Below are 57,671 nucleotides of genomic sequence, written 5' to 3'. Positions count from 1 at the left end.
CGGACGCCGCGAGGGGCGCATCGTGCGCATCAACGGCTTTAACCTCGAAGCGCTGCCCATGGGCCACATGATCTTATTGTTCAACCGTGACGAGCCGGGCGTATTGGGACGCATCGCTTCGTTCATCGGCGACCAGCGGGTCAACATCAGCCGCCTCTACCTGGGCCGCAAGAAGATCGGCGAAAATGCCATCGCGCTAATACAGATCGATCAGCCGCTCAACGAAGCCGGCCAGCGCGGCCTTGAGCAGGTGAGCGGCGTCATCTCGGTCAAACAGGTCAAGCTGTAAGCCGAGGCGCTGACTATTCGACGCCGGCGTTGCGGCGCAGTTCGTTGACTAGCAGGTGCGCCTGTCTGGTCGGCTCAGGGATACGGTATTTCGATTTTGAATCCGCAAACAGGCCGTCGTCTTGATAGCCCTTGACCGAGCGCAACGCCAGCCGGATCGCTCCCGGCAAATCGATCAAGTGGCCGACTGACACATAGACCGGCGCGACGCGGTCTTTAGTGCGCACCGCTGCGCCGATGGTCTCGCCCTTGTGCGTCATCAACGAATACTCGCCGGCGCGCTCGCCCGGTTCATCAAACTTGCCGACCAGCACCGTCTTGGCGCAGCCGAGCGTAGGCCGTCCGGTCAGCAAGCCGAAGTGACAGGCAATGCCGAAACGTCGCGGGTGCGCCATGCCCTGACCGTCGAGCATCACGACATCCGGCGCGACTTCCAACTTCTCCCAGGCTTCGAGCAAGGGCGGCGTTTCGCGGAACGATAGCAAGCCGGGAACGTAAGGGAAGGGCGCCCGCGTCACCACCGTGGCCCGGCTTACCACTTCAAGCTCAGGCAAGCGCAGCACGATGATGCCGGCGTAAACAATCTCCGAAAATCGATTGAACGAGATGTCGCAGCCCGCAACCAGCTTGACTTCGCCCGCAAGCGGCTGGATGCGCACCTGATTGCGCAACTGGTTTTGCAGCGCCACCGCTTCCGTGGGTGTGAGATTCCAGTCGTGGAGCTTGTGGTATTTCATCTTCGATGTGGCGCAAGCTGTCAGCTTGCGCGAGTCGCTGCGCAATCTAACAGATTGCGCTACATCAGCGGCGCTCGATGCCAACCGTGACATCGATAGACAGTCGCACGCCTTCGACGATGGTCTCGCGCGCCAGGCTCGGCACCTCCGGGTGTTTATCCAATGCCTGCTCGTGCATGTAGGGCAGGTGAATGAAGCCGGCGATGGTCGGCAACTGCTCTGTGGCGATCAAGTGCATCACGCTATAGAAGAGACGATTGCACAGGTAGGTGCCGGCGCTGTTGGAAATCGCTGCCGGTATGCGCGCCCGCAACAACCTGTCGGTGATGGCGCGGATCGGCAGCGTTGACAGGTAGCCGACCGGCCCGCCTTCGATGATGGGCTCGCCGGCCGGTTGATTACCGGCGTTATCGGGGATGCGGTAATCGTCGATGTTGATGGCGACGCGCTCGGGCGTGATGCGATAACGCGCCATCGCCAGCCCCAGCATAATGACCGCGTCGGGACGCAAAGCGCGAAGGCGCTCGCTTGCGACTTCGATGGCGCGATGGCGATCAACCGGCAATTCAAGAACCGTCAGTGAGGCGCACGGAAACTCGACGCCGCTCATCTGGCGTGCGGCCTCAAGCGACGGGTTTGCCGTCTCGCCGCCGAACGGCTCGAAGGCCGTCAGTAAGATTTGCTTTTCAGGTGCGCTCATCCCTGACCCGTGGCTCATCGTTCTGCCAGCATTCGCTCATCATTCTCTTGTCATTCTCTTGTCATTGTCTCTTATTATTTTGCAACCGACGATCCGTGAGGCGCAATCACGAGTCGGGTTTGCTGGAAGTCGTCAGGTAGATGCCTGCGAGGATCAGCGCGCCGCCGATGTAGGTCGCAAGCGGGGGGCGCTGTCCGAAGATAGCAAAAGCCAGCAGCCCCGCAACCACCGGCTCGCCTAAGAAAGCGACCGAAATCGCCGACGGGCGCACGTGCCGCAAGGCCCAGTTGAAGACCGTGTGGCCGAGGATCGTCGGCACCACCGCGAGTAGGACGAAATACAGCCACTCGCCACGGCCGTAAGGCGCAAGGCGGCTGCCTGTGACCAGGACCATCAACAACAGGAAGAGCGAGCAGACGCCGTAGAGCGGCGTCGCGTAACCGAGCAAGCTCATGTGGGCGCGGGCTTTGCGCCCGACGATGAAGTAGCCGACGACCGCTAGCGCCCCCATGACCGCCAGCGCATCACCGGCGAGCGCCTGACTCGATTCACTCTGTTCAGCGTTAACCAGCGCGTCGCGGCTGATGATGAGCATGCCCGCCAGCCCAAGCAAAGTGCCGACCAGCGAGCGCGCCTTTGGCCTTTCGCCGAGAAAGATCGCCGAGGCGATCACCACGAAGAGCGGGTGGCTGTTGACCAGCACGACCGACGTGGCAATCGGAATGTATTTGAGCGAGGTGAACCACGCGCCGAAATGCAGCGCCAGGCAAGCGCCGCCCAGCAACAGCAGCAGCCCATCACGGCGCGTGAAGGCCATCAGCTCGCGCCGCTTGAGCATGAGCGCCGCCGGCAACAGCAAGGCCGTGGCAATCGCCATGCGATAGAAAGCGATGACCAGCGCCGGAACCGCTGCCAGCTTGGTGATGAAGATGGACGACGAAGCGAGCGCGAAGACGGCAAAAAACATCGCCGCAAAGACGGCGGCACTCTGCGGCTCGCTGCCGCCGGCTGGCTGTTTAATGGTCTTCATGAGGCAATCCGACGCGGCGCGAGGGCTTCAACTATGCGGAACAAAACCGCCGCCGCGCCGTTGAATTTCCTTACTCATGCGCCGCCCCCGTTATAGCACGCGCCGCCTTTGATCGAGAAGCCGCCGGCGGGCGCTGCTTGCGCGGCGCGGCGCGAGGTGTTAATAAAATTGATTTGTGCCGCTGCGCCGCCGGCGTGCCGGCCATCGTTGAAAGGACATGATTGATGCGTACCGCTCTCGTCTTCATCCTGCTCGCGGCCTGTGCCCTGAGCGCCTGTAATCCTCCCGCCAACCGCAACCAAATTAATGCTAACGGCAATAGCAACACGGCGCAGCGCGTGATCGGGCCAATTACGCCGCCGGCACCGACGGTGCAGCCCGACCCGAATTTTAAAGCCTGTAATCCTTATTACCCGCTGGTTCCCGGCTCGCGCCGAATCTATATTGTCAGTTATTCGAGCGGCATCACGGCGACGGCGACGGTGATCGTTGACCCGTGGGAAGAGAACGGGCGTAAGGGCTACAAAGAGATTACCCAGATCGTCGACAGCAGCGGCGGCTACCAGATCAACCAGACCTCCGAAAGACATTTCGTCTGCGACGGCGACAAGGTGCAGATCCTTTACGAAAAGACCGACAGCGACGTCGACAACCAGAAGACGGTGACCGAGTTTTTCTACCGCGACCCTTCTTACATGATGATCGAGGCGTCGTCGTTGAAGCAGGGGGCGACGTGGTCGCAGGCGCTCAGGTCGAAGTATCAACAGCCAGGCCAGCCGCCCGCCGAGCCCGAAGCGCCGACCATCGTCGAGTTCACCGTCGTCAACGAGCAGGAGATTCAATTGCCGACCGGCAAGGTGAAAGCCATGTTGCTCTACCGCAAGGTCGGGCAGGCCGAGATCAATGATTACTTCGTGCCCGGCCTCGGCTTCGTCAGGCGCAACTCCAAAGAGGGCAACAAGTGGGAGCTGAAGGAGTACAGCGGCCTGAAGCCCATCGAAACGCCCGGCAAATAACCGGCGACAGGCCGCATACGGGCGGCGGATTATGCGGATGACTTTCATCAATCCTGAATCGTTGGGCGCGCCGCGCGGCTATAACAACGGCGTGCTGGTCGCGGGCGGCAAGTTGTTGTTTGTCGCCGGGCAGGTCGCCTGGGACAGTGAGCAGCGCATTGTCAGCGCTGACTTCGTCGAGCAGTTCGCGCAGGCGCTCGGCAACGTCATCGCCGTGGTGCGCGAGGCCGGCGGCACGGCGAGCGACATCGCGCAGTTGCGCGTCTACGTCACCGACAAGCAAGCCTATACGACGAATCTCAAGCAGGTCGGCGCCGCCTACCGCGAGCTGATGGGCCGCCACTACCCGGCGATGGCGCTGGTCGAAGTCGCGGCGCTGGTCGAAGACCTGGCTCGGGTCGAGATTGAAGCCATCGCCTGCCTGCCGGCGGCCACCGTGGAGGCCAGTTGACAACAGCACCGACAGACATCCAGCCTCGGAGCTTTCTTTACGACGAGCGCGACGGCGTCGCCCAGATTACCTTCAACCGGCCTGAGCGGTTGAACTCGCTGACCTTTGAAGTCTACCGCGAATTGACGGAGCTGTTTGTCGCCCTGCGCTCGCGCGACGCGGTGCGCGTCGTCGTCATCACGGGCCGCGGGCGCGGCTTCTGCTCGGGCGGCGATGTCGAAGAGATCATCGGCGAGTTGTTCAAACGCGATATGGCCGGACTGCTCGAATTCACGCGCATGACCTGCGAGCTGATTCGCAACATTCGCCTGTTGCCGAAGCCGGTGATTGCGGCGTTGAACGGCACGGTCGCCGGTGCCGGCGCGGTTATCGCGCTGGCCGCCGACCTGCGCATCGCCGCCGAGACGGCCAAGATCGCTTTCCTGTTTGTCAAAGTCGGACTGGCGGGCGCCGACATGGGCGCGGCGTTTCTATTGCCGAAAGTCGTCGGCCTGGGCAAAGCCACCGAGCTGCTCTACACCGGCGACTTCCTGAGCGCCGAGCAGGCGGCAGCCGCCGGGCTATACAATCGTGTGGTGCCGGCTGAAGGGCTCGAAACCGAGGCGCGCGCCTGGGCCGAACGCCTGGCCGCGGGCCCTGCATTCGCCCTCGGCATGACGAAAGCGGCGCTGAACCGCGAGCTGCACATGAGCCTGGAAGCGGCTCTGGAAGCCGAATCCGCAGCGCAAGCCATCTGCATGCTCAACCCGGACTTCCGCGAAGCCTTCGAAGCCTTCCGCGACAAGCGGGCGCCGTCCTTCAATCAGGCGGGCGGCTGATGAAAAGTATTGAAGAAACGAGAAAGCTCCCTATGATCTCTTTCATACCCCTGCGGCAGCAATATCTCTATGGAGCTTTCTCATGTCAATCAACTTGGACGGCGACCGCCAGAATTCGAAGTTTTCAGGAGACGTGATGCCCTTTGGTTTACCCGACCGGGAAGACGAGCAGCGGCTGACGTACGGCGGCTACTTGAACATCCATGAGCTGATCGGCTTGCAGCGCTTGCGCTCCGAGCCTTTGCAGCACGACGAGACGCTGTTCATCATCGTTCATCAGGTGTACGAGCTGTGGTTCAAGCAATTACTGCACGAGCTCGATACCATCATCGAGTGCTTGAACAACGACGAGATGCTGGTGGCGCACCGCCTGCTCAGGCGCTGCATCGAGATTGAGCGTTTATTGATCAGCCAGATATCGGTGCTAGAAACGATGACGCCAACCGACTTTCTGGCGTTCCGCGATCACCTGCGGCCCGCCAGCGGGTTTCAATCTTTTCAGTTCCGCGAGATCGAATATATGTCGGGGCTGAAGGACGCGCGCTTCCTGAAGAACTATGACGAAGACAGCGAAGCCCGTAGCCGGCTGGCGGCGCGGCTTCAACAGCCTTCGGTGCTCGATGCGTTTTATGAGTTGCTGCGGCGGCGCGGCTTCGACATGCCGGCTGACGAAGCGGGCGCGGAAGGCGGCGGCGAAAATAATGAGGCGCACACCCGCCGCGTCCTCGAACTGCTGCGCATCTACGAAGACGCCGAGAATTATTACAGCCTGTTCTTGCTGGCCGAGAGCCTGATCGAATACGACGAGATGTTTGCCATGTGGCGGCTGCGCCACGTTAAGATGGTCGAGCGCATGATCGGCACCAAGAGCGGCACCGGCGGCAGCGAGGGCGCCGCTTACCTGCGCAAGACCGTCGAGCGCAAGTTCTTCCCAGAGCTGTGGGAGGTGCGTAACCATCTGGGCAAGCCACGCGAATAAGGAGAGGAAACAATGGACGAGTTGCTTGAATGGCGGAAAGAATTCCCGATCCTCGATAACACGGTTTACATGATCTCGCACTCGCTCGGCGCCATGCCGGGCCGCGCCCGCGACCGCCTGAACGAATATGCCGACAAGTGGGCGACGCGCGGCATTCGCGCCTGGGAAGAAGGCTGGTGGGAGATGCCGCGCGCCGTCGGCGACCTGGTCGGCAAGATCATCGGCGCGGGCGAGGGCGAAGTCGTCATGCACCAGAACGTCTCGGTCTGCCAGTCGCTCATCCATTCGTGCCTCGACTTTACCGGCAAGCGCAACAAGATCGTTAGCGAGGCGCTCAACTTCCCCTCGAACCTTTATATCTTTCACGCCCTCGAACGGCGCGGCGCGCGCGTCGTCACGGTGCCGTCGGATGACGGCATGACGGTGCCGCTCGAACGCCTGCTCGAAGCGATTGACGAAGAGACGCTGCTGGTCAGCGTGTCGCACGTCATCTTCAAGAGCGCCTTCATTCAAGACCTCAAAGCCATCACCGAGAAAGCTCACAGTGTTGGGGCGATGGTGGTCGCCGACGTTTATCAATCTGCCGGCACCGTGCCGCTCGATGTGCGCGACATCGGCTTAGACTTTGCGACCGGCGGCTCGGTCAAATGGCTGTGCGGCGGGCCGGGCGCGGGCTATCTCTACGTCCGCCGCGATCTGTGGCCGACATTACAACCGGCGATGACCGGCTGGATGGCGCACCGGCAGCCGTTCGCTTTCGAAGTTGGGCCGCAGGATTATGCCGACGACATCTATCGCTTCCTGCACGGCTCGCCAAACGTGCCGGGAATGTACGCGGCGATGTCGGGCTACGAGATCATCAACGAAGTCGGCGTCGAGCGAATCAGAGAGAAATCCATGCGCCAGACGACGCGCTTGATCGAGCTGGCTGAAGAGGCGGGCTTCACGGTGCGCTGCCCGAAGCGCGCAGACGAGCGCGGCGGCACGGTCGTCATGGATGTGCCGCACGGTTACGAGGTGACCAAAGAGTTGCTGCGCCGCGACTGTCTTGTCGATTACCGTCCCGGCGCCGGCATCCGCGTCGCGCCGCATTTCTACAGCAAAGACGAAGAGCTTCAGCTCATCGTCGAAGAGATCAAAAAGATTCTGGAGACCAGAGCCTACGAAGCCCACAGCGCCGTCACCGGGCATTGAACGCCCGCTTGAGCGCGCATCAGCGAAGCCGTCCCTGGCTCAAACGACTGGCGGCCTCTGATTGGCCGACTCGCATTGTGCCACTTGCGCTGTGTGGCTATAGAACATGAACGGCCAGGGCGGCTGTTATGATTTGAGCCATTATGGCCGCCTGTCGGCGCATTCGTGCGACGGTGCCGGCCCGCTCCTGCGCGCTTTACCTTCCAAACCGCATACAGCCTGAGTCATTCTTGCGGGCATAGAAGTTGCTCAATATTTGGATGTATCCCACCTCCCTGCGTGTGCTGAAGTAAGCGTATCGCGCTGCGATGCGCGGCGGGTCATGCGCGTGGGAACGATGTAAGGAGACGTCGGGACAGAGTATGACCAGGCATGCAGCCCATTGCGGTTTACAGATCCTGATTCCTGATCAACCTGCTCACGCACGCGCCGCGAGCGCGCTTAACGGGTGTTAATGACCCGGCATGGTTTTTGTTTGTTCAATCATGTATGCCTGAGCATCGGCGAGCTGTGTAGCGATTGGCCGTCGCCGAGGAAGGACGCTGACATGAGAATCGAATACATCAGGACATTGAATGGCAACAATATCTACCACGACGCGCCCGTGCTGGTGATGCAGTTGGCGCTCGAAGACCTGGCAGGCAAAGAGACGCACGAGGTCACAGGCTTCATGAGCCGCTTGCTGACGATGCTGCCCGGGATCAAGCAGCATTATTGCGGCACAGGCCGAACCGGCGAGCTGATTGAGCCGACGCCGACGGCGATTGGCTTTGGGCAGGTGACGGCGCGTGTCGCGCTCGAACTGGCGACGCTGGCCGGCGTGCCCGTGCATGATGCGTGCGTGGTTCACCCCGACGGCCCGGCGTGCTGCCGCATCGCCATCGAGTTCAAAGATGAATCGGTCATGCGGTTTTTATTGCGCACCGCCGTCGAGCTGGTTGATGCGTTGAGCCACGGCGAGACGCCGCCGCTCAACGCGCGCATCGCCGAAGCCCGTCAGCTCATCGAGCGACCGGGGCCGCGCTCCCGCGCCTCAGCCGGCGCAGGGCAGTGGTTGTGATTGACCTCAGAGGATGATTGGGATGAATGTTGACATCGGGCCGGCATGGGAGAAAATCAACGCGATCCTCAATGGCGCCATCGCCATCCTGCCGAACCTGTTTCTCGCCATTGTGATGTTTACAGTTGCGCTCTTGCTGTCGCGATGGCTCAAGCGCGTGATCGGCGGCTTCTACAGCGAGCGGCATCGAAATCTCGGCGCGCTCATGGGGCGGCTGACTCAGTGGCTGGTGATTTCGTTCGCCTTGCTCGTCACCCTGTCGATTGTCTTGCCGTCATTCCATGCGCGCGACCTGATTCAGATACTCGGCATCAGCGGCGTCGCCATCGGCTTTGCCTTCCGCGACATCTTGCAGAACTTTCTCGCCGGCATCCTGCTCTTGCTGGCGCAACCGTTCCGCCTCGGCGACGAGATCGCTGTCGGCAACTATGAAGGCATCGTACAGGAGATTCAGGGCCGGGCGACGTTGATTAAAACCTACGACGGTTATCTCGTCGTCATTCCGAATTCCGCCATCTACACTCAGAGCGTGAAAATCTTTAATGCTTATGGCGTGCGGCGCACGGCGATTGATGTCGGCATCGGCTATGGCGATGACGTAGACGAAGCGCGCCGGCTGATGGTTGAAGCGATCAGCGGCGTCGAGGGCGTGCTGGCAGAGCCGCCGCCGTCCGTCGTCACCAAAGCGGTGGGCGACAACGGCCTCATCCTGCGGGCGCGCTGGTGGACCAAGAGCCGCCGCGCCGATATGGTGCGCGTTCGCGACCTGGTCATCCCGGCCATCCGCCGGCGGCTCGGCGAAAACGGCATAGACTTGCCGTACCCGACTCATCAGATTCTCTTTCACGATCAGACCGAAGAGACCGACGGCGACCGCGCCCGTCAGCGCGAGGGCTGGCCCGCGGGCCGCGGCACAGCGCCACGCCCGCGCTCAATCGCGCAATCGCTCCGGCTCGTCGCCGAGTCTCTGCCCCAGACCAATGGCCACGCCAGCCGGGCCACCCCGGATCGAAAAGAGCGCGGCGAGCCGTTGCCGGATAAGCGGCAAACGTAATCGGATGTAAGCGGCATTCTATTCAGTCAAACGAGCCAGCGGGTATACGGTGAACGAAAGATCGTCCAAGTGGCGCTTGGCAATCTGCGGAAGACCAGAACCACCGGAAGAGAGAGATAGACGATGACCAGAACAATTCGCACAGCAGCTTTTCTCGTCATATTGGCGACGGCAGCCCTCTTGATGGCGGCGTGCGCCGATTCGAGCAATTCGAACACGCACAGCAACACCAACAACACGCTCAACAACACCAACAGCGCGGCGAGCAACGTCCCGAGCAGCGCCGACCGTGACTTCATGACCAAAGCAGCGGTAGGCGGCATGGAAGAAGTCGAGCTGGGCCGCCTTGCCACGCAGAAGGCCGCCAATGCCGACGTCAAGGCGTTCGGCCAGCGCATGGTTGATGACCACTCGCGCGCCGGCAACGAGTTGAAGTCGCTGGCGGCGCAGAAGAACGTCACGCTGCCGACGGCGCTCGACCAGCAACACCAGGCGGACGTGGATAAACTGTCGAAGCTCTCGGGCGCTGCCTTTGACCGCGAGTACATGAGCATGATGGTGAAGGATCACGTGGAAGACGTGGCAGAGTTTGAGCGCGAGGCGGCGACCGGCTCAGACAGCGACGTCAAGGCGTGGGCGGGCCGCACTGTGCCGACCCTGCGCCAGCATTTGCAGATGGCTCAGGATGCCGCCGGCAAGGTCGGCGCCACTGGCGGCGCGGCTCCGGCGGCGGGCGGCGCGGCCAACCATAACGCCGGTGGCGCAGCGGCAGGCAACCGCAACGCCGGCAACGCCAACCGCCGGCCTTAAGCGATACGACACGGCGACACGGGAAGAGGGACGCGGCGACGCGGCGACGCGGTGAGGGAAAGAGACAGAGGCTAACAGCTTTTCTTTCTTTCCCCGCGTTGCCGTGTCGCCGCGTCGCCGCGTCGTTTTCTTCCCTCGCCGCGTCCCCACGTCGCGTCTTTTTCCCCACAACTCATGAAACTTTTCAGCGGCTCGCGGGTTTTCTAAATCATCCGTGTGCCCACGCTAGTTGAGGGGGAAGAAATGAAGATCAGGTTTGCGATTGCGCTTTTCGTCCTGGCACTGGTTCAAGCCGCGTCGGCACAAACACGCCCGGCTATCCCTGAAGTGGATCGCCTGCGGCTGGCCGAAGCCTTCCGGCTCGGTGACTGGTTAGGTGATCGAATATGGGCGGGCTGGCAGCAAGCGCCGTTTGCCATCCTGCTGATTACGCCCACACATGAATTCCTCGTCAAGCATCCGAAACCGTCGAGCGATTTCACGCGCCTCGGTTACGACCCGCTGTTGAGAAGCGATGTTTACTATCGCCCGCGAGTTTTCCAGGTCAACTTGCTTGCGACCTTCCCCGCAGTCGGCGGCATTCCGACGATTGTTGTTGGCCAGGCTGAAAACACTGACGCGAAGACCTCGACGCCGTGGGTGACGACGCTGCTGCATGAACACTTTCACCAACTGCAAACGACGCAGCCGGATTATAACGCCGGCGTTGCGGCGCTCGGTCTGGCGCGCGGCGACCAGACAGGGATGTGGATGTTGAACTTCGCTTACCCCTACGATTCGGCGGATGTGAATCGCCTGACATCGGACATGGCGCGGCAGCTTGCGGCGGCGCTCGGTGCAAGCCATGCGGATTTTGCGGCGCGGCTGGCGGATTACCTGCGATCACGGCAGCAGCTTAAAGCCGCGCTCGCGGCTGATGACTACAAGTATTATTCATTTCAGTTGTGGCAGGAAGGGATTGCCAGGTATACCGAGTACCAGGTCGCCAGTCTGGCGGCGACCGCTTACCATCCGACGAAGCAATTTCGACAGCTCAAGGATTACACGCCGTTCGCAACCGTAGCCAGTAAGCTGCGCCAGAACATCACCGCAGAGCTGTCGAGCTTGCAATTGAAGAATTACAAGCGCGTGGCTTTCTATTACCTGGGGGCGGGCGAGGGCCTGTTGCTCGACCGCGTGGATCGCGGCTGGCGGGCGCGTTATCTCAAAGAAAAGTTCTCGACCGATAGCTACTTTAAGAAATGATGAACGATGAATGATGAACGATGAATTAGGGGGACGGTGACTGATTGCAATGGGCGCAAGCTCTGGCAGCTCATCATTCATCATTCATCATTCATCGTTCATCATTTCCCCATCACTCTTGCTTGACGAACTTGAGCGCCGCCGAGTTCATGCAGTAACGCAGGCCGGTCGGGCGCGGGCCATCGTCGAAGACGTGGCCGAGGTGGGCGGCGCAGCGGCTACATAGCACTTCGTCGCGCACCATACCATAGCTCGTGTCGCGCTTGATCTCGACGTTGTCTTCGTCAACGGGCTTATAAAAGCTCGGCCAGCCGGTGCCCGAATCGAACTTGGTGTCAGAGCTGAACAGCTCCAACCCGCAGCAGACGCAGATGTATTTGCCCTTCTCGTGATTGTCCCAATACTCGCCGCTGAAAGCGCGCTCAGTGCCGTGGTGGCGGGTGACTTCGTACTGATCCGGCGTCAGTTCCTTGCGCCACTCTTCATCGGTTTTGACTACTTTATCGGTCATCTTTCGCCCTTTCTTTTGTGAATGTATTTGGTGTTTAGAAATTGCCTGCGCGCAGGATTCTATTCTCGCAACGGTCAGCGCCGCGATGCATGCGCACAGTGACAGGCTGACAATTAATCTCATCATTGCACCTCGTCTCACGCCGTCGCGCAAGGGTTATCAATGGAGGCGGCCTGGCCTGTGAACAACTCCGCGCCGCGTTCGGTGATGACCATGATGTCTTCGAGGCGGACGCCGAATTCGCCGGGGATGTAGATGCCCGGCTCGTCGCTGAAGGTCATGCCCGGCTCCAGCTTCGTCTTGTTGCCGCGCACCAGATAAGTCCATTCGTGGCCATCCATGCCGATGCCATGACCGACGCGGTGCGTGAAGTATTTATAGTCCGGCCCGTAGCCGGCGTCGGCAATCACCTGCCGCGCCGCCGCGTCGACGTCTTCGCAGGCGACGCCCGGACGCGCCGCTTTCAAAGCCGCCGCCTGGGCGCGCTTGACGATCTCCCACACTTTGAGCTGCTTCTCCGACGCCTTGCCAAAGATCGTCGTGCGCGTGATATCGGATTGGTAGCCCATCACCGAACAGCCCCCGTCAACTAAAACGATGTCGCCTTCTTTGAGCTTCTGCGGCGTGACTGTCCCGTGCGGCGAAGCCGACCACGCGCCGAACAAGACCAGCGCGCCGCCCTGTGCGCCCAGCTCGCGGTGCGCCGCACTGATCTTCTGCCCAAGTTCGACGTGCGTCATGCCTTCGCGCAATGATTTGAGCGCCACCTCGTACGCCTTGAGAGTGATCTGATTGGCCAGACGACTCAGCTCAAGCTCATGCGCTGTCTTGATGCGGCGACAACGCGCCGTCACAGGGTCGGCGCTGGTGATTTCAATCGTCGGCGCGGCTTTGGCGACGCCGTCCGAGAAACGAAAATCCACCGTCTCTTCAATGCCGAGCTTGCCGGCCGTGATGCCGCGATCCTTGAGAATCTGCGCCACCAGCCGGTAAGGACTTTCATCTTCCTGCCAGGTGCGCACATCGCCGGCGAACTTGATCTGCTCAAGGGCGCGGTCTTTTTCAAAGGCCGGCGTCACGAATGCCAGCTCGCCCTTCGCCGGAATGACGCAGGCGAACATGCGCTCGCTGTTGCCCCACTGCGTGCCGGTGAAATAGTTGAGGCTGGTGCCGCCGGTCAGCATGATGGCCGCGATACCGGCGTCACGCATATGGCGGCGGGCGCGCTCCTGGCGCTCAAGGTATTCTTCGCGAGTGATCGGCCTGGCCTGCTTCGCCAGGTTAGGCAACTGGCCCGCATCTTGCCCGAGCAACTCCTTCGGGTCGGCAGCAAGCGCGAGCGCGCCGAGGGCGCTGAATTTCATGAAGTCCCTGCGATCAATGCTCATCAGTCTCTCCTTCGAGTCGAGTTGCGGTTCAGTGGGATGCATGATGATAACCGCTTTGCAGCGTGATGTCAGGGCGCAAATGCCGCCCGCATTTTTCATCATGCCGCAGAGCCCGCCAATCACGCCGACAGGCCGCTTCGTCACAGCGCCGCGTGTCTTTTCAACCTCTGCCTGCTATGCTCAACGCGCTTTCAAACAACACACCAGTGGAACCTCTTACCTCAAGGAAACAGACTGATGAAGATCAAAGCCGTTCTGCTCGCCCTGATGTTATTGATTGTCAACTGCGCCGCCCTGGCGCGGGACGCCCGACTGCAAGGCGCAAAGCCGCAAGTCATCGCTTTTGTCGGCGTCAACGTCGTGCCGATGGATCGTGAGCGCGTCATTGAAAACCAGACGGTCATCGTGCGCGGTGACCGCATTGCCGAGATCGGCCCTGCCGCGAAGATCAAAGTGCCCGCCGATGCGCTGCGCGTCGAAGCCAGAGGCAAGTACCTGATGCCCGGCCTCGCGGAGATGCATGGCCACTTACCGCATCCGAACCAGGGCGAGGCGTTGAGCAATTCGTTTCTCCTGTTGTTTGTCGCCAATGGTGTGACGACGGTGCGCGGTATGTTCGGCTTTCCTAATCATCCGGCCTTGCGCGACCGCATCAATCGCGGCGAAGTCTTCGGGCCGAAACTCTATGTCGCCGGCCCGGCCATGACCGGCCAGTCGGTGCATTCGCCGGAAGAGGGCGCGCAGAAAGTCCGCGAGTACAAACAGGCGGGCTTTGACCTGCTGAAGATTCACGAAGGCTTGTCCTTGGCGACTTATGACGCGATTGTGAAGACGGCCAAAGAAGTCGGACTGCCGTTCGGCGGCCACATCCCTGACGCCGTCGGATTGCCGCATGCGCTCAAGGCGGGACAATCAACCGTCGAGCACCTCGACGGGTACGTTGAAGAGTTAGAAGCCGACGATTCGCCGGTGCGGAACGCTGACCCGATGACGCACGCGCAGAAGTTTGTCGATTACCTGGACGAGCGAAAAATACCGCGGTTGGTCGAGGCGACGCGCGAGGCCGGCGCATGGGTGGTGCCGACGATGGCGCTCTGGCAGGCGTTTATGGGAACGGAGAGCGTCGAATCGCTCAAGCAGCGGCCGGAGCTGAAGTATGTGCCACAGGCGATGGTCAACCAGTGGGCACAGCAGCGCGCAGGCCAGTTGATGCAGAACCCCGACCCGAAGCCGGGGCAGCGCGTCCTCGATCTGCGCAACAAGATATTGAAAGCGTTGCAGGAAGGCACGGGCAGAGTGATGCTCGGCTCGGATGCGCCGCAGTTGTTCAGCGTGCCGGGCTTTTCGCTGCACCGCGAGATGCAGGCGATGGCGCGCGCCGGGCTGACCCCGTACCAGATACTCACGGCGGGAACGCGCAACCCGGCGGTTTACTTGAAAGCCGAAGGCGAGTTCGGCACCGTCGAAGTCGGCAAGCGCGCCGACCTGATTCTGGTTGATGACAACCCGCTCAAAGACGTGGCCAATGTCGCCCGGCGTTCGGGCGTCGTGTTGCGCGGCCAGTGGCTTTCGGAAGACAGCCTGCGCAAGATGCTCGACGACCTGGCGGCGACGTATGTAAGTAACAAATGATCAATGACGCATAAAGCGGCAGCGTTCACCGCAGAGGACACAGAGGACGCAGAGCGGGCGCAGAGAGAAATGACGGGCCCCCTCTGCGCATCCTCTGTGTCCTCTGCGGTGAATAACTGCTGATCCCAAGAACTGAGTGCATCACTAGACAAGGCGCGCTGATTTGCATATTCTCTGCGCAATATGGAACTCAAAGATAAAGTCGCTGTCGTCACCGGCGGCGCGACCGGCATCGGACGCGCCCTGTGTCGCCGCTTCGTCGGCGAAGGCGCTCGCGTCGTCGTCGCCGATATTGACGAAGCGGGCGCAAGCGAAGTCGCTGAATCTATCGCCGGGCTCGCCGTCCGAACCGATGTCAGCCGCGAAGAGGATGTCGTTCAGCTCGTAGCCAAAGCTACAGAGCGCTACGGGCAAGTTGACCTCTTCTGCTCGAATGCCGGCATTGCCCTGGACGGTGGGCCAGAGGCGAGCGATGAAGGTTGGGAGCGCATCTGGAAGATCAACGTGATGGCGCACATCTATGCGGCGCGCGCCGTGCTGCCGCAGATGCTTGAGCGCGGCGACGGTTACCTGTTGCAGACCGCGTCGGCGGCGGGCCTGCTCACGCAGGTCGGCTCGGCGCCCTACTCTGTGACTAAGCACGCGGCGGTGGCGTTCGCCGAATGGCTGGCGATCACCTATGGCGATCAGGGAATTAAAGTCTCTTGTTTATGCCCGCAAGGCGTGCGCACCAACATGCTCGAACAGGCGCGCGGCGGCGGTTTCCTGCGCGACGGCGCGCTCGATCCTGATCGCGTCGCTGACATCGTCGTGGCCGGCCTGCGCGTCGAGCGCTTTCTGATTCTGCCTCACCCTGAAGTCCTCGAATACTTTCGCCGCAAGTCGGACGATTATGACCGCTGGGTTCGCGGCATGCGGCGGCTCAACGAGAAAGTCAAAGCCATCATCGCCGACGCCGACGAACCGCATTGACGCGCAGGTCGCGCTCGCGTCTTGATTAACGCTTCTTCACATCACGTTGCGCAGCAGTCGCCGCGCCGCTTCGGTCGTCGCGCCATAGACGAAGTGAGAGGCCAGCGAGTAGAGATGCTTCGACACGGGGTAGGCGCTCGGCGATTTCGAGAGGCCGAGCAGCGGCACCACCGCCTCGTCGGCGACTGCCCAGACCGCCGCGCCAAACGGCAGCCCGAAGCCGGCGCTCGCCGCCGGCGTCCATTCTGCCGCCGCGCCATAAATCATGCCGCTCGACATCGCCATTGCGTAATGCATTGCCGGCCCGGCAATGCGGCGCTCGGATTTGGTCAATTCGTGGTCGAAGATTTCTTCGGAGATGGCATCGGCGGCTTTGACCGTGGCGGGCTCATCTTCGTCTTCTGACTGTTGCTCGCCGTCAAGCTGCTGCTGGCCGACATACTGGCGCGGCGGGTGGGCGTGTTGGGAATCCCTGTCGTCTTCGGTGAGCTTGCTCCAGAGGTTTTGAAACCCATCCATCACCAGGCCGCCGGCCAGCCCGGCCAGTGCGCCTACGAGGATGCCTTTCAACGGTTCTGCCTGCCTGTGCATGATTGATTGTCCCTCGATTGATTTCGGCAAGCGTCCGCTCGGAGCCTAAGGCTCAAATTCATTGTCGCCGCTGTGTCTGTGGCTGGCAAGCGCGGCGCACACCGCGGTTGCGGGCTTTCGCGCAACGCCTGCGAAAGTTTACTCAACTGGCCGCGAGCGAGGGCGGCTAACTGTTCAAAATGGCCGCGGCATTTTTCTTGCTCTATGTCTGCATGGTTCCTTCTGGTTCAGGTGGGTCACTGTTTAAAAGCGGCGGCTGCCGGCAAGCAGCGAGCGGCAGCCGCCGCGCATCCGGTGGCGGGAGAGCGTATGCATTCACCTTATGGAATGGAGATTGTCGAGAACTGCGCCGAGTGCCGCCTGCGCACTGACGCTTTCTTCTGTAACCTGCCTGCCGAGCTGTTGAAGGAGTTCGAATCGCTCAAGTACGCCACCATCTTTCCGCGCGGCGCGATGCTATTTGTCGAAGGGCAGGCGCCGCGCGGCGTCTTCATGCTCTGCTCGGGCCGCGTCAAGCTGACCACCTGTTCGGGCGAGGGCAAGGCGCTGATCACCCAGATTGCCGAGTCGGGCGAGCTGCTCGGGCTGAGCGCGACGATCTCTGGCAAGCCTTACGAAGTCACTGCCGAAACTCTATCGCCGTGTCAGGTGAACTTCATCCGACGCGAAGACTTTCTGCGCCTGTTGACTGAGCGCGGCCCCGTCTGTCTGCGCGCCGCCGAGTACTTGAGTCAGAGCTACCACGCGACGCATGAGCATGTCCGCTCGCTGGGGCTGTCTTCGTCGGCGTCCGAGAAGATGGCGAAACTGCTGCTCGAATGGGGCGAGCGCAACGGCAAGCCTTCGGAGAAGGGCATCCTGTTAAAGCTCACCTTGACGCACGAAGAGATCGCCCAGATCATCGGCTCGTCGCGCGAGACCGTGACCCGATTGTTGGGCGATTTCAAGAACAAGCAATACATCTACGTCAAAGGCTCGACCCTGATCCTGCGCAACAAAGCGGCGCTCGAAGCCATGGTCAATTCCTAGCGCAGTTTTCAATCGGGTGTAGCGCAAGGCGGTTAGCTTGCGCGAGCCGATGCGCAAGCTAACCGCCTTGCGCTACAAGGCAAGCGCAATCGCCTCCCCACACCAACCAACCTGAGCCTGTGACGGCGGTCACCGAGAGCCGTGATGCCAGTCATAGCGAATCACCGCCCGCCTGCGGCAAACTGACGGCGTATTGACAGGTGCGATTCAATTGCCGGAGCGCGGGAGGGCGACAAGTCGTGACTCATGTCGTAGGTCGAATTCACAGCGAAGCGGTGTGTGGTTTCCTCGAAGCCGCGGCGCTCGATGCAGGTTCCGCCGACAGCCTCTCGGTGCTGATGCGCGCCGCTCTGATCGGCGACACGGCGGCGCTCACGGCGCTGCTCGACCGCGGCGCGAGCACGGATGCGCGCGACGCCGTGGGGCGCACGCCGTTGATGGAAGCGGTGTTCGCCGGGCACACCGAAGCGGTCGCCTTGCTGCTCGCACGCGGCGCCGACCCGAACGCCACCGACAGCGCCGGCTGGACGGCGCTGATGGAAGCGGCGTCGAAGGGCCGCACAGAGATCGTCAAGACCCTGCTCGATTACGGCGCTGATCCCACCTACTGCAACCCCAAAGGCTGGAGCGCGCGGCGGGCGACGCCGCGCAGTCAGGTCGAGATCATTCACTGTTTGAAACAGGCCGGCGGCTAAGCCGTCAGGGGATTTTCTCGCATTCATCAACCTCGCGCCATCACTCCACCCGACTCGCTTTTCTCCGCATTACTGCTCATACGATGAGTCTTAGCGATTGCCGCGCAGGCTCGCCAATCTGCGGCACGCGGTTTTCTCTAGGTGGCTCTGAACAATTCGTACAGGGGGATTTTCAACATGCGTGAGCAAGTCACGATTGATGGCAATGAAGCTGCGGCCTATGTCGCTTACAAGACCAACGAAGTGATCGCCATCTATCCGATCACCCCATCGTCGCCGATGGGCGAATTCGCCGACGCCTGGACGGCGCTCGACGAAAAGAACATCTGGGGCATGCCGCCCATCGTCCGCGAGATGCAGTCGGAAGGCGGCGCGGCGGGCGCCGTCCACGGCATGCTGCAAGCCGGCACGCTGTCAACGACCTTTACCTCAAGCCAGGGCCTGCTGTTGATGATCCCGAATATGTTCAAGATCGCCGGCGAGCTGACCAGCACCGTCTTTCACATCGCCGCGCGCGCCGTGGCGACGCACGCCTTATCGATCTTCGGCGACCACAGCGACGTGATGGCGACGCGCTCTACGGGGTGGGGCATGCTCTTTTCGAACTCTGTTCAGGAGGTCATGGACTTTGCGCTGATCGCCCAGGCCGCGACCCTGGAATCGCGCGTGCCATTCCTGCATGCCTTTGACGGCTTCCGCACCTCGCACGAAGTCTCGAAGATCACCCGGCTCACAGACGCAGAGATTCGCGCCGTGCTCAACGACGAGCTGGTGCGGGCGCACCGCGAGCGCGCCCTGTCTCCCGACCATCCGGTGATTCGCGGCACGGCGCAGAACCCGGATGTCTTCTTCCAGTCGCGTGAGCGCGCCAATCCTTTTTATCAGGCCGCGCCGTTCATCGTCGAAAAGGTCATGGACAAATTTGCCGAAGCGACGGGCCGGCGCTATCGCCTCTTTGATTACGTCGGCGCTAAGGATGCCCAGCGGGTCATCGTGATGATGGGGTCGGGCGCAGAGACCGCCGAAGAGACCGTCCGGGCGCTCGTCGAGCGCGGCGAAAAAGTCGGCCTGCTGAAAGTCCGCCTCTACCGTCCCTTCTCAAGCCGTCACCTGCTTGACGCCCTGCCGCCCAGCACACGCGCCATTGCCGTGCTCGACCGCACCAAAGAGCCGGGCAGTGTCGGCGAGCCGCTCTATCAAGATATTGTAACCGCCATCACCGAAAGCCTGATGAGCAACGAAGGGCGCTTCGCGCAACTGCCGGTGGTCATCGGCGGGCGCTATGGGCTGGCGTCGAAAGAGTTCACCCCGGCAATGGTCAAGGCGGTCTATGACGAGCTGACCCGGCCTTATCCGAAGAACCATTTCTGCATCGGCATCACCGACGACGTGACGATGACGAGCCTCGCCTTTGACGAGTCGTTCGACATCGAGCCGGACGACGTGGTGCGCGGCGTCTTCTGGGGATTGGGCGCCGACGGCACGGTCAGCGCCAACAAGAATTCGGTGAAGATCATCGGCGAAGAGACGCCGAATTACGCGCAGGGCTATTTCGTTTACGACTCGAAGAAATCAGGCGCGGTCACGGTGTCGCACTTGCGCTTCGGGCCGCGCCCGATTCGCAGCACCTGCTTGATCCGCCGCGCCAGCTTCGTCGCCTGTCACCAGTTCAATTTTCTTAAACGCTACGACGTGCTGGCGCTTGCCGACCGGGGCGCGACCTTCCTGCTCAACGCGCCTTACAACGCCGACGAGGTATGGGATCATCTGCCGCGCTCGGTGCAGCAGACGATTATCAACAAGCAGTTAAAGCTGCACATCATCGATGCGGTCGCGGTGGCCCGCGCCACCGGCATGGGCGTCCGAATCAACACGATCATGCAGACATGCTTCTTTGCCATTAGCGGTGTGCTGCCGCGCGAAGAGGCCATCGCCAAGATCAAGGAATCGATCAAGAAAACCTATGGGCGGCGCGGCGAAGCGGTCGTTAAACAGAACTATCGCGCCGTCGAAGAGGCGCTCTCGCACCTGCACCAGGTCCAGGTCCCTGAGCGCGCCACTAGCGAGTTCGACATCGCGGCGGTGGTGCCCGAGTCGGCGCCGCGCTTCGTCAAAGATGTGACCGCGCCGATCATTGCCGGTCGCGGCGACGAACTGCCGGTGAGCGCGTTCCCGCTTGACGGCACCTACCCGGTGGGCACGGCGGCGTGGGAGCGGCGCAACATCGCCCAGGAAGTGCCGCTGTGGGAGCAAGACCTCTGCATCCAGTGCGGCAAATGCGTGCTGGTCTGCCCGCACGCGACCATCCGCGCCAAAGTCTGTGACACCGCTTTGCTCGCAGGCGCGCCCGCAGGGTTCCGCTCGATGCCGGCGAAGTGGCGCGAGCTGGGCGACAAGGCTTACACGATCCAAGTCGCCGTCGAAGACTGCACAGGCTGTCGCCTCTGCGTCGAGGTCTGCCCGGCCAAAGACAAGAGCAACGTGTCGCGCAAGGCGCTGAACATGGTCGAGCAGTTGCCGCTGCGCGAGCCGGGGCGCGAGTGGTGGGATTACTTTTTGAAGCTGCCCGACGTGCAGAAGAATGGCCAGATGAAGTTCAACACGATCAAGAACATTCAACTGCTGCAACCGTTGTTCGAGTTTTCGGGAGCCTGCTCGGGCTGCGGCGAAACGCCTTATGTGAAACTGGTCACACAACTATTTGGCGAGCGCGCCATCATCGCCAACGCCACCGGCTGTTCGAGCATCTACGGCGGCAACCTGCCGACGACGCCCTACACCGTCAACGCCGAAGGGCGCGGCCCGGCCTGGAGCAATTCGCTGTTCGAAGACAATGCCGAATTCGGGCTCGGCATGCGCCTGGCGGCAGATCATCAACGCGAATACGCTCGCAGTCTCATCAAGCGCCTGGTGCCGGTGATTGGCGAGGCGCTCACCACCTGTCTGACCAAAGAGGTCGAGCCGACCGACGAGGCGTTAACCATTCGCCGCCAGTGTGTCGAAGCATTGAAGGCAAAGTTGCGCGACCGGCGCGAGCCCGAAGCCCGCGACTTGCTGGCGGTCGCCGACGCCCTGGTGCCGAAGAGCGTCTGGATTGTCGGCGGCGACGGCTGGGCTTACGACATCGGCTTCGGCGGGTTGGACCACGTACTGGCGAGCGGCCAGAACGTCAACATCCTGGTGCTAGACACCGAAGTCTACTCGAACACCGGCGGTCAGGCGTCAAAGGCGACGCCGATTGGCGCGGTGGCAAAGTTCGCCGCTGGCGGCAAGCCGACGCCCAAGAAAGACCTCGGCTTGATGGCGACCAGTTACGGCAACGTCTACGTCGCGCAGGTGGCGATGGGCGCTAACGACCAGCAGACCGTCAAGGCGTTCATCGAGGCCGAAGCCTATCCGGGGCCGTCGCTGATCATCGCCTACTCGCACTGCATTGCCCACGCGATTGATATGGCCAAGGGCATGACGCATCAGAAGATGGCCGTGGATTCGGGCTACTGGCCGCTCTATCGCTTCGACCCGCGACTGGCGGACGAAGCGAAGAATCCCTTCCAACTGGATTCAAAAGACCCGTCGCTGGCGCTGAAGGATTACATCTACACCGAAGGGCGTTACCGCATCCTTCAGCAGAGCGACCCGGAAGCCGCAAAGACTCTGCTGGGGCAGGCGCAGCAAGCCGTCAACGACCGCTGGCGGCATTACAAGAAGCTTGCCGAAACGAAGCAACAGGCGTAGGGGCAGGGACACGCACTGCTCCTACAGAGGAACCCATCATGGACCTGCGAACGGAATATCTCGGACTGACGCTGAAGAACCCCATTGTGCCGTCGTCGTCGCCGCTGTCGTACACGATAGACAGCATCCGCCGCCTCGAAGACGCCGGCGCGGCGGCGGTCGTCATGTATTCGCTCTTCGAAGAACAGATCACCGCAGAGAGTTACTACCTTGATTACTACCTGAGCCACGGCACCGACAGCTACGCCGAATCGCTCAGCTACTTTCCAGAGATGGCGCGCTACAACGTCGGCCCCGACAAGTACCTGGAACTGATTCGCCAGGCCAAAGAGACCGTAGACATTCCCATCATCGGCAGCCTCAACGGCGTATCAACCGGCGGCTGGATCGATTACGCCGGCATGATCGAAGAGGCCGGCGCCGACGCGCTCGAATTGAACGTCTATTATATTCCGACCAGCACCTACCTGGCGGGCGCGGAGGTCGAATACATCTACACAGACATCCTGCGCGACGTCAAAAACAGGGTCGAGATACCGGTGGCCATGAAGCTCAGCCCTTACTTCAGCTCGCCGGCCAACATGGCGCAGCGCCTCTACGAAGGCGGCGCGAGTGGGCTGGTGCTGTTCAACCGTTTCTACCAGCCGGACTTTGATCTCGAAAGCCTCGAAGTCGTGCCCAGCCTGCGCCTCAGCACTTCCGACGACCTGCGGCTGCCGCTGCGCTGGGCGGCCATCCTCTATGGTCATGTGCCTGTAGACTTCGCCATCACCAGCGGCGTGCATACCTATCAAGACACGCTCAAGGCGCTGATGGCCGGCGCCAGGTGCGTGATGATGGCCGCCGAGCTGTTGCAGAACGGCATCGGCCGCATCGCGAAAATCCTCGCCGAGATGAAAGAGTGGATGGAAGGCCATGACTATGAATCGGTCGAGCAGATGATTGGCAGCATGAGCCAGCAACACGTTATCGAGCCAGCCGCCTTTGAGCGCGCCAATTACATGAAGGCGCTGGCGTCCTACAAGAAGTGACAAGTGACAAGTGACAAGTGACAAGACGTGGTCACTCCGCATCCTGTCAAGGCATGGCCAGCGCAGTTCTTCTTGTCACTTGTCACTTTCCCGAGGCGTGATGGGCGAACAACAGGTCAAAGAGGGGAATAAGCCGCAAGAGCTGCGCGTTTTCATTCGCGCGCTGCTCAACGACCTGCGGGCGCTGCGGCAGATCATCGATGCCGGGATGATCGAAAGCGACCGGCGCAGAATTGGCGCCGAGCAAGAGCTCTTTCTGGTCAATCCGGCGTGGCGGCCCGCGCCTGTCGCCATGCCCATGCTTGAGCGCCTTCGCGACCGGCACTTCACCAACGAGATTGCCCTGTTCAACCTCGAAGTCAATCTTGACCCGCTCAATTTTCAGGGCAATTGTCTGGTCGAGATGGAGCGGCAACTGTCTCGGCTGGTTGCCAGGGCGCGGGCCGCGGCGCGAGATTGCAATGCCGATGTGGCGCTCGCCGGCATCCTGCCGACGGTGCGCAAATCCGACCTCGGCCTTGAGAACATGACGCCGAAGCCGCGTTACTTTGCGCTCAACGACGCGCTCAAGCAATTGCGCGGTTGGGCCTACGAGATGAAGATCGCCGGCCTCGACGAGCTTAACCTGCGCCACGAAACCTGGATGATGGAAGCCTGCTGCACCAGCTTTCAGATCCACTTTCAAACCGGCGCCGACGAGTTTGCCAATCTCTATAATCTGGCGCAACTGGTGACCGCGCCGGTGCTGGCGGCGGCGGCCAATTCGCCGCTGTTGTTTGGGCGTAAGCTGTGGCGCGAGACGCGCATTCCGCTCTTCGAGCAGTCGATTGACACGCGCAACGCCAGCTACCACCTGCGCGAGCGCCGCCCGCGCGTCAGCTTCGGCAGCCAGTGGGTCAGGCGCTCGGTGATCGAGCTGTTTAAGGAAGACATCGCGCGCTTCCGCGTGCTGCTGGGCGCTTGCGATGAGGAAGACCCGTTCGAGATGCTGCGCCAGGGGCGCGTGCCAAATCTCTCGGCGCTGCGCATCTACAACAGCACGGTGTGGCGCTGGAATCGCGCCTGCTATGGCATCACAGAGGGTCGCCCGCACCTGAGAATCGAAGCCCGCGCCCTACCTTCCGGGCCGACCGTCGTTGACGAGGTGGCGAACGCCGCCTTTTTCTTCGGCCTGATGAGCGGGTTGTCCGCCGAAGTCCCAGACGTTGCCGGCGCGCTGCGCTTCGAGCAGGCGAAAGCGAATTTCCTGGCGGCGGCGCAGATGGGGCTTGATGCTCAATTTGAGTGGCTCGGCGGTCACGTTCTGCCGGCGCCACAATTGATTCTCAATCACCTGCTGCCGGTGGCGCGCGCCGGCCTGCAAGCTCACCGGATCACGGACGCCGACCGCTACCTCGACATCATCGAAGCGCGCGTGCGCTCGGGGCAGACCGGCGCGCAATGGGCGCTGGGCTCTGTCGCAGAGATGCGCAAGCAGGGCACACGCGACGAAGCGTTGACCTCGCTTGTGGCGACGCTGGTGCGGCGGCAGCACGCCGGAGAGCCCGTACACACATGGCCGCTCGCCGAAGTGATGGAGGATGAGATGGCGCGAACCAGTTACCTGACGGTCGAGGAGTTCATGACCACAGACCTCTTCACCGTTCACCAGGACGAACCGCTCGATCTGGTGGTCAACCTGATGGATTGGAATCACGTCCGCCACGTCCCCGTCGAAGACGAGCAGGGGCGGCTGGTCGGTCTGCTCTCAGTCTTTGAAGTGCTGCGACGGCTCGAAGAGAACGCCTTGCAGGGCCGAGCCGAGCCGGTGGCGGTCAGCCAGATCATGCAGCTCCAGCCGCCGGTGATCGCCCCAGAAACGCCGACGCTCGACGCCATCGCCTTGATGCGGCGCGACCACGTAGACTGCCTGCTGGTGGTCAAAGAGGGCCGTCTGATCGGCCTGCTTACGGAGCGCGATTTCATCACCGTCGCCGCCCGCCTGCTCGGACAGCGAGCGAAAAACTCGAACGCCTCAGCAAATACGGCAACCCTGTGACGGCGGTCACAATCAAGGGTGACACCGGTCATAGCCCGCCTGCCGCCATCGCCCTATAGTGGCAGCGATGGATAATCAATCGGCGAATCACGACTAAGACCGCAAGAGCCGCGCGCCGATCAGGAGGTCTAATGATGAAAGCTTACAGGGTAGGTTTACTGGTCATCGGCGCGCTGCTGGTGGCTTGCGTGATGGGGGCCGCCGGCAACGCCGACGGCGATAAATTGCAGAAAGCTGTCGTGCGCTTTGACGAGCCGGTCAAGCTGCTCGATGTCATCTTGAAGGGCGAATATGTCATCATTCACGACGACGAGCGCATGGCGAAAGGCGAAGCTTGCACCTACGTCTACACTCACGACAACGGCCAGCAGGGCAAGCTGGTGACGTCGTTCCACTGCATCCCGGTGGAGCGTCAGGCGACGGATCACTTCACGGTGCTGATTGGCGGATATGATCCCGCGACGCAATTGCCGGAATTGCTTGAGTACCGATTCGCTGGCAGCAGCGAAGGTCATAAAGTGCCGCGTCCAGCCGCTGTTCACCCGTAGCGAGCTGTAGCCTGACTGGCTGAGACGCGCAAAGGAGGTGTGTCATGCCGATTGCCGCTTATCTAATCCTTGCTATCGCTGCCGTGGCGATTCTCTATTTCGTCGCGCCGCTGGCCGTCAGAACCTTTCTTCGCTTTCGCGGCAAGCGGCTAATCACCTGCCCGGAGACCCGCCAGCCTGCCGGCGTTGACGTGGACGTTAAGCGCGCCACCTTGAGCGCCCTGGCCGGGTCGCCCGATCTAAGGCTGAAGAGCTGCTCGCGCTGGCCCGAACGCCAGGACTGCGGCCAGGAATGCATGCTGCAAATCGAGCTGTCGCCGGAAGACTGCAAGGTGCAGCACATCCTGACGAGCTGGTATGAGGATCGGTTCTGCGTCGGCTGCGGCAAAGCGTTTGGCGAAATTCATCTCTACGATCACAAGCCCGCCTTGCTAATGCCGGATGGCCGCACCGTCGAGTGGCGCGAGCTGCGCGCTGAGCAGATTCCGGCGGCGCTAGAGGCGGCCAAGCCGATCTGCTGGGACTGTCACATTATGAGGACGTTCGTGCGCGAGCATGGCGACCTGGTCGTCACGCGGCCCGCGCGTGACTTGCGCATTGCTCGTAAGTAGGAGGAAGGCATGAAACGGAGACTATTGACGATTGCAAGTATGCTTGCCGCCACATTGTTGGTGTGGGCGATGCCAGGGTCAACCGCGATGGCGCAGAAGTCACAGGCTGCGCCGTCGAGCTATGCGGTGAAGGGCAAGAAACTGTTCACGCAGTACTGCGCCAGTTGTCACGGCACGGATGGCCGCGGCGAGGGGCCTGTGGCGATGGCGCTCAAAGGCACGCCGCCCGACCTGACGATGCTGCAAGCGCCGGGCGAGAAGTTCCCGTTCTATCAAGTGCAGACCAAGATCGATGGCGAAAAAGCCACTAGCGCGCATGGCACGAGCCGCATGCCGGTTTGGGGCACGGTCTTGCGCCGCACACGGGGCGAGTTGCAGAAAGAGGCCGAAATCTACGCGCTCGTCCGTTACATCGCCGCCATTCAACAGCATGTGAATTAGCTCGCGCTGGGCGCGACCGCATAAACGAAGAGTGCCGCCGCTTCACAGGAAGCGGCAGCACTCTTCGTTTATCTACGGCGTTCGGAGCGCCGGCTAGTCGGGGATTAATCGGCTGTCGTAGAGCGCGCTGACGGGGCATCGCCGCGCTGCTCCATCGGCACATAATCGCGCTCGTCATAGCCGAGATAGATCTGCCGCGGGCGGGCGATCTTCTGCTCCTGGTCGAGCAGCATCTCTTCCCACTGCGCCAGCCAGCCGGCAGTGCGCGGAATCGCGAACAGCACCGGGAACATATCTACCGGGAAGCCCATCGCCTGGTAGATGATTCCCGAATAGAAATCAACATTCGGGTAGAGCTTGCGGCTGACGAAGTAGTCATCTTCCAGGGCGATGCGCTCAAGCTCCAGGGCGATGTCGATGACCGGGTTCTTGCCCGTCACCTCGAAGACCTCGTGAGCGATCTGCTTGATGATCTTGGCGCGCGGGTCGTAGTTCTTGTAGACGCGGTGGCCGAAGCCCATCAGCCGCACGTCGCCGTCCTTGACGCGGTTGATGTAGTCGCCGACCTTCTCTTTCGAGCCGATCTCGCCGAGCATCTTCAGCACCGCTTCATTGGCGCCGCCGTGCAGCGGGCCGTAGAGCGCCGCGGCGGCGCCGGCGACTGCCGAGAACGGATCAACGTGCGAGCTGCCGATGCTGCGCATGGCGTTGGTCGAGCAGTTCTGCTCGTGATCGACGTGCAGGATGAACAGCACATCGAGGGCGCGCTCCAGCGTCTGATCCGGCTTGTACTTCACTTCCGTCATCTTGAACATCATGTTGAGGAAGTTGCCGGTGTAGCTGAGATCGTTGTCCGGGTAGTTGTACGGCATGCCGATGCTGTGACGGTAGGCGAAAGCGGCCAGCGTCGGCATCTTGGCCAGCAGCCGATAAATCTGCTTGCGGCGCCCCTCGGCGTCAAAGATGTTCTTAGCATCTTTGTAGAAGGTCGAGAGCGCCCCGACCGTGCTGACCAGCATCCCCATCGGGTGTGCGTCGTAGTGGAAGCCGTCAATGAAGGTCTTGATGTTCTCGTGGATGAAAGTGTGGTGCGTGATGTTCCACGAGAAGTCCTGCAACTCGGCGGCGGTCGGCAGCTCGCCGTGCAATGTCAGGTAAGCGACTTCGAGAAAGTTGCTGCGCTCGGCGAGCTGTTCGATGGGATAGCCGCGATAGCGCAGGATGCCGAGGTCGCCGTCAATGAAAGTGATGCGGCTCTTGCACGACGCTGTGTTCATGAAGGCGGGGTCGTAAGTCATCAGGCCGAAGTCGTCGTCAGCGACTTTGATCTTGCGCAAGTCCATCGCCTTGATGGTGCCGTCGTTGATCGGTACTTCGTACTGCTTGCCCGTGCGATTATCAGTGATCGTCAGGCTTTCTTTGTCCATACCTGCTCCTTTCGGACTGGATGAAGACGGGCCGGACAGCGTCCTTGTGAAGGTCGCCGCCAGCGGCCAGCGGTTTATGAATCGCTGCTATTTGGATGATAGCAGAGAAATGATGAATGATGAAAAGGGGCCGGGGGCCAGGGGCCGGGGGCCGGGCATGAGGGAAGAAGCCTCGATGGCCTGTATCCGGCTCTGGAGGCCGCTTCCAAGTTACTCGGACTTCTCTCCCTGGTCCCCGGCCCCCGGCCCCTGGCCCCTTCTTTTGTACGGCACATAATGCGGCCTCCACATCGTCTCTTCGATGCGCGCTTCGATGTCGTCGCGCGAAGTCGCAACGGCTAGCCCTGAGCGTTGTGCTTCTAAGGCGACGGCCAGGGCGACGCGGCGCGACACCTTGCGGACTTCTTCAAGCGCCGGGAAGAGCGCCGCCGTTTCGTCGTGCAGCGCCGGCGAAAATTCGGCCAGCGCGCGCGCCGCCGCGACGAACATCTCGTCGGTGACGCGCTGCGCGCCCGCCGCAATGATTCCGAGCCCGACGCCGGGGAAGATGAAGGCGTTGTTGCATTGGCCGATGTGAATCACCCGCTTATCGAAGACGACCGCCGGGAAGGGGCTGCCGGTCGCCACCAGCGCCCGTCCATCCGTCCAGTCAATCAGGTCAATGGGCACCGCCTCGCTCTTCGAGGTCGGGTTCGACAGCGGAAAGATAATGGGCCGTTCGACATTCTCGGCCATTTCAATGATGAGTTCTTTGCTGAACGCGCCCGTCTGCGCCGAGGTGCCGATTAGCGCAGTCGGGCGGACGTTGCGCACCGCGTCGGCGAAGCTGATCTGACTGGGGTCGTCGAGTTGCCAGTCGGCGATGCGCTCCGCCGGCTGCGCGTATTTGGCCTTTGCCGGTTCGAGGCCGTTGCGGTCGGCGACCACCAGGCCATAACTATCCACATGAAAGATGCGCGACTTGGCTTCGGCTTCCGAGAGCCCTTCGGTCATCATCGCCGACAGGATGTGGTCGCTGATGCCGTGCGCCGACGAGCCGGCTCCGAGAATCAGGACGCGCTGCCGGCTGATCTTCGTGCCGGTGACTTCGCTCGCCGCCAGCAGTCCGGCCAGCGCCACCGCGCCCGTTCCCTGAATGTCATCATTGAAGGTGCAGAGCTGGCCGCGGTAGCGCTCAAGCAATCGCGCCGCGTTGTTTTTCGAGAAGTCTTCCCATTGCAGCAGCACCTTGGGGAAGCGGCGCTTTACGGCTTGCACGAACAGCTCGACGAACTCGTCATACTGCTCGCCGCGGACGCGCTCGTGCCGCCAGCCGAGATAGAGCGGGTCGTTGAGCAGCTCGCGGTTATTCGTGCCGCAGTCGAGCATGATGGGTAATTGCAAGGCCGGGTGAATGCCGGCGCAGAGCGTGTAAAGCGACAGCTTGCCGACGGGGATGCCCATGCCGCCGACGCCGAGGTCGCCCAGCCCCAGAATGCGCTCGCCGTCTGTAACGACGATCACCTGGGGATTCCGGTTGGGGGCGTTGGCGAGGATGGCGTCAATCTCGTGGCGCTGCGGGTACGAGATGAACAGGCCGCGCGGGCGGCGATAGATGCGGCTGTACTGCTGGCAGCCCTGCCCGACAACCGGCGTATAGATGATCGGCGTCATCTCGGTAATGTGCGCTTGCAGCAGACGGTAGAAGAGGGTTTCGTTGCGATCCTGCAAACTGATCAGGAAGATGTAGCGTTCGATATCGCTGGCTTTGTCTCGGAAGTTGCCATAGGTGCGTTCGAGCTGCTCTTCGACACTCGCCGGATGCGGCGGCAACAGGCCGAGCAGTCCGAACTCGCGGCGCTCGTTTTCCGGAAAGGCCGTGCCTTTGTTGAGCAGCGGGTTATCCAGCAAGGCATGGCCGGTCAGCGTGACTTCGAGGGCTTCTTCCGGGTCGTTTTCATTTCGTCTGATCATGGGTGCAATCATATACAGCTCGCTTTCGGCCCGCAATTTATGCGGGCGAAAAAGGCGGGCGGGAAGGCGCATAACATTTTGCCGGTAGCATCACAGGAATAAAGCCTTCCGCCGCGACCGACGAGCTGGCCGTGGTCGCCGGCAACCGCGTCACTTTGAAGAGCTTTGAAAGGGTTTCACGGGCGCACACACTGACGGTGCAGTACGACCCCGGACGGCTGCCCGTCTACCTCGGATTTGGGCTGCTCACTTTGGCTCTTTGTATGGTATTCTTTTATTCTCATCAAAGAGTGTGGGCCGTCGTAGAGCCTGACGGCAAACACACAACAATATATTTCGGCGGCAATACGAATCGGAACCGGCCCGCCTTCGAGGCCCGTTTCAATTCGCTTGTCGAGTCAGTCGTTGGAGGAAACGCAAAATGAGTCAAGCGATCAAGCCCACTAAGCCCATGGGCAGCGACCTTGAATTGAGCTTCGGCGGCAAGCTCGCGGGGATGGTGCCCGTGATTGCGCCGATGCTGCTGGCCCTCGCTTTCATCCTGTCCCGCCTCTACATCGGCCCGAAAGGGCTGCTCTACGAAGGCGCGATGACCATGCTGGCGCTCATCTGTTATATCAGCGCGGCAGTGATTCTGGTGACCAACCTGTTTGTGCGCGAGAGCGTCTTGCGCAAGCTCGGCCTCTGGGCAACGGCGCTCGGCGTCGCCTTTAACTTTGCCGGCTGGATGATGCGCTGGATCGAAGCCGGCGACGCCGAAGGCTGGAAATCCGGCATCAACGGCATCTGGCGATATTTCCCGCTCGATAATCTCTACCCGCTAACGCTCGGCTTCTGCTTCGGCGGCGCAATGACGACACTGGTGATCATTCGCAAAGAGAAGTACCAGCACATCGGCGCGCTTTCCATGCCGATTGTCACGGTCATCCTGACGATGGCCATGATGCTCGGCAACGCCATCTCGACGCTGCCGCCGATCCTCGACAGCTACTGGCGACCGATTCACGTTTCGATTGCGACCATCGCTTACGGCGTCTGCCTGGTGAGCTTTGGCCTGGCTGTCGCGTACCTGCTCAGGGACGGCGTGCGGACGGAAGCCCTGGCCATCGCGACGGCGCTTTACGGCGTGCTAGGGGTGTATGTCTGGGTCGGCCATTCACAGGTGCCTTTGAGCATGGAATATGGCGTGTCGATGATGATGGGCCGCTCGACTTTTCCCGTGCGCGCCACCTTGCCCGGCGTCGGCCCTTTGATGGAGCTGACTTTTATTTCCATCGGCCTGGCGCTGCTGCTGTTCGTCATTGACTGGTTCCGCCGCGACGCCAAAGTCAATCGCCTGGCGTGGCGGCTGTTCGGCGTCGCCGCGGGCCTGCAAGCCCTGGTGCTCGGCGTGCTCTTTTATCAACTGAAGACCATCAATAATCTCGCCGCGCATGTGCCGGCGAGCGCCCTGCCGAAGTTCGGCGAGTGGCTGGCGACGCAAAATAACGTCGCCATTCCGCCGGCGCAGTACGCCACGGTGGCGCAGAGTTTCTTGCAAGAGCGCTCCGCGGATTTCACCGTCAGCGCGCAATCGAATCCGGTCGAGATCGGCGGCTTGATCGGCCTGTTCGTGGCGCTGGTCCTGGTGGCGCTCTTCGCCTGGAAGCGCGAGCGCGTGGTCTCGGCATTGCCACAGTTACCGCAGATTGACGGGCTGTTATATCGCACGGTCGGCGTCGCCTTCCCGCTGCTGTCGCTGTTGCTGATCACCGGCGCGGTGTGGGCCAACGAGTCGTGGGGGCGCTACTGGGGATGGGATTCGAAAGAGGTCGGCGCGCTGGTCGCGTGGATGGCTTACGCGGGCTTCCTGCACACGCGCATCGCGCACGGCTGGCGCGGACGGCGCAGCGCCTACTTCGCGCTGCTCGGTTTTGCGCTGGTCATCTTCACCTGGCTGGGCGTGAGCTTCTTACTACCGGGCCTGCATTCTTACGCCGAGCCCATGAGCTAACGAGAAGGCAAAAGGCAAAAGGCAAAAGGCAAAAGGCAAAAGGTCGGCAGGGGAGCCAATAGATAGGATCGCGCGCTTTCACCATTCGTCTCTTCCTATCTATTCATCCGGCTCCGCCACTTTTGCCTTTTGCCTTTTGCCCTTTGCCTTTTGCCTTGCGGCGCAGCCGCAGCCGCCTACCTGCCTGGGTATTTCCCCTCATGAGCTTGCGGAAATTCTCGCAGGCCGAGCGCCGCTCAGGGGCGTGAAAACGCTGATCCGTTGCGTCTATCTGCTGGCCACTTACCACCCTCTTCCAATTTAAACTGCATCGCTAAAGGGCAATTCCGCTGACGCCGGCGTGAGTGGCGAATTCTTCAACGCTCCTGTTGAGGTTGTGAACAGAAATTGCGATAGGTCGGGCTGGTTGGTTGTAAACGCTGCTTACAGGTTGTGACGCCTATCACAGGCGCTTGTGACAGCGCGCATCGCAAGGCCCGCACCAACGATTTACATTGGTTGGCGAAGAGAAGGAGGGGAGTGAATGGATCCCTTAAAGCACATCAAAATACTCGTCATCGCCGGTTGCCTGGCGCTGGGGCTCGTGCTTGTGACCGTTAGCTCGCTGTCCGTGAAGACAGAGGCGAGCGACAAGAGCGCCCCCGCCGTGACCGCCGCGAATACCGCTCAATCAGATTTTGTCGGCAGCGAAACCTGCCAGTCCTGTCACGAAGACCAATTCAACAGCTTTGCCAAGACCAAGCATTCCAGGCTGGCGCACGCCGGCTGGAAGGCCGAAAAGCAAGGCTGCGAATCCTGCCACGGTCCTGGTAAGGCGCACGTTGAAGGCGGCGGCGACAAGACCAAGATCCGCACCTTCGAGGGTGAAACCCCGAAGCAGAAATCCGAAGCCTGCCTGAATTGCCACGCCGGCAAAGAAGAGCACAACAACTACCGCCGCGGCGAGCACTGGCGCAATGACATCGGCTGTGTGGATTGCCACTCGCCGCACGTCACCTCGAAAGACGCCCAGCGGTTGGTCGGCCCGGCGGTCGGACGCCACGACGTGGCTTCGTCGATTGTGCCGCTCAGCCCGTTTGGCGAGCGCAGCAGCCGCGTCGAGCCTGAGAAAATGCTGGTGCGCAACGAGCCGCAGCTCTGCCTGATCTGCCACAACGAGATGAAGGCGCAGTTCACGCAGCCCTTCCATCACCGCGTGCTGGAAGGCACGATGAAGTGCAGCGATTGCCACAACCCGCACGGCGGCTTCGAGCAGAAACAGGCCAAGCTCGCCGTCGGCGTTGACGCCGCCTGCATCAAGTGTCACGCCGACAAGCAAGGGCCGTTCGTCTACGAGCACGCGCCGGCGAAGGTCGAAGGCTGCACCATGTGCCATAACCCGCACGGCTCGGCCAACGCCAAGATGCTGACGCGCAGCAATACGGCGCAGCTCTGCCTGGAATGCCACAGCAATCTGCAAACGCCTGGAGCGCCGAATACGCCGTCATTCCACAACATCACGACGGCGCGCTTCCAGAACTGCACGACCTGTCACGCGAAGATTCACGGCTCGAACACGCACCCGTTCTTTTTCCGATAAGGGCACAGGGGAGATGGAGGAATGACCATGAAAAACAGACTTGGATTCACACTGCTTTTCCTGCTGGGGTTCGTGCTCGGCCTGATCTTGATGGCCAACGACGCACGCGCTCAAGAGCCTGCGCCCGCCGATAAGACGACAGCCAAGACGACAGCCAAGCCCGCCGCCACGGACAACGCCAACGATGGCCCGTGGACGGTGGTGTCGAGCATCGAGCTTGGCGTGCGCGGCCTCGGCATCCACGGCAACGCCGACAAATACCGCAGCGACCTGAACTATCAGCCCGGCTTCCGCGTCTTTGACGCCGAGCTGCTGATGAAGTCGAACCACAATGACGGGCTGCTGTTTGATTCGCTGATGGTCAACTCGTTCGGCTGGGCCGAAGACCCGAACCGTTACCTGCGGGTGGACGTCGAAAAGACGAAAGCCTATCACTTCGACGCCAATTATCGCCGCTTCGATTACTTCAACAGCCTGCGCAACTACGCACTCAACCAGCACATCTCGAACACAGAGTACCGTCAGGGCGACTTCAACCTGACGCTGCTGCCGGCGAACCCGCACTTCCGCGTGAACCTCGGCTACTCGCTCGACCGCAACAGCGGCCCGGCAGTTCACACCTACGACTATCAGCGCGACGAATACCCTGTGCTGGCGCCCTCGCGTTACGGCGCGGACGATTACCGCGCCGGCTTCGACGCCCGTTTGTGGAAGGTTGACGTGTCGTTTATGCAGGGCTGGCGCTTCTTCAAAGACGACACGACCTATCTGACTGACCAGTTCCAGATCGGTAACAACCCGACCAACACGTCTGTGCTCAGTTCCTACAGGCGCGATCAGCCGACGCGCGGCGACACGCCTTACACGCGGCTGAGCCTGCACACCTTCCTGGCTAACCGGCTCGACGTCACCGGGCGCTTGATCTACGCCAAGACGACGAGCAAGTTCACCATGCTCGAAACCGCCACGGGGGTTGACGGCTCAGGACAAAAAATCAAGTCGGACACCTTCACGGCGCTCGGCACGACCGAGCGCCCGGACCTGATGGGCGATGTCGGCGTGACCTTCCGTTTAACGGATCGCATCCGCATCTCCGACACCTTCCGCGCCAACAACTTCCGCATCGATGGCGGCAACGAAGTGGCCGAGGCGCTCTTCAGGACGCGCATTCTTCAGGGCAACGAAGTGCCGGTGCTGCCGCTCATCACTGACACCGCGGCGCTGCGGACGATCAACTATCGTCGCTATCTCAACCTCTTGGAAGGCGACATCGAGATTCATCCGCGCTTCAGCCTGCACCTCGGCTACCGCTACACGGATCGCCGCGTCGAACAGCGCGCCCAGGACGTTAACCTGATCACCGGAGTCGAGCCCGAGCCGGAAACCGATCTGTTCACCAACTCGACGAACACCTTTATCCTCGGCTTCCGCGCCAAGCCGTTGAAAGTCTGGTCGCTCTACTTCGACATGGAGCACGGCGAGACCGACAACGTCTTTACGCGGACGGCGAGCTACGACTACACCAACTTCCGCGTGCGCAGCATCCTGCGCCCGACCAAGACGATTGCCATCAACACGTCGCTGGTGACCAAAGACAACACCAACCCGACGGTGGCGATTGATGGGCGTGATTTTGGCGCCGACGTGAATGTCCGAAACTTCACGACCTCGTTCGACTGGGCGCCGAACAACCGCTTCTTTTTCAACAGCGGCTACACCTACCAGCATGTGACGAGCGAAGCCCAGGTCGTTTACTTCCTGGCGAGCAGTGTGAAGGTCAATGGCATCAGCCGCTACTTCCTGAAGGACAGCTTCGCCTTTTTCACGGCCTTCTACGAAGTGCATCCGCGCCTGCGGCTCTATGGCGGCTATCGCTTCCACCGCGACCCCGGACAGGAAGGCCGGCTCAGCTCGCCGACCACAGGGCTGCTGATCGCGTCGTACCCGTACCAGTTCACCTCGCCCGAAGTGAAAGCTTCGGTGAAGCTGCACGAGCGGCTGGATTGGATCGTCGGCTATCAGTACTTCGACTTCAAAGAGAAGTTCGTCAACAACCAGTTTTACCAGGCGCACCTGCCGTACACGTCGCTGCGTTTCTACTTCGGGCGGCGCGAGTAGTCGGGGTTTGGTAAGGCTGATTACAGCAGCGGTTCATTGACAACCGAATAGCTGGTGGGCAAACAACCAACATCCGCCGGGCCAGCGCCCGGTGGCACAGCAAGCCGAGCGACCGCGCGGCGGTTCGGAGTCCGCAACGCTCCCGACCGCCGCCGGGCGCTTTCATCATTAACCGTTTCGCAAGCGACCCGCATGGGTCATTTCCATGCAGAAAGTCAAACATCATCCCCTGTGGGGAGATAAATAACGACCAGCGTGTCAGAGCGTAACCACTGGCCACTCCTACGGGGGCATCATACCTAATCTGGAGATGGCAATTATGTCCAAAAGATTCATGCAGCTCGTTACCCGAGCAATCCTCCTCGTCGGCCTCCTGGCCCTTACCCAGGCCGTTCAGGCACAAAACCCGACCCCCTCGATGTACAACCGGCCCGATTACAATTACAGCGAGTCGTCCAGTTGTATAAACTGCCACTTCGTGCGCGGCGCGGCGGGCGCCGACCACAACCTCGAAGCCGTCGGCATCATGTACGACGACACGAAGAAGAACTTCTACCTGACCGGCGGCGGCTGGCGGTCGTCGCAGCACGCCCAGTCGAATTACAAATCGACGCAGAACACCAACTGCGCCAAGTGTCATTCGCCGCTACAGGCGACTGCCGAAGCGGTCTTCTCGCCCGGCGCCTCGGAGCCCATCGCGGACGGCATGGTTGAAGGCGTCACCTGCGCCGCCTGCCATCCGAGCCACAACGCCGCCGTCGTCCTGGGCCGCCGCCTCGGCGTCTACAAGCTCGGCATGGATCGGGCGACCGCCGAAGCTTATGACGTGGTTCACGAGGGCGACGAAGATCGCCTATGTTTGAACTGTCACGAGAAACGTCACAACGAAGGCAACCCGGTCTTCGACATCATGTATGTTGCCGGCGTCCGCTGTATTGATTGTCACATGGCAGTCTACGGCCCGATGCAGGCGAACCCGGCGATTGAGAAGCGCGCCCATGACTTCAAAGTCGCCAAGAACCTGCCCTACTCCTGCGGCGTGCAGGGCGCGGTGGTGAGCTGCCACCCCGGCTTCAGCGCCGAAGCCACGGCGGCCTTCATCCCCTATATGAAAGACCAGCACCGCGAGATGTGGGTCAAGAATTCGAGCACCAAGAAGCTCACCAACGCCGTGCAGTACATGAAGCTCTGGCGGCAGCTCGAAGAGCAGGCGCAACGTTGAAGGCAAAAGTAAAAAGTAAAAAGGCAAAAGGTCGGCAGGGGAGTGAATAGGTAGCCTGAGGCTATCTTTTATTCCGGCTCCGCTACTTTTGCCTTTTGCCTTTTTACTTTTGCCTTCCCACCGCGGGTGGGCAATTCCTCGCAAGCGTTTGGGCCATTTTCCTCGAAGCCGCAGGCGACGGGTCGGCGAAAGTGCGAATTCCTGGGGTTTTGAGCGGGGAATGAGGGTTGCCTTACTGGTTGGCGACGGCCCGCACGAGGGCCGCGACGGGCGGTGCGACTGCCAGCTCAGGAAGTGACCGCCGCAGACATTTTGAAGAAAGGTGATGTAGAAATGAAACTCTCGACCAAACGGATCAAGTTGACGGTAATCACAACCATGTCGGCACTGGCGCTGGCAGTCACGTTCGCTTTCCAGCCCGCGACCCGCGCCTCTGTCGCCGTTGACGACGCGGCAGCGACCTACACGGCCAAGTGCAAGATGTGTCACGGCGCCAACGCCGAGAAGAACTTTGACGCCACGCTATCCGACGCCGACCTGCTGAAAGCCATCGTCGAAGGCAAAACCTCTGCCGAAGGCAAAAAGATGCCGGCTTTCAAATCCATGAGCGAGGATGCGGCCAAGGCGCTCATCGCTCACATGAAATCGCTCAAGCAGTAGATCGGGTTCCTTGCGAAGAGGCGGGCGGCGACCCGCCGGGTTCTTTCTGGTTAGCTCTCGTCGTTAATGACCACCTCCCATGCCCGATGCACGGCATTGCGTGTGGGAGGCATTTTTCAGCCCCGCTGGAAGAGGTGAGACGATGAAGCGCGTGGCCCTTCTACCTTTCTTATTCTTTTTCTTCTGGGCCGGCCAGTGGGTTGCGGGGACGTCGGCGACGATTGCCGCCGGCTCTGAATTGACGAATAGCGATTGTCTCGCTTGCCATAACGATCCGAAGCTGGCCAGAGAAGTGGACGGCAAAGTCGCCAGCCTGCACGTCAACGACTACGCCTTTGCCGGCTCGGTGCATGCGGCGCTCAACTGTACGAGCTGCCACGCGGACATCAAGCAACTGCCGCACGGCGCGACCCAGAAAGTCACCTGCGGCCAGTGTCACACCGACGCTAACGCCGCTTATGGCCACGGCCTGCATGCGCGCGCGATTCAGAACGGCGAGAACCGCGCCGCCACCTGCACAGACTGCCACGGCGACGCGCACCGGATTTTGCGCTCGTCCAAGGCCGGCGCGTTGACCAATCACCGCAACATCGCGCAGACCTGTGGCCGCTGTCACGGCGAGAAGTTTGTCATGGAAGGCACAGGGCTGACGAACCGGCCTTTCCTCTCTTACCAGGAGAGCGTGCATGGCCACGCCGTCGCCGAGGGGAATGCCGTGGCGGCGACCTGCACAGATTGTCACGGCAGCCACGACATCCGTCCGCCGAGCGATGTTGAGTCGCCGATCTTCAAGCTCAACGTGCCGAAGACCTGCGGCCAGTGTCATCCGGGCATCGCGCAGGAGTTCCGCGACAGCATTCACGGCCAGGCGGTGAGCCGCGGCAACAGCCGCGCCCCGGTCTGCACCGATTGTCACGGCATTCACATGATCAAGCCGCACATTGATCCCAGCTCATCGGTTGCGGCGCAGGCGCTGGCGCGGACGACCTGCGCTCAGTGCCACGAAAGCGTCAGGCTGTCTGAAGAGTTTGATGTCGCCGCGCACCGCGCCAGCTCGTACCTCGACAGCTATCATGGGCTGGCCTCGGAGCTGAGATCGAAGAAGGTCGCCAACTGCGCGAACTGTCACGGCGTGCATAACATCCTGCCGTCCACGGATGCGCGCTCGACAATCAACGCCGGCCACCTGCGCGACACCTGCGGCAAGTGCCACCCCGGCGCGAGCGATGCGTTCATCCAGGGCAAGATTCACCTGGACGGCGCCGCCTCGGCTGGCGACATCGGCTCGCGGGCGACGAATGTCGTGCGCTGGGTTTATCTGAGCCTGATCGTTCTGACCATCGGCGGCATGCTGCTGCACAACGGGCTGATCTGGCGCAAGAAGCTCCTGGCGCACCACCGCACCAGCGAGCGCTCGCTGGTGCGCATGACCGGCCAGCAGCGCGCCCAGCACTGGCTGTTGTTGGTGAGCTTCTTTGTGCTGGTCTTGACCGGCTTCGCGCTCAAGTATCCCGAATCGTGGCTCGGCCTGGTCTTCGGCGGCAGCGAGGCGCTGCGCCGCATTCTGCACCGCGGCGCGGCGGTCGTCATGCTGGGGGTCAGCCTTTATCATCTGGTCTACATCTTCCTGACCGGTGAAGGCCGCGGCAGCACGCTTGCCATGCTGCCGCGCTTGAAAGATGCGCGGGACGTAAAGCAGAACCTGCTTTACCTGCTGGGGCGGACGAGCGAGCGCCCGAAGTTCGAGCGCTTCGGTTACGCCGAGAAGGTGGAATACTGGGCGCTGATCTGGGGCACCTTCATCATGGGCCTTACGGGACTGATGATCTGGTTCAAGCTCGAATGGTTCAGCTTCGCGCCGCGCTGGTTGATTGACGTGGCGACGGCGGTTCACTTCTACGAAGCGATCCTGGCGACCGCCGCCATCATCGTCTGGCACTTCTACCACGTCATCTTCGACCCGGACGTTTATCCGCTCAATCTGGCGATGGTCGACGGGCGCGTGTCGGCGCACTGGTACAGCGAAGAGCATGAGCTTGAGTATGAAAGAATCATGCGCGGCAAAAGCCTGGAGGCCGCGTCAACGAGAAAATCCCCCTCGACGGAGCCGGGGCAGAATAAAGGCAGCGGCTATGATACCGCTCCCGCGCCGTCCGAGGGGGATTGAGTTCGGCGCGCGCCGGTCGCCGCCCCGGCGCGCGCTTTCGGTTCGAAGTGGCGCAAGGCGGTTAGCTTGCGTCAGCCCGAGCGCAAGCTAACCGCCTTGCGCTACATTGCAGCTCTAGAACTTTGAGAAACCTCCATGACCGCAAGTACAAAAAAAACGCCGAGCCTCTTTCGCAACCTCATCAGCCTCGCCGGCACGGCCATCGCCATCGCCGCGCTGCTGAGCATTATCTTCCTCTTCCTGATCGAGCTGTCGGCGACCAACGAGAACCCTTACATCGGCATTTTCACTTACATCGTTTTTCCGGGGGGCTTGATCTTCGGGCTGGCGGTGGTCTTCGTGGGCGCGCTCATCGAGCGCCGCAAACGACGCCGCATGGCGCCAGATGAGATCGGCGCTTATCCACTGATTGACCTGAACGACCCGCGCCGCCGCCGCCGGCTATTGATCTTTGCCGGCGTCACCTTCGTCTTCCTGCTGGTCAGCGCCTTCGGCAGTTACCGGGCGTTTGAGTATACCGAATCGGTAGCCTTCTGCGGCCAGGCCTGTCATTCGGTGATGAACCCTGAGTTCACTGCCTACCTGGCATCGCCGCACGCCCGCGTGCGCTGCGTTGATTGCCACGTCGGGCCGGGCGCCGGCTGGTACGTGCGCTCGAAGCTGTCGGGGGCTTACCAGCTCTACTCGGTGACCTTCAAGAAATTCCCGCGCCCGGTGCCGACGCCTGTGCATAACCTGCGCCCGGCGCAAGATACCTGCGAGCAGTGCCACTGGCCGCAGAAGTTCTTCGGCGCGCAGTTGAAAATCTTTAATCGCTTCGGCTACGACGAGCACAACACGCCGAAGCAGATTCGCATGCTGATCAACGTCGGCGGCGGCAGCCCCGAAAGCGGCCAGGTCTCCGGCATTCACTGGCACATGAACATCGCCAACGAAATCACCTACGCGGCGACCGACGACCACCGGCAGGTGATCCCCTGGGTCAGGATGAAAGACCGCCAGGGCAACATCACCGAGTTCACGGCGAAGAATTCAAAGCTGACGCCGGAACAGATCGCGCCGCTCACGCAGCGCCGCATGGATTGTGTGGACTGTCACAACCGCCCGTCGCATCAATATGTGCCGCCGGATCGCGCCGTCAACGAGGGCTTCGTGTCGGGCCGGCTCGATGTCTCGATACCGTTTCTGAAACATCAAGCGGTCGAAGCCCTTACCAAAACCTATACGACAACCGACCAGGCCATGCGCGAGATTGACGCCAGCCTCGACGGCTATTATCGCAAGAACTATCCCGACCTCTACAGCAGCAAGCCGGAGGCGATACGCAGCGCCATCACGGAAGTCCAGCGCATCTTCAAGACCTACATCTTCCCTGAGATGAAGGTAGACTGGCAGACCCACCCCGACAACATCGGCCATATGTACTTCCAGGGCTGCTTCCGCTGCCACGACGGCCAGCATGTGAGCAAAGAAGGCACAGTCATTCGCAACGACTGTAACATCTGTCACACGGTGCTGGACCAGAGCGAAGGCGGCAAGCCGGTGCCGATCAAAGACAATTCCTTCTCACACCCGCTCGACATGGATGTCAGCGGCAGCAACTGTGCCGACTGCCACACGGGGAAGGGGATTAAACAATAACGGCGACGCGTCTCGGCATCCTTTCGTCTGCGAAATTCCACGCGGGCTGTTGAGCAATTTTCCGCACGCCTCCTGGCGCGCGACACCTAAGTTGTTGGTTTTAAGCGCCTGCGGCGCGGTATGACGGTTGCCTTTCCTCTTATGAATCTCAAGAACAAAAACAAAACAGGAACCGATCATGACGACGAGAGAGACTTTAGATTTCACCCTCAACGGCGAACGCCTCGCCGTTTCGCCCGCGACGCTTGAGAAGTACAACCAGCCCGGCCCGCGCTATACGAGCTACCCGACCGCCCCGGAATGGGACGACCAGTTCGATGAAGCCGCATGGCGTGAGGCGCTCGATGAAGCCAATGGCAAGCCGCAGCCGGCGCCGCTGTCGCTCTACTTTCACATCCCCTTTTGCGAGTCGCTCTGCCTCTACTGCGGCTGCAACGTGGTCATCAGCAAAAAGCATGAGGTGGCGCACCCTTACCTTGAGGCGCTGAAGCGCGAGACCGATTGGCTGAGCGCCGCTGTGCTGCCGTCGCGCAAAGTCGAGCAACTGCACTGGGGCGGCGGCACGCCGACTTACCTGACGCCGGCGCAGATCGAAGACCTCTACGGCCACATCCAGAAACGTTTCCGCTTTTCTGAAAGCGCCGAGATCAGCGTCGAAGTTGACCCGCGTGTGACGACCCCAGAGCATGCGCTCGCCATGCGGCGCGTCGGCTTCAACCGTGTCAGCATGGGCATACAGGATTTCGATCCGCTGGTGCAGCAGACCATCCGCCGCATCCAGCCTTATGAGCCGACGCGGCAATTGTTCGATTACTGCCGCGAGATCGGTTATGAGAGCATCAACATCGATCTGATCTACGGGCTGCCGCACCAGACCGCCGCCAGCTTCAGCGATACGATTGACAAGGTCATAAAGATGCGGCCCGACCGCATCGCCGTGTTCAGCTACGCGCACGTCCCCTGGATGAAGAAACAGCAGGGCAGCTTCGCGCGCCACCTGCCCGACGGCATAGAGAAGTTCCGCATTCTGACGAGCGCCATCGAGCGCTTCACCGAAGCGGGCTTCCGCTACATCGGCCTGGATCACTTCGCCCGGCCCGATGACGAGATCAGCCGCGCACAGGACGAGCGCACCTTGCACCGCAACTTTCAGGGCTACACGACGAAGGCGGGCTGCGATCTCTACGCGATGGGTGTCAGCTCGATCAGCGGCCTCGAAGACGCTTACGCGCAAAACTGGCGCGAGTTGCCGCGTTATTACGAGGCGATTCAAGCGGGCCGCCTACCGGTGATGCGCGGCATGCATGTGAGCCAGGAAGATAAGCTGCGGCGCGCTGTCATCAACCGCTTGCTCTGCCACTGCGTGCTGGTGAAAAGCGAAATCGCCCGCGAGTTCGATATCGATTTCGACGCCCACTTCGCGCCGGAGCTGAGCCGTCTGGCGGAGCTTGAGCGCGATGGGCTTGTCGTCATGGGCGGCGACCGCATCGCGGTCGCGCCGCTGGGCCGCATCTTCATCCGCAACGTGGCAATGGTTTTTGACGCTTACTTGAACCAACCCGAAATGGCGAGGCGACAGGTTTTTTCTAAGACACTTTGATGGGGCTTGTTGATTGGCCGGCGCTGTGAGCAATCCGCCGGGATTGGGAACGAGCAAGGAACGGGAAACGATTATGGACATCATAAAACCTGAATTAATCTTGAACGCGGCCCTAGCGCCGCCGGCGCGTCCGACGCCGAAGCGAAAGATTCGCTCGGCGCTGCGACTGCCGAGAGAGCATGGCGCGTGGGCTATGCTCTATGTGCCGCTGGTCGCGGGGGCGCTGGTCGCGGCGAGCTTCAACCTGCGCGTCGTCTGGTTATTCTTCTCGACGACGTTTCTGTTCATCGCCCGCGAATCGCTGCTCGCGTGGTGGCGCGGGCGGCGCCGCGGCCAGCCGCAGCCGCAGGCCTTCAAAAGCCTGGTGATTTACGCGCTGCTCGCAGGGACGAGCGGTGCGCCGCTCATCCTGGTCTACAAGCTCTACTGGCTGATCCCGATGGCAGCGGCGACCGCCGGGCTGCTCTTTTATAATGCCGAACAGGCGACGCGCCGCGAAGACCGCACGATTGCTGGCGAGGTCATGGCGATCCTCGGACTGACGCTGACCGCGCCGTCAACCTATTATGTGGCGTGCGGCGCGTGGGACGCGGCGGCGCTGTGGCTGTGGGCGCTGTGCGCGCTCTATTTCACGAGCAGCGTCTTTTATGTCAAGCTGCGCGTCCACTGGCTGAACCGGCGCAAGCAAGAGCAGCGGCGGCAGTCGTGGTGGCGCTGTGCGCTCTATCACACGGCACTGCTGGCGGGGCTGGTGATCGCAGGCGTTACCAGCAATCTCAGCCTGCTCGTGCTGCTGGCCTTTGCGCCGGTGCTGGGCCGTTCGTTCTGGCACCTGGCGAAGCCTACGGAGCGGATCAACCTCAAGCGCGTCGGCATGACCGAGATCGTCTACTCGCTGGTCTTTCTGGTCTTCATCACCCTGACCTTGCGACCGTTGTAACGTAGTGGGTGATGGGTCGTCGGGCTGTGGAATTCTTCGCGGCGGGCGCGGAGTTTTACCCGACGCGCGGCGGGCGGTACGCGGTTTTCCAATGGTTAGCCGCGGAATTGGCCTGGCACCCTCATTGCAGATGAGATCAACGGAGGGCGTGGGCCGGAGTCATTTTCCAGCGTGACTTCGACTTACGCCTTTTCCTGTTTATGGCGCGCGCCTTCTCGCCCAATATCTCCATCCTATCTCGGAAAAGATGACGGCAGGTAAACTCTCATGGCAAGATGAAGAGTCAGCGGAAATTCATGTGCCGGGTTGTTTGCGAGGCTGTTGAAGGGCGGAGGTGAGAATGTCGAAGTGCAAATGGTTTCTATTCGTCTTGCTGATGGCCTGCGCGGTGGGGCGCGGGCAGGAGCAGGGCTCGACGATCAAGTGGACCGATGCGACGCGCGACGTTTACGTCGCCGGTCAGGTGGATCGGGCGATTCAAGTCTTTTATTCGGAAACTCCCAAACGCATGGCGCTGGTGGTGCCAAGCCTCGACCGCGTCATCGAGCTTGATCTGGATATCAATATGGTCGGCACGGTGCCGAAATCCGCATGGCAGGTTGCCGCCGACCGCACCACGGCGACTTCCGACGCGCGCGCCGTGGCCGACATCGCCGGCCCGCTCACCGCTGTCGATGACACCACCTACACCTTCGACTTGAACGGCAAAGCCTATCTGGTCATGCGGCATAAAGGGCTGGTGGGCAATCTGAGCGAAGCCAATATCTGGGACGACGTGCCGATCTGGCGGACCTTGATGAACAAGTATCAGCCCGACGCGCCGTCGGTGGCGGCGCTCAAGCAGAACAAGCCGGACACCACCGTCATCATCGCCGCCGGCACTTGGTGCGGCGACAGCAAACATTATGTGCCGCAGTTGCTGCGGGCGCTGCACGAAGCCCATAACAAGCACATCAAGATCAAGCTGGTCGGCATCGCCAACAAGTTTGTCGAGCCCGCTGAGTTCGTCAAGCAGAACGACATCAAGAAAGTTCCGACCGTGATCGTCGAGCGCGATGGCCACGAGATCGGGCGCATCATCGAAACCCCCTCCGCCAAGACGATGGAGGAAGACCTGGCAGCTATCCTCGCGCGCAAGCCGTATGTGCGCAAAGACCCGTAAGCCGTTACCCACACGAATGCCCACAGGTGAGCCGCGACGACCATCACGGCCCGAATTGCGGCGCGTGCGAAGGGCTCGACGAATGTCCCGCCGCTTACATGCCGTAAGGGTTATCGATGACGAACAGCCAGGAGCCGTCGGCCTGGCGGCGCGCGACATCTGCCGTCTGCCCCGCCAGATCAACCGCCGCGCCGGTGGGGTCTGTGCCTTTCAAGGTCCACTTCGAGATGATCAGCGCAAGGTCGCCGGCCTCGATGATGTTTCCGGGCTGCATACTGAATTCGGCATTGAGCGCCAGAAAGCCGCCAAGGGCTTCGCGGATCGCGGCGTGGCCGTTGACGATCAGGCCGGGCTGCGGCATAAAGGCGGCGTCGGGCTCGTAGAGCGCCAGGATGGCGTCGGCGTCTTTGGCGAGAAAATGTTTGCTGAACAGATCGTGCATCTCATGCGGGCTACGCGCTGGCATTTGCTTCCCTCCGGTTTATAATGGCAAGGGCAATGTAAGCATAGCCGCAAGCAACAGGCAAGCTCTTGGTGTCGGCAATCAGCCGGTGGATTTTGCAAGGCCGGCAGGGCTCGGCTAAAAGCCGGAGAGCGCCGCGATAATGGATGAGCCGGAGGCGGCGATGGCCGTATCCGTCGCAAAGATGATTAGCAGAATGATAATGGTCAGCGGCAGGAGCACGGTTATGCGCGCCAGCGAATGCTCCCATCCCCATTGATTGATCGCCACCCCCGCAGCCAGAGCGAAACAGACCGGCAGCACTCCGACGTTGGCTGAAACGATGGCTGCCATAAACAGAATCGCCAGGCCTAATAACCCCGGCGCATTCTGCCTGAAGCGGTCAGCGGCGCGCCGCTCTTCACGGCTTGGCTGACTGGCGGCTCGATCTCCGGTGACAGGAAAGGCGTTTCTGCCGGTCGTCGCCAGCAAGAGCATCTCCCAGAACTGGCTCAGGATGAGCGATAGGTGAATCGCTATGGAAGTGGCGATGTACCGAGCGAGTTCCGCCGGGCGCTTCCAGAGATGGCAGGCTGCCGGGGCGAGCGGCCCGAAGAGGGCGATAACGGTCATGACGATAAAGGGCCAGGTGAGGATCGGCACCTGATCCGTGTCGATCCTGAGCAGCCCCCAAACCGACATGAGACGCGCGAATGGTCCGCCGAGCCGGCTGGAGGGCGCCGAAAAGATGAAGGGAAGCACCAGCGTGAAGTTCATCAGGAAGAGGAAGAAGGGAAACGCCGACACCATCGCCAGACTGGCCAGCAGTCGATCCAGTTTTTCAACCCAGGTGATTCTTGCAGAGAGCAGAAAGGCAGGCATGTCTTTGGCCAGGTGTTCGAGCGCCCCGCGCGTGTACTTGAGCTGGCGCCTTGCAAACGCCTCGTAGGAGGATGGGAACTCCTCCTCGCAAACCAGATCGTCGGCGAGTAGGCCGACATAGCCTTCCTGGCGAGCGCGCGTCGAGAAGGCCAGGTCTTCGGCCACGACGGTCGGGAAGCCGCCCACCTTCTGCCAGACGCTTGTCCGAATCATTCCTCCATGTCCATGAAAGATGACGAAGCCGAAATGCTGCGTCGCGGGAACGATGCGCTGCCAATAAATCTCGACGCTAGCGGCCAGTTCATTTGCGAACGCCGTGTTGCGGTCTGACCTAACGACCCGCTGCCGGGCTTGCACGAAGCCCACCTGCTCATTGGTGAAATAGGCGATGGCGCGGCCGAGAAAATCGGCAGGCAAGACGCCATCCGCATCACAGACGACAAAGAATTCATACCGGTCGGCGATGAGTTCGAGCGCGTGGTTTAGATTTCCGGCCTTGAACCCGTGAAGATTCGGCCTGCGCATCACGGTGGTGAGGTGCGGAAAGCGGCGATGAAATTCGTCGACTCGCGACCTTTCTTGCGGCTCCGTGCTATCGTCTAACAAGAAAACATGAAACTGCGGGTAACTCAGGTTGACGCAGGAGCGGGCGGCGGCTTCCGAAAAGTCGTTCATCGTGGTGTAGAGAACGGCGATGTCGGACTCATGCGGTGCAGGCCGCGCGTGGCGAGGGTTGAGGCGCGGCGTGATCGCCGCAAAGACCGTGGCCGCGAGTTGATAGATGCCGTAAAGCCAGGCGAAGTTAATCCACGCCAGAAAGAAGACGAGCGAGATGAATCCGGGAATTGAGAGAGGCTCAAATAACAAGGCCAGCAAAGCGCGCTGTCCGAGTACCACCGCCAGCAGCCAGAGTCCAAGAACGCTCAACCAGAGATGCGGTTTTTTCATCAAGATTCTCCTGTGTTGCAAGCCGGCGATTTGCGCCGGCACGCCTGAACTGCTTACCGCAGAATGCGCCGCGCGCTTTATGGCTTACCTGAGCTGAACTTTACATCCCGGAACCACAATTTACCCTTCGGGCATTTAATGACCTGGTTATTGCTCACAAAGAAAACAATTTTATTGAGGGCGTTGCCATCAAGCCCTTCCACAAATTGGTAACGCATCTGTTGAAAATCGCCCAGATTAACCGTGAAAGTATGCCAATTCTCATCGATATGGAGTTTGCCCTTGTAGTACTCGTTCAACGAAGAAATTTCGTAGGTCACCCGTTCCCGGTTCGGGATATAGGGATTCCTGGGGTCGTCGACGGCCAGGCGTATGCCAACGTCCGGGTAGCACTCTCCCTTTGCCACCTCCGCCTTGCAGGCGAAGCTGAACTCATGGTAGGTCAGCCGATCACAAGGACTACTGTAGAATGTCAAGTAACCGCCGGAACTGGCGTTGGCGTCATTCTGTCTGATCCCTTTATTAACGTGATAAGAAAAGTGCGCCGCGCCGTCTGGATCATAGACCCACATCGAAGTCCCTATTTCGCCTTCCACCTGGATATAGTGCTGCAACAGGGAATTATTATCCCACGAGTTATAGAGGCCGCCCGGCGCCTTGTTGAAAAGAATGCGAGAAATTTTTTCCGATGGCTGGACAGCCTCATGAATTTGTTGACCCAGGTTGTAAATATCTTCGAGTTTCTTATGATCATTTTCGGAAATTCCATCTATCTGATGGAGACTTTGCCGCACATTGAAGTAGATGAGAATAATCAGCCCCAGGCCAATCACCACAAACAAGGGCCGCAGATTATCAAACCAAGTGTGGATTTTTTTATAGGTGGCGGTCGGGTTTCGGAGAGCCCGATAACCGATTAGAATTACAAAAAATGTTATGACTCCGACGCCGATATATTTTACAGCAGAAGGTATCGACGCATACCATATTCCCAGAATCGTGCCAATCAAACCGGTTTCGGTAGTAATGATCCCATTGATTTCCTTCCTACGCTCCGAGGGCTGCTTCTCTAGTTCCAGCTCAAGTTTTTTCTCTTCTGCGGCCATATTTGGCGACTCCAAGCGTGAAGCCTGACGTTGAGGAAATGCCCGAGTACCCGTTGTGATGAGAGCTATTATTCACAAATTAATTTGGAGGTCAACTCACAATACCGGCGATTAAGCATTTTAATCTGGAGCGCGCCCGCCCCGGCGCCCGGAATAATCCGGTTGCCCGCACGCTGCCGAGCGCGTATATTTCCGAGCGATGCAGCCGGGGGAAGCTGTTCACCAAAGACTTGCGCAACACACGCCATCTTGAAAGCCATCCCGCGACGCGGGCTCGCGCCGATGCGAGGCGTCGAGTGGGTCAGGCTTGTGTGCGCCGTCAAGCAGCGCGGTTTCATGGCATCATTCCTCGGGCGAGCAGCAACGTAAGCTGATTTACAAAACGAGGTCGATCTGAATGAGACTGATTAGGAACCTTCGCGCTCACATGGCGCTGACTGTCGCATTGTTGATGACGATGGCGCTCGGGCTGTCGCTGGCTCACGACGCGCCGTCGCAAGAGAAGCAGCCGGATTATAAGAACCCGCGCCTGTCGGTCGAGCAGCGCGTCGCCGACCTGCTCAAGCGCATGACGATTGAAGAGAAGGTCGCGCAGACCCAGGCGCTCTGGAAAATGAAATCGCTCATCATGGACGACCGCGGCAATTTCTCGCCCGAAAAGGCCAGAAATGTGCTGAAAAACGGCATGGGGCAGATCACTCGACCGAGCGAGAAGAAAGGCCCGCGCGAGATGGCCGAGTTCACCAATGCCATTCAGAAGTGGGTGATCGAGAACACGCGGCTCGGCATCCCCGTGATGTTTCACGAAGAATGCCTGCACGGCCACGCCGCGCCGAAAGGCACCAGCTATCCGCAGCCCATCGCCCTGGCCAGCTCGTGGGATACGGATCTGGTCGAGCGCATCTTTGCGGCGACGGCTGCCGAAGTGCGGGCGCGCGGCGGCCAGCAAGCCTTGACGCCTGTGCTTGACCTGGCGCGCGAGCCGCGCTGGGGCCGCAGCGAAGAGACCTACGGCGAAGACCCTTACCTGGTGTCGCGCATCGGCGTCGCCTGCATCAACGGCTTTCAAGGCCGCGGGCCGGGCATTGATAAGGCGCACATCTTTGCCACCGCGAAACATTTTGCGGCGCACGGCCAGCCCGAAGGCGGCACCAACATCGGCCCGGCCAATTATTCCGAGCGCGTCTTGCGCGACGCTTTTCTCGTCCCCTTTGAAGCCGCCATCACCGAAGCCCATGCCATGAGCGTGATGGCTTCTTATAACGAGATTGACGGCGTGCCGTCGCACGCCAATCACTGGCTGCTGGACGACGTGCTGAGAAAAGAGTGGGGCTTTCAAGGCTTCATCGTGTCGGATTATTTCGCGGTCGCCGAGCTTGAGGCTCGCCACCACGTCGCCGCCAGCAAAGAAGAAGCGGCGAAGCAGGCGCTCGAAGCCGGCGTTGACCTGGAACTGCCCGACATCGATGTTTACGGCATGCTGGTGAAAGAGCTGAAGGCCGGGCACATCTCTGAAGCGACGCTCGACCGCACGGTAGCGCGAACCTTGCGCGCCAAGTTTCTCGCCGGCCTCTTCGATGACCCGTACACAGATCCGGCTTATGCCGAGCAGATCACCAACAACGCCGAGCACCAGAAACTGGCTCTGGAAGCCGCTCACAAGTCAATCATCCTGCTGAAGAATCAGAACAGCCTGCTGCCGCTCGACCGCAACCGGATCAAGACGATTGCCGTCATCGGCCCAAACGCCGAGAAGCTGCACCTCGGCGGCTACAGCGATGATCCGGGGCGCGGCACCAGCGTCCTGCAAGGCATCAAGGACAAGGTCGGCAACGCTACCAAAGTGACCTTTGCCGAAGGCTGCCGCATCACCGAGAGCGAAGCCGACTGGAACGCCGACAAGGTCGTGCCCGCCGACCCCGCGTTGAATGCCAAACGCATTGCCGATGCCGTGCCGGTGGCGCGCGCCGCCGATGTCGTCGTGCTGGTGCTGGGCGAGAACGAATCAACGGCCAGAGAAGCATGGGCCGAGAATCATCTGGGCGACCGCGACAGCCTACAGTTGCTCGGCCAGCAGGACGATCTGGTGAAAGCGGTTCTGGCGACGGGCAAGCCGGTCGTCGTCTTGCTGATGGGCGGGCGACCGCTGGCCGTGACTTACATCGCCGAGCAGGTGCCGGCGATTCTGCAAGGCTGGTATCTCGGCCAGGAAGGCGGCACGGCGGTGGCCGATGTGCTGTTTGGCGATGTCAATCCGGGCGGCAAGCTGCCGGTGTCTGTGGCGCGCTCGGTCGGACAACTGCCGATCTACTATTACCAGAAGCCGACGGCGCGGCGTGGCTACCTCTTCGCCGACAAGACGCCGCTCTTCCCGTTCGGCTATGGCCTGAGCTACACGACATTCAAGTACGGAGAGCCGAAGCTGGCCGCGCCGCACATCGCGGCGGGCGGGCAGACGACCGTGAGCGTCGAGGTCACCAACACCGGCAAGGTTGCCGGCGACGAGATCGTTGAGATGTACATTCACGATCAGGTCAGCTCGGTGACGCGGCCCGTGAAAGAGCTGCGCGGCTTCGAGCGCATCCGCTTGCAGCCGGGCGAGACCAAGACGGTGACGTTTGCCATCACGCCCGACAAGCTGTGGTTCTGGGGCCGCGACATGAAGCGCGTCGTCGAGCCCGGGCGGTTCGATGTGATGGTCGGCCCAAGCTCTGCGACGTTAAAGACGACCGTGCTGGAAGTCACCGCAAAGTGAAACGATGTCAAAGCGCAAACAGATTGAGATGACCGATGCGGAAGTCGCCGCGTTCCTCAACGAGCGCCACACGATGAGTGTGGCGACAAATGGCCGCGACGGCTGCCCGCATCTGGTGGCGATGTGGTACGGCTTCCTCGACGGCAAGCCGGCTTTCTGGACGTACGGGAAGTCGCAGAAGGTGCGCAATCTCGAACGCGACGACCGCATCACGCTGATGGTCGAAGACGGCACGACCTACGCCACCTTGCGCGGCGTGATGATTACGGGCCGCGCCACGGTCTATCGCGATGCCGAGACAGTGATGAAAGTCGGCGAAAGTGTCTACGGGCGCTACAACGGCCCGCTCACCGACGAGACGCGCCCGCTGGTCGCGCACATGGGCCGCAAGCGCGTCGCCGTGTGTATCGAAGTCGAGCGCGTCGTGTCGTGGGATCATCGCAAGCTCGATGGCTACTGATCGCGCCACAGGGGCGACAAAACTCGCCATTTTTCAGCATTTTCTACGCTTTGCTTGAAACCGCCCGCCGGCGCACCGGCCCTTCCTCGCTTTACTTAAACCGCCTTCACAACTGCACACGAGTTGCAGTTGAAAAGCCTTTGTTGGGGCCTGCAATTGGTCAAGCGTCAAAGGCGAAGCCTATGTTTGAGACCGCTATCGGCGGCAAGAGGGAGTAGAGCGAGGATGTTTTTTCAAGGTTGGGCGGCGATTGGCCGCGTCTTCGTCCTGGGCGTGCTGGCTTACCTGGCGGTCGTCCTTTTTCTGCGGCTGTCAGGCAAGCGCACGCTGTCGCTGATGGACCCGTTCGATTTTGTCATCACCACGGCGCTCGGCTCGGTGCTGGCGCAGACTATCCTCACCAAAGAGGTCACGCTGTTGGATGGCCTGGCGGCATTCGCGGTGCTGATCGGCTTGCAGTTCATCGTCACATGGTGCGCGGTTCACAATCACACCGTCCGCCGCCTGATCAAGCCGCAGCCGAAGCTGCTCTTTTATCGCGGCGAGTTCCTCAAGGAAGTGATGAACCACGAACACGTCCACGAAGTCGAAATCCTCGCCGCCGCGCGCGGCTACGGCTTGTCGTCGCTCGACGAAGTCGAAGCCGTGGTGCTGGAAGCCAACAGCCATTTCAGCGTCATCAGTCGCGCCGATAGCGCGCAGCTTTCGACACTCGCCAATGTTTCGAGAAGCACCTCTATGGAAGTCTAGCGCCCGGTCGCGCGGCGGAAGACGCGCACCGCGCCGCTTTGAAAGACCGGCTCCGGCCCGTACCACTCGGCGTTGATGCGGTCAACTTCGCTGTGCGCGCCGACGACGATCAGCGCATCAATCTGCTGGCGCGATTCGGATAGTAGCTTTTCATACCAGAGCAGATGCTCGCTCTCGTCATAGAGCTTAAAGCAAAAGATGCCGGCGCCGCTCAAGTCCATTGCCCGCTGGCTGCTCTCTGTGTCGGTGAAGCGCACAGGGAAGTAATAGAGACACGGGCCGTAGTTGTTCCAGACCACATTGCCGGTGCCGATGCCGAGCGTGCTCGATAGGTTGTGCAGCGGGTTGGCGCGGTAGGGGCCGTTGGTGTCTATCTGAATCGCTTCGACGCGCTGGCCGGTGCCGACAAACGGCCTGGCCTGCATGAAATCCTTCACCACGCGGTTCGAGTAGAGCGCGTATTCCCAGACGAAAGCGACTTGCAGCGCGGCGGCGACCATTAATGCCATGCCGCAGGCCGAAATAAGTGGGCGGCGGTTGCGCCAGTTCATCGCCGGAATGCTTGCCGCCATCGCCATCAGCAGGACGCGCTCGCGCAAGATGCTGCCGTGCGCTTCGCCGAAACTGTCGGGGCCGAAGAAGGCGACGGCAAACAACAGCAAGGCGAGAATCAGCCAGCCGCGCCGTTCGTGCCCTTCGCCCCGGCGCATTGTGAAGAAGGTCACAATCAGCAGAATGATGATAACCGCCTGCACAATCTGGCTCGGCCCGACAAGAGCAAACCATCCGGTTCGCGTCAGCGAAAACGGCAGGCAGTCGTAATCGGCGTGGATCGCCAGGAAGTCAACGCTCCGCGCATGATCGAGCCACGAGAGGGGCGAAAACCAGCTATCCATGCCATACCAGGCAGCCTGAATGTCGCCGCCGGCCTGCATCAGCCGGTGATAAATCACTGCCAGCGGCGCGAGCGGCAACAAGCTGGCTGCCGTCCAGCCGAGCCGCCGCCGGTTCGCGCCCGGCGTCGCCAGCGCCAGCACGACCAGCGCCATCACCGTCAGGCCGAGGCTGACCAGGTGGCTCAGATAACCGATGACCAGCAGCAGCGCCAGCCAGAGCGCCGGCTTCAGGCTCATCCGGTCGCGCCATGCCCACCAGAGGCCGAGCGTAATGAACATCACTGAAGCGCCGAGCAGGAAGCTGTAGAGGCCGAGCAGCCAGAGCATGTTGAGCGACAGCGTCAGCGCCAGCGGCGCAGCCAGTGCCATGCCTTGCCAGCCGGCGACGCGCCACCGCAGCCACACCAGCACCGCCGCCAGTCCGAGCGAGGTCAAGGTCAACAGCGTGCGGTCGGCGATGCGCTCGGAAACCAGCGACAGCAGGCCGGTCAGAATCAAATGCGCCGCCCAGTAAGGCAGCGGATACCAGCGCACCACGTAGAGGTGATTGAAGGCCGCGGGCTGCTTGAGCAATTCCAGGGTGATGTGGGCGTTGAGCAGGTGCAGCGGCCCATCCTGGGTGACGAAATCAGGCACACACCAGATGGCCGCAAGCGCCGGCAGGGCGAAAAGCCCGAAGACAATCAGGCCCCACCGCCGTGAGGCTCGCGAGTCTGTGCGGAGATCGAGGGCGGTCTTCATAAGTCAAAGGCGCTATCGTAATGAACCGCCGACCACAGGGCAAGGGAAAGGGAGAATTAAACACAGAGACACGGAGACACGGAGACACGGAGAATGCTCTGTGCCTCCATGTCTCCGTGTCTCTGTGTTTATCTTCCATCACGCATTGCAGAAGTGGTAAAGTCGCACGGTGATTTTGCTGGCTGTGAGATTATTGCTGGCCGCCGTTTTCGCGGTCGCTGCGGTGGCCAAGCTGATGGACCGGCGCGGCGCTGAGCGCGCCGTCACAGACCTCGGCTTGCCGCAGGCGACCGCGCCGCTGCTCGCATGGATCGTCCCTGTGGTCGAGCTTTCAATTGCCACGCTGTTGCTGCCGGCGACCACGGCGTGGTGGGGTGGCGTAGCGGCGCTTGTGTTGCTCGCGGCGTTTACGGCGACTATGGCCATCAACCTGTGGCGCGGGCGCACTCCCGATTGTCACTGCTTCGGGCAGTTGACAGCGGGGCCGATTGGTCGCGGCACGCTCTTGCGTAATCTCTTGCTCGTCGCGCTCGCCGCGCTGCTGGCGCTGAGCCCGCATTCGACCGTCAGCCTGAGCGCGATTGCATGGCTTAAAGAACTAACAATCGGCGAACGCGCGCTCGTCGGGATAGGCATGGCCGCCGTTGTGTTGCTTGCCGTGGCCGTTGCACTGCTCGTGCGCTTGCTAGGTCAAAACGAGCGGCTGCTTGCGGCACTGGCCGAAGCGCACGTTCCTTTTGAAGATGATGAGCCCGTCGTGCGTCAGGATGTGGCGCTGCCATCGGGCGGCTTGCCGGTTGGCGCGCCGGCTCCTCCGTTTCAACTCTCGGACCTTGATGGGCAGGTGGTGACACTTGCTGATCTGTTGCGCGCCAATCTGCCGTTGGCCTTGTTCTTTGTCAGCCCGACCTGCGGGCCGTGCGCGGCGATGCTGCCGGACGTCGCTCGCTGGCAACAGCAGTACGGCGAGCTGATGACCTTCGCTTTCATCAGCTCAGGCAGTCGCGAAGAGAATCAGCAGAAGTTCGCCGATGCCGGCACGGTGCTGTTGCAAAGCGGCTCTGAGGTTTCAACCGCGTACGAAGCCCGCTGGACGCCCGCGGTTTTGATCGTCAAAGCCGATGGCAGCATCGCCAGTCGGCTTGCCAGCGGCAGCGACGCGATTCGCCGCTTGATCGTTCAGGCCGTCACCGCCACAGGCTCGAACCTCGCCGCGCGGCGCGTTGAGATGAACGGCAATGGGCAGCCGAGCGAATCGGCCATGCAAATCGGCCAGCCGGCGCCGCCGCTGGCGCTGCCTGATCTCAATGGAACGCTGGTGAAGCTCGATGATTTCAAAGGCGAGCGCACGCTGGTGGTTTTCTGGAGCCCCGATTGTACGTTCTGCGAAAAGATGGCCGGCGAGCTGAAGCGCATCGAAGCCAACCCGCCGCCGCACGCGCCGCGATTGCTGGTTGTCTCGAAAGGCTCAATCGAAGCGAATCGCGCCGCGGGCCTGCAATCACCGGTCGTGCTGGATAGTGACTTCGCGGTCGGCCAACGGTTTGGCGCCAGCGGCACGCCATCGGCAGTGCTGGTTGACGAGCGCGGCTTGATCGCTTCGGAAGTCGTCAGTGGTGAATCGGGCGTGCTGGCGCTTGTCGGCCTCAGAAAAGCGGTGCATTAATTCCGCGGTGGCCAGGCGGGTTTCGGCGCCGGGCGGCGCGGGCGCGGCGCAGGCGGCAAGCTGCTTCTCATCTCAGGCTCGGTAATCAATGGCGGGGGCTCGTTGGGGGCGACCGCGGAGTCGTCAGCCGCCGGGCGCGGCGCTTGCCTTTCGTGTTCCATACTACAAATCTCACTCGGCTCGCTACCCGCCGCAAAAGTTCTCCGCAGCGTGTGCGGGCATGCCGATGAGGATAGCATTCCGCTGTCGGCGCAAATCTCAAGCGTCAAGCCGGTTGTCTGCTCGTTCTCGTTCATGGAGTCAGGCGATAAAGGGTCCGTGCCGGCATCGGCGACCATCGCCCCGTGGGTGCAGTCGTTGATCGGCTCGGTGCCTGAAATAAAAATCTCTGTGCGGCGCTCGGCGCATTCGGCGGTGGCGCGCAACCCTGTCGTTGGATCGACCTCGGCTTCGACGATTCCCGATGGTCGCGTGAAGTTGTCGCCGCCAAGCTCTGGCCTGATCGCCAGCGCCTCTTTGACGAAATCAGCCCACAAAGGCAGCGCCGTCTCTGACGCCTTCATGCCGAGGTCCGTGTTGTCGTCGCAGCCTACCCAGACGGCGCAAACCAGATTTGGGGTGTAGCCGACGAACCAGCCATCATTCGAAGTGCCGGTCTTACCGGCGATGGCACCGGGCAAGCCGTAGCCGCGCAGGCTGGCCGCCGTCCCCTGCTCGACAACCGATTCCATCATGCTCGTCAACAGGTAAGCGACCTGCGGCGAGAAGGCGCGCTCGCTGGTCGCCGCAACGTTCGCCTGCCGGTCGCTATTGCTGCGAATCGTCTTGACGGGAATGGGGCGCAGCGCCGTCCCGCCATTGGCAAACGCGATGTAGGCGCCGGCCATCTCCAGCGGCGTCGCTTCGTTGGTGCCGAGGGCCAGCGAAGGGTAGACGTGCGGCACATCAAGTCCACAGCTCTTTGCGGTTTCCGTGACGTTGCCGAGCCCAACATTCAACGCCAGCTCGACTGCCGGCACATTCATTGAGCGCGCCAGCGCCTCGCGCAGCGTCACGTCGCGGTTCGTGAAGCCGCCGTGATAGTTTGCCGGCGTGTATTCGGCGCGGCCTCCGTCATAAGTGAAAGTTTGCGGGCGGTCCGAGAGCAGCGATATCGGCGTGTAATAACGGTTACTGAGCGCCGTGGCATAGACAATCGGCTTAAAGGTCGAGCCGGGCTGGCGACGCGCATCGGTGGCACGGTTCAACTGGCTCTCGTCGTAGTTGCGCCCGCCGATCATCGCCAGGACTTCGCCCGTGTGCGCGTCGAGCGCGACGAGCGCCGCCTGCACAGGTTTGACCTCTTCGCCTTTGCGCGCCGGGCGATGGATGACGCGATCAAGCCGGGCTGTGTGTTTGACTACGGCATCGTGAGCGGCGCGTTGCAGGCGCGGGTCCATGGTCGTGACGACGCGGCGCGCGGCTGATTCGCCATTTGAGCCATAACGCTGGTCGAGAAAACGCTCGACGTAATCGATGAAATAACTGCCGCCATAATCTTCGCGCGGCTCCTGCTTCTTGATCTGCAAGCTTTCACGCTTGGCCGTTTCGGCCTGCTCGCTGGTGATCGCGCCGGTGTCGGCCATTGCATCCAGCACATTGTTACGGCGCTCGACGGCGAGTTGCAGGTTGCGGGTGGTGGCGTAACGGTTCGGCGCGTGGATCAGCCCGGCGAGCAGGGCGCTTTCGCTGAGCGTCAGCTCGTTGAGGCTCTTGTCGAAATAAACCTTTGCCGCCTGCGCGAAGCCATGCACGGCGAACGTGCTGCTCTGTCCGAGGTAGACGTTGTTGCAGTAGAGCGTGAAGATCTCTTCTTTCGACAACCGCGATTCGAGAATGAGCGCCATCATCGCTTCTTTGACCTTGCGGGCGAGGGTGCGGTCGCTGGTCAGGAAGGCGTTCTTAATCAATTGCTGGGTC

At 61.2% G+C, this 57,671-nt stretch carries 47 protein-coding genes (2 of these 47 cut by a window edge); 34 read left to right on the top strand and 13 right to left on the bottom strand.

The features are described from left to right. A protein-coding gene (gene serA, locus VJ464_28780; protein HKQ09153.1) for a phosphoglycerate dehydrogenase crosses the window boundary here: on the top strand, positions 1-289 show its 3' end. The gene continues 1,292 nt to the left of window position 1, outside the view; only the last 289 of its 1,581 coding nucleotides appear in the window; its start codon lies off the left edge, out of view; the stop codon is at positions 287-289. Between the two features lie 13 nt (positions 290-302). Here the strand turns inward: serA and VJ464_28775 are convergent, their stop codons facing one another. The 3 genes from VJ464_28775 to VJ464_28765 form a co-directional block, all read right to left on the bottom strand. Continuing rightward, complete coding sequence (locus VJ464_28775) at positions 303-1,025, bottom strand: endonuclease V (GenBank protein HKQ09152.1); 723 nt, start codon at positions 1,023-1,025, stop codon at positions 303-305. Positions 1,026-1,089: 64 nt separating this feature from the next. Beyond that, the gene (pcp, locus tag VJ464_28770) at positions 1,090-1,725 is read right to left on the bottom strand and encodes a pyroglutamyl-peptidase I (protein ID HKQ09151.1); all 636 of its coding nucleotides are present in this window, start codon (positions 1,723-1,725) and stop codon (positions 1,090-1,092) included. Between the two features lie 106 nt (positions 1,726-1,831). Then, complete coding sequence (locus VJ464_28765) at positions 1,832-2,755, bottom strand: EamA family transporter (protein ID HKQ09150.1); 924 nt, start codon at positions 2,753-2,755, stop codon at positions 1,832-1,834. A gap of 224 nt (positions 2,756-2,979) precedes the next feature. Between VJ464_28765 and VJ464_28760 the strand changes: the two genes are divergently transcribed. The 9 genes from VJ464_28760 (at position 2,980) to VJ464_28720 (ending at position 11,382) form a co-directional block, all read left to right on the top strand. Beyond that, positions 2,980-3,771, top strand: coding sequence for a hypothetical protein (locus tag VJ464_28760; GenBank protein ID HKQ09149.1), 792 nt, complete (start codon positions 2,980-2,982; stop codon positions 3,769-3,771). A gap of 31 nt (positions 3,772-3,802) precedes the next feature. After that, positions 3,803-4,222 carry a RidA family protein gene (locus VJ464_28755; GenBank protein ID HKQ09148.1) on the top strand — a complete coding sequence of 140 codons (420 nt, stop codon included), beginning with the start codon at positions 3,803-3,805 and terminating at the stop codon, positions 4,220-4,222. Beyond that, on the top strand, positions 4,219-5,040 hold the full coding sequence (locus tag VJ464_28750; protein HKQ09147.1) for an enoyl-CoA hydratase family protein: 822 nt from the start codon (positions 4,219-4,221) through the stop codon (positions 5,038-5,040). The genes VJ464_28755 and VJ464_28750 overlap by 4 nt, the downstream gene beginning before the upstream one ends. A gap of 82 nt (positions 5,041-5,122) precedes the next feature. Beyond that, positions 5,123-6,019: a tryptophan 2,3-dioxygenase family protein gene (locus VJ464_28745; GenBank protein HKQ09146.1), complete on the top strand. Its 897-nt coding sequence runs from the start codon at positions 5,123-5,125 to the stop codon at positions 6,017-6,019. A 12-nt stretch (positions 6,020-6,031) separates the two neighbouring features. Further along, complete coding sequence (locus tag VJ464_28740; GenBank protein ID HKQ09145.1) at positions 6,032-7,213, top strand: aminotransferase class V-fold PLP-dependent enzyme; 1,182 nt, start codon at positions 6,032-6,034, stop codon at positions 7,211-7,213. Between the two features lie 547 nt (positions 7,214-7,760). Continuing rightward, positions 7,761-8,273 (top strand): hypothetical protein, encoded by a 513-nt coding sequence (locus VJ464_28735; protein HKQ09144.1) that lies wholly within the window; start codon positions 7,761-7,763, stop codon positions 8,271-8,273. 22 nt (positions 8,274-8,295) lie between these two features. After that, on the top strand, positions 8,296-9,327 hold the full coding sequence (locus VJ464_28730; GenBank protein ID HKQ09143.1) for a mechanosensitive ion channel family protein: 1,032 nt from the start codon (positions 8,296-8,298) through the stop codon (positions 9,325-9,327). Between the two features lie 123 nt (positions 9,328-9,450). After that, positions 9,451-10,137 (top strand): DUF4142 domain-containing protein, encoded by a 687-nt coding sequence (locus VJ464_28725; GenBank protein HKQ09142.1) that lies wholly within the window; start codon positions 9,451-9,453, stop codon positions 10,135-10,137. Positions 10,138-10,380: 243 nt separating this feature from the next. Next, complete coding sequence (locus VJ464_28720; GenBank protein ID HKQ09141.1) at positions 10,381-11,382, top strand: hypothetical protein; 1,002 nt, start codon at positions 10,381-10,383, stop codon at positions 11,380-11,382. Positions 11,383-11,494: 112 nt separating this feature from the next. Here VJ464_28720 and msrB read toward each other — a convergent pair whose 3' ends face one another. Next, positions 11,495-11,893, bottom strand: coding sequence for a peptide-methionine (R)-S-oxide reductase MsrB (msrB, locus tag VJ464_28715; protein ID HKQ09140.1), 399 nt, complete (start codon positions 11,891-11,893; stop codon positions 11,495-11,497). 137 nt (positions 11,894-12,030) lie between these two features. Beyond that, positions 12,031-13,281: a Xaa-Pro peptidase family protein gene (locus VJ464_28710; protein ID HKQ09139.1), complete on the bottom strand. Its 1,251-nt coding sequence runs from the start codon at positions 13,279-13,281 to the stop codon at positions 12,031-12,033. Between the two features lie 237 nt (positions 13,282-13,518). Between VJ464_28710 and VJ464_28705 the strand changes: the two genes are divergently transcribed. Together VJ464_28705 and VJ464_28700 are read left to right on the top strand one after the other, a co-directional pair. Next, entirely contained in the window at positions 13,519-14,913 is a 1,395-nt protein-coding gene (locus VJ464_28705; protein ID HKQ09138.1) for an amidohydrolase family protein, read from the top strand. Positions 14,914-15,096: 183 nt separating this feature from the next. Next, the gene (locus VJ464_28700; GenBank protein HKQ09137.1) at positions 15,097-15,885 is read left to right on the top strand and encodes an SDR family oxidoreductase; all 789 of its coding nucleotides are present in this window, start codon (positions 15,097-15,099) and stop codon (positions 15,883-15,885) included. Positions 15,886-15,921: 36 nt separating this feature from the next. Here VJ464_28700 and VJ464_28695 read toward each other — a convergent pair whose 3' ends face one another. Next, entirely contained in the window at positions 15,922-16,476 is a 555-nt protein-coding gene (locus VJ464_28695) for a DUF1440 domain-containing protein (protein HKQ09136.1), read from the bottom strand. A gap of 309 nt (positions 16,477-16,785) precedes the next feature. On the opposite strand from VJ464_28695, the gene VJ464_28690 reads away from it, so the two are divergent. The 8 genes from VJ464_28690 (at position 16,786) to VJ464_28655 (ending at position 26,604) form a co-directional block, all read left to right on the top strand. Then, positions 16,786-17,505: a Crp/Fnr family transcriptional regulator gene (locus VJ464_28690; protein ID HKQ09135.1), complete on the top strand. Its 720-nt coding sequence runs from the start codon at positions 16,786-16,788 to the stop codon at positions 17,503-17,505. A gap of 239 nt (positions 17,506-17,744) precedes the next feature. Further along, positions 17,745-18,200 (top strand): ankyrin repeat domain-containing protein, encoded by a 456-nt coding sequence (locus VJ464_28685; GenBank protein ID HKQ09134.1) that lies wholly within the window; start codon positions 17,745-17,747, stop codon positions 18,198-18,200. 177 nt (positions 18,201-18,377) lie between these two features. Continuing rightward, positions 18,378-21,935 (top strand): pyruvate:ferredoxin (flavodoxin) oxidoreductase, encoded by a 3,558-nt coding sequence (nifJ, locus tag VJ464_28680; GenBank protein ID HKQ09133.1) that lies wholly within the window; start codon positions 18,378-18,380, stop codon positions 21,933-21,935. Positions 21,936-21,973: 38 nt separating this feature from the next. Then, positions 21,974-22,966 (top strand): dihydroorotate dehydrogenase-like protein, encoded by a 993-nt coding sequence (locus VJ464_28675; GenBank protein ID HKQ09132.1) that lies wholly within the window; start codon positions 21,974-21,976, stop codon positions 22,964-22,966. 100 nt (positions 22,967-23,066) lie between these two features. Beyond that, complete coding sequence (locus VJ464_28670; protein ID HKQ09131.1) at positions 23,067-25,004, top strand: CBS domain-containing protein; 1,938 nt, start codon at positions 23,067-23,069, stop codon at positions 25,002-25,004. Positions 25,005-25,135: 131 nt separating this feature from the next. Continuing rightward, a complete protein-coding gene (locus VJ464_28665) occupies positions 25,136-25,552 on the top strand; it encodes a hypothetical protein (protein ID HKQ09130.1) in 417 nt (138 codons plus the stop codon). A gap of 44 nt (positions 25,553-25,596) precedes the next feature. Beyond that, positions 25,597-26,163 (top strand): hypothetical protein, encoded by a 567-nt coding sequence (locus tag VJ464_28660; GenBank protein ID HKQ09129.1) that lies wholly within the window; start codon positions 25,597-25,599, stop codon positions 26,161-26,163. Positions 26,164-26,172: 9 nt separating this feature from the next. Beyond that, entirely contained in the window at positions 26,173-26,604 is a 432-nt protein-coding gene (locus VJ464_28655) for a c-type cytochrome (protein ID HKQ09128.1), read from the top strand. Between the two features lie 104 nt (positions 26,605-26,708). Here VJ464_28655 and VJ464_28650 read toward each other — a convergent pair whose 3' ends face one another. Together VJ464_28650 and VJ464_28645 are read right to left on the bottom strand one after the other, a co-directional pair. Next, complete coding sequence (locus tag VJ464_28650; protein ID HKQ09127.1) at positions 26,709-28,031, bottom strand: citrate synthase; 1,323 nt, start codon at positions 28,029-28,031, stop codon at positions 26,709-26,711. A gap of 210 nt (positions 28,032-28,241) precedes the next feature. Then, positions 28,242-29,984, bottom strand: a complete 1,743-nt coding sequence (locus tag VJ464_28645) for an NAD-dependent malic enzyme (protein HKQ09126.1) — start codon at positions 29,982-29,984, stop codon at positions 28,242-28,244. A 421-nt stretch (positions 29,985-30,405) separates the two neighbouring features. Between VJ464_28645 and ccsA the strand changes: the two genes are divergently transcribed. The 10 genes from ccsA (at position 30,406) to VJ464_28595 (ending at position 45,066) form a co-directional block, all read left to right on the top strand. Next, complete coding sequence (gene ccsA / locus VJ464_28640; GenBank protein HKQ09125.1) at positions 30,406-31,977, top strand: cytochrome c biogenesis protein CcsA; 1,572 nt, start codon at positions 30,406-30,408, stop codon at positions 31,975-31,977. Positions 31,978-32,500: 523 nt separating this feature from the next. Then, positions 32,501-33,556 carry a cytochrome c3 family protein gene (locus tag VJ464_28635; protein HKQ09124.1) on the top strand — a complete coding sequence of 352 codons (1,056 nt, stop codon included), beginning with the start codon at positions 32,501-32,503 and terminating at the stop codon, positions 33,554-33,556. A 27-nt stretch (positions 33,557-33,583) separates the two neighbouring features. After that, complete coding sequence (locus VJ464_28630; protein ID HKQ09123.1) at positions 33,584-35,674, top strand: hypothetical protein; 2,091 nt, start codon at positions 33,584-33,586, stop codon at positions 35,672-35,674. Positions 35,675-35,993: 319 nt separating this feature from the next. Beyond that, positions 35,994-36,896, top strand: a complete 903-nt coding sequence (locus VJ464_28625) for a multiheme c-type cytochrome (GenBank protein HKQ09122.1) — start codon at positions 35,994-35,996, stop codon at positions 36,894-36,896. 333 nt (positions 36,897-37,229) lie between these two features. After that, the gene (locus tag VJ464_28620; GenBank protein ID HKQ09121.1) at positions 37,230-37,556 is read left to right on the top strand and encodes a cytochrome c; all 327 of its coding nucleotides are present in this window, start codon (positions 37,230-37,232) and stop codon (positions 37,554-37,556) included. A 142-nt stretch (positions 37,557-37,698) separates the two neighbouring features. Further along, complete coding sequence (locus tag VJ464_28615; GenBank protein ID HKQ09120.1) at positions 37,699-39,723, top strand: cytochrome b/b6 domain-containing protein; 2,025 nt, start codon at positions 37,699-37,701, stop codon at positions 39,721-39,723. A gap of 135 nt (positions 39,724-39,858) precedes the next feature. After that, positions 39,859-41,364 carry a NapC/NirT family cytochrome c gene (locus VJ464_28610; protein HKQ09119.1) on the top strand — a complete coding sequence of 502 codons (1,506 nt, stop codon included), beginning with the start codon at positions 39,859-39,861 and terminating at the stop codon, positions 41,362-41,364. A 178-nt stretch (positions 41,365-41,542) separates the two neighbouring features. Next, positions 41,543-42,964: an oxygen-independent coproporphyrinogen III oxidase gene (gene hemN / locus VJ464_28605; GenBank protein HKQ09118.1), complete on the top strand. Its 1,422-nt coding sequence runs from the start codon at positions 41,543-41,545 to the stop codon at positions 42,962-42,964. Positions 42,965-43,037: 73 nt separating this feature from the next. Beyond that, positions 43,038-43,904 carry a YwiC-like family protein gene (locus tag VJ464_28600; protein HKQ09117.1) on the top strand — a complete coding sequence of 289 codons (867 nt, stop codon included), beginning with the start codon at positions 43,038-43,040 and terminating at the stop codon, positions 43,902-43,904. A 340-nt stretch (positions 43,905-44,244) separates the two neighbouring features. Then, complete coding sequence (locus VJ464_28595; protein ID HKQ09116.1) at positions 44,245-45,066, top strand: thioredoxin family protein; 822 nt, start codon at positions 44,245-44,247, stop codon at positions 45,064-45,066. Positions 45,067-45,160: 94 nt separating this feature from the next. Here VJ464_28595 and VJ464_28590 read toward each other — a convergent pair whose 3' ends face one another. The 3 genes from VJ464_28590 to VJ464_28580 all read right to left on the bottom strand — a co-directional run bounded on the left by VJ464_28590 (position 45,161) and on the right by VJ464_28580 (position 48,444). Beyond that, complete coding sequence (locus tag VJ464_28590; protein ID HKQ09115.1) at positions 45,161-45,532, bottom strand: nuclear transport factor 2 family protein; 372 nt, start codon at positions 45,530-45,532, stop codon at positions 45,161-45,163. 114 nt (positions 45,533-45,646) lie between these two features. After that, positions 45,647-47,338 carry a glycosyltransferase gene (locus VJ464_28585; GenBank protein HKQ09114.1) on the bottom strand — a complete coding sequence of 564 codons (1,692 nt, stop codon included), beginning with the start codon at positions 47,336-47,338 and terminating at the stop codon, positions 45,647-45,649. A 77-nt stretch (positions 47,339-47,415) separates the two neighbouring features. After that, on the bottom strand, positions 47,416-48,444 hold the full coding sequence (locus tag VJ464_28580; GenBank protein HKQ09113.1) for a hypothetical protein: 1,029 nt from the start codon (positions 48,442-48,444) through the stop codon (positions 47,416-47,418). A 397-nt stretch (positions 48,445-48,841) separates the two neighbouring features. On the opposite strand from VJ464_28580, the gene VJ464_28575 reads away from it, so the two are divergent. The 3 genes from VJ464_28575 (at position 48,842) to VJ464_28565 (ending at position 52,409) form a co-directional block, all read left to right on the top strand. Then, the gene (locus VJ464_28575; protein HKQ09112.1) at positions 48,842-51,199 is read left to right on the top strand and encodes a glycoside hydrolase family 3 N-terminal domain-containing protein; all 2,358 of its coding nucleotides are present in this window, start codon (positions 48,842-48,844) and stop codon (positions 51,197-51,199) included. Between the two features lie 4 nt (positions 51,200-51,203). Next, positions 51,204-51,659 (top strand): TIGR03618 family F420-dependent PPOX class oxidoreductase, encoded by a 456-nt coding sequence (locus VJ464_28570; GenBank protein ID HKQ09111.1) that lies wholly within the window; start codon positions 51,204-51,206, stop codon positions 51,657-51,659. Positions 51,660-51,884: 225 nt separating this feature from the next. Next, positions 51,885-52,409 (top strand): YetF domain-containing protein, encoded by a 525-nt coding sequence (locus VJ464_28565; protein HKQ09110.1) that lies wholly within the window; start codon positions 51,885-51,887, stop codon positions 52,407-52,409. Here the strand turns inward: VJ464_28565 and VJ464_28560 are convergent. Next, positions 52,406-54,046, bottom strand: a complete 1,641-nt coding sequence (locus VJ464_28560) for a hypothetical protein (protein HKQ09109.1) — start codon at positions 54,044-54,046, stop codon at positions 52,406-52,408. The two genes, VJ464_28565 and VJ464_28560, sit on opposite strands and share 4 nt — an antisense overlap. A 169-nt stretch (positions 54,047-54,215) precedes the next feature. On the opposite strand from VJ464_28560, the gene VJ464_28555 reads away from it, so the two are divergent. Next, positions 54,216-55,712: a MauE/DoxX family redox-associated membrane protein gene (locus VJ464_28555; GenBank protein ID HKQ09108.1), complete on the top strand. Its 1,497-nt coding sequence runs from the start codon at positions 54,216-54,218 to the stop codon at positions 55,710-55,712. On the opposite strand, the gene VJ464_28550 is transcribed toward VJ464_28555, so the two are convergent. Continuing rightward, positions 55,709-57,671, bottom strand: the 3' portion of a protein-coding gene (locus VJ464_28550) for a PBP1A family penicillin-binding protein (protein HKQ09107.1). The gene runs 791 nt beyond the window's last position; only the last 1,963 of its 2,754 coding nucleotides appear in the window; its start codon lies off the right edge, out of view — the gene reads right to left on this strand; the stop codon is at positions 55,709-55,711. The genes VJ464_28555 and VJ464_28550 overlap by 4 nt on opposite strands.

The organism is Blastocatellia bacterium (assembly GCA_035275065.1).
Classification (GTDB): Bacteria; Acidobacteriota; Blastocatellia; order UBA7656; family UBA7656; genus DATENM01.
This window is presented reverse-complemented; position numbering and strand designations above follow the sequence as displayed.

Coding starts and splice junctions, on each gene's coding strand:
- VJ464_28725 (HKQ09142.1), top strand. CDS start 9,451: ATGACCAGAACAATTCGCACAGCAGCTTTTCTCGTCATATTGGCGACG.
- VJ464_28695 (HKQ09136.1), bottom strand. CDS start 16,476: ATGCACAGGCAGGCAGAACCGTTGAAAGGCATCCTCGTAGGCGCACTG.
- VJ464_28560 (HKQ09109.1), bottom strand. CDS start 54,046: ATGAAGACCGCCCTCGATCTCCGCACAGACTCGCGAGCCTCACGGCGG.
- VJ464_28720 (HKQ09141.1), top strand. CDS start 10,381: ATGAAGATCAGGTTTGCGATTGCGCTTTTCGTCCTGGCACTGGTTCAA.
- nifJ (HKQ09133.1), top strand. CDS start 18,378: ATGCGTGAGCAAGTCACGATTGATGGCAATGAAGCTGCGGCCTATGTC.
- VJ464_28660 (HKQ09129.1), top strand. CDS start 25,597: ATGCCGATTGCCGCTTATCTAATCCTTGCTATCGCTGCCGTGGCGATT.
- VJ464_28610 (HKQ09119.1), top strand. CDS start 39,859: ATGACCGCAAGTACAAAAAAAACGCCGAGCCTCTTTCGCAACCTCATC.
- VJ464_28690 (HKQ09135.1), top strand. CDS start 16,786: ATGCATTCACCTTATGGAATGGAGATTGTCGAGAACTGCGCCGAGTGC.
- VJ464_28775 (HKQ09152.1), bottom strand. CDS start 1,025: ATGAAATACCACAAGCTCCACGACTGGAATCTCACACCCACGGAAGCG.
- VJ464_28595 (HKQ09116.1), top strand. CDS start 44,245: ATGTCGAAGTGCAAATGGTTTCTATTCGTCTTGCTGATGGCCTGCGCG.
- VJ464_28710 (HKQ09139.1), bottom strand. CDS start 13,281: ATGAGCATTGATCGCAGGGACTTCATGAAATTCAGCGCCCTCGGCGCG.
- VJ464_28760 (HKQ09149.1), top strand. CDS start 2,980: ATGCGTACCGCTCTCGTCTTCATCCTGCTCGCGGCCTGTGCCCTGAGC.
- VJ464_28565 (HKQ09110.1), top strand. CDS start 51,885: ATGTTTTTTCAAGGTTGGGCGGCGATTGGCCGCGTCTTCGTCCTGGGC.
- VJ464_28665 (HKQ09130.1), top strand. CDS start 25,136: ATGATGAAAGCTTACAGGGTAGGTTTACTGGTCATCGGCGCGCTGCTG.
- VJ464_28590 (HKQ09115.1), bottom strand. CDS start 45,532: ATGCCAGCGCGTAGCCCGCATGAGATGCACGATCTGTTCAGCAAACAT.
- pcp (HKQ09151.1), bottom strand. CDS start 1,725: ATGAGCGCACCTGAAAAGCAAATCTTACTGACGGCCTTCGAGCCGTTC.
- ccsA (HKQ09125.1), top strand. CDS start 30,406: ATGAGTCAAGCGATCAAGCCCACTAAGCCCATGGGCAGCGACCTTGAA.
- VJ464_28575 (HKQ09112.1), top strand. CDS start 48,842: ATGAGACTGATTAGGAACCTTCGCGCTCACATGGCGCTGACTGTCGCA.
- VJ464_28580 (HKQ09113.1), bottom strand. CDS start 48,444: ATGGCCGCAGAAGAGAAAAAACTTGAGCTGGAACTAGAGAAGCAGCCC.
- VJ464_28645 (HKQ09126.1), bottom strand. CDS start 29,984: ATGATCAGACGAAATGAAAACGACCCGGAAGAAGCCCTCGAAGTCACG.
- VJ464_28625 (HKQ09122.1), top strand. CDS start 35,994: ATGTCCAAAAGATTCATGCAGCTCGTTACCCGAGCAATCCTCCTCGTC.
- hemN (HKQ09118.1), top strand. CDS start 41,543: ATGACGACGAGAGAGACTTTAGATTTCACCCTCAACGGCGAACGCCTC.
- VJ464_28670 (HKQ09131.1), top strand. CDS start 23,067: ATGGGCGAACAACAGGTCAAAGAGGGGAATAAGCCGCAAGAGCTGCGC.
- VJ464_28655 (HKQ09128.1), top strand. CDS start 26,173: ATGAAACGGAGACTATTGACGATTGCAAGTATGCTTGCCGCCACATTG.
- VJ464_28740 (HKQ09145.1), top strand. CDS start 6,032: ATGGACGAGTTGCTTGAATGGCGGAAAGAATTCCCGATCCTCGATAAC.
- msrB (HKQ09140.1), bottom strand. CDS start 11,893: ATGACCGATAAAGTAGTCAAAACCGATGAAGAGTGGCGCAAGGAACTG.
- VJ464_28600 (HKQ09117.1), top strand. CDS start 43,038: ATGGACATCATAAAACCTGAATTAATCTTGAACGCGGCCCTAGCGCCG.
- VJ464_28745 (HKQ09146.1), top strand. CDS start 5,123: ATGTCAATCAACTTGGACGGCGACCGCCAGAATTCGAAGTTTTCAGGA.
- VJ464_28755 (HKQ09148.1), top strand. CDS start 3,803: ATGCGGATGACTTTCATCAATCCTGAATCGTTGGGCGCGCCGCGCGGC.
- VJ464_28700 (HKQ09137.1), top strand. CDS start 15,097: ATGGAACTCAAAGATAAAGTCGCTGTCGTCACCGGCGGCGCGACCGGC.
- VJ464_28630 (HKQ09123.1), top strand. CDS start 33,584: ATGAAAAACAGACTTGGATTCACACTGCTTTTCCTGCTGGGGTTCGTG.
- VJ464_28620 (HKQ09121.1), top strand. CDS start 37,230: ATGAAACTCTCGACCAAACGGATCAAGTTGACGGTAATCACAACCATG.
- VJ464_28730 (HKQ09143.1), top strand. CDS start 8,296: ATGAATGTTGACATCGGGCCGGCATGGGAGAAAATCAACGCGATCCTC.
- VJ464_28570 (HKQ09111.1), top strand. CDS start 51,204: ATGTCAAAGCGCAAACAGATTGAGATGACCGATGCGGAAGTCGCCGCG.
- VJ464_28650 (HKQ09127.1), bottom strand. CDS start 28,031: ATGGACAAAGAAAGCCTGACGATCACTGATAATCGCACGGGCAAGCAG.
- VJ464_28635 (HKQ09124.1), top strand. CDS start 32,501: ATGGATCCCTTAAAGCACATCAAAATACTCGTCATCGCCGGTTGCCTG.
- VJ464_28765 (HKQ09150.1), bottom strand. CDS start 2,755: ATGAAGACCATTAAACAGCCAGCCGGCGGCAGCGAGCCGCAGAGTGCC.
- VJ464_28705 (HKQ09138.1), top strand. CDS start 13,519: ATGAAGATCAAAGCCGTTCTGCTCGCCCTGATGTTATTGATTGTCAAC.
- VJ464_28735 (HKQ09144.1), top strand. CDS start 7,761: ATGAGAATCGAATACATCAGGACATTGAATGGCAACAATATCTACCAC.
- VJ464_28615 (HKQ09120.1), top strand. CDS start 37,699: ATGAAGCGCGTGGCCCTTCTACCTTTCTTATTCTTTTTCTTCTGGGCC.
- VJ464_28675 (HKQ09132.1), top strand. CDS start 21,974: ATGGACCTGCGAACGGAATATCTCGGACTGACGCTGAAGAACCCCATT.
- VJ464_28585 (HKQ09114.1), bottom strand. CDS start 47,338: ATGAAAAAACCGCATCTCTGGTTGAGCGTTCTTGGACTCTGGCTGCTG.